The 56,467-nt window shown below is 71.5% G+C and carries 59 protein-coding genes, 1 pseudogene and 1 riboswitch (2 of these 61 cut by a window edge); of the genes and pseudogenes, 53 read left to right on the forward strand and 7 right to left on the reverse strand.

Annotated elements, in window-relative coordinates:
- The 40 genes and pseudogenes from AWW66_RS02205 to truA form a co-directional block, all read left to right on the forward strand.
- Nucleotides 1-2,645 carry the 3' portion of a DNA-directed RNA polymerase subunit beta' gene (locus AWW66_RS02205; RefSeq protein ID WP_067359606.1) on the forward strand. The gene continues 1,243 nt to the left of window position 1, outside the view, so 2,645 of the gene's 3,888 nt are visible here — the last part of the coding sequence; the start codon falls outside the window, past its left edge; it ends in the stop codon at nt 2,643-2,645.
- A gap of 124 nt (nt 2,646-2,769) precedes the next feature.
- Nucleotides 2,770-3,138 (forward strand): hypothetical protein, encoded by a 369-nt coding sequence (locus tag AWW66_RS02210; protein WP_067359607.1) that lies wholly within the window; start codon nt 2,770-2,772, stop codon nt 3,136-3,138.
- A 436-nt stretch (nt 3,139-3,574) separates the two neighbouring features.
- Nucleotides 3,575-3,946: a hypothetical protein gene (locus AWW66_RS02215; protein WP_067359662.1), complete on the forward strand. Its 372-nt coding sequence runs from the start codon at nt 3,575-3,577 to the stop codon at nt 3,944-3,946.
- A 547-nt stretch (nt 3,947-4,493) separates the two neighbouring features.
- Nucleotides 4,494-4,868, forward strand: coding sequence for a 30S ribosomal protein S12 (gene rpsL, locus AWW66_RS02220; RefSeq protein WP_007465318.1), 375 nt, complete (start codon nt 4,494-4,496; stop codon nt 4,866-4,868).
- A 1-nt stretch (nt 4,869) separates the two neighbouring features.
- On the forward strand, nt 4,870-5,340 hold the full coding sequence (gene rpsG, locus AWW66_RS02225) for a 30S ribosomal protein S7 (RefSeq protein WP_067359608.1): 471 nt from the start codon (nt 4,870-4,872) through the stop codon (nt 5,338-5,340).
- A 73-nt stretch (nt 5,341-5,413) separates the two neighbouring features.
- Complete coding sequence (gene fusA, locus AWW66_RS02230; protein WP_067359609.1) at nt 5,414-7,510, forward strand: elongation factor G; 2,097 nt, start codon at nt 5,414-5,416, stop codon at nt 7,508-7,510.
- Nucleotides 7,511-7,733: 223 nt separating this feature from the next.
- The gene (gene tuf / locus AWW66_RS02235) at nt 7,734-8,927 is read left to right on the forward strand and encodes an elongation factor Tu (protein WP_067359610.1); all 1,194 of its coding nucleotides are present in this window, start codon (nt 7,734-7,736) and stop codon (nt 8,925-8,927) included.
- Between the two features lie 350 nt (nt 8,928-9,277).
- On the forward strand, nt 9,278-9,586 hold the full coding sequence (rpsJ, locus tag AWW66_RS02240; RefSeq protein WP_007073037.1) for a 30S ribosomal protein S10: 309 nt from the start codon (nt 9,278-9,280) through the stop codon (nt 9,584-9,586).
- 11 nt (nt 9,587-9,597) lie between these two features.
- The gene (rplC, locus tag AWW66_RS02245) at nt 9,598-10,263 is read left to right on the forward strand and encodes a 50S ribosomal protein L3 (RefSeq protein WP_067359611.1); all 666 of its coding nucleotides are present in this window, start codon (nt 9,598-9,600) and stop codon (nt 10,261-10,263) included.
- Nucleotides 10,260-10,910, forward strand: a complete 651-nt coding sequence (gene rplD / locus AWW66_RS02250) for a 50S ribosomal protein L4 (protein WP_067359612.1) — start codon at nt 10,260-10,262, stop codon at nt 10,908-10,910. The genes rplC and rplD overlap by 4 nt, the downstream gene beginning before the upstream one ends.
- Nucleotides 10,907-11,209, forward strand: a complete 303-nt coding sequence (rplW, locus tag AWW66_RS02255) for a 50S ribosomal protein L23 (RefSeq protein WP_067359613.1) — start codon at nt 10,907-10,909, stop codon at nt 11,207-11,209. Before rplD ends, rplW begins: the two co-directional genes overlap by 4 nt.
- Before the next feature lie 12 nt (nt 11,210-11,221).
- Entirely contained in the window at nt 11,222-12,061 is an 840-nt protein-coding gene (gene rplB / locus AWW66_RS02260) for a 50S ribosomal protein L2 (protein WP_067359614.1), read from the forward strand.
- A 12-nt stretch (nt 12,062-12,073) separates the two neighbouring features.
- A complete protein-coding gene (rpsS, locus tag AWW66_RS02265) occupies nt 12,074-12,355 on the forward strand; it encodes a 30S ribosomal protein S19 (RefSeq protein WP_067359615.1) in 282 nt (93 codons plus the stop codon).
- 40 nt (nt 12,356-12,395) lie between these two features.
- Entirely contained in the window at nt 12,396-12,854 is a 459-nt protein-coding gene (gene rplV / locus AWW66_RS02270) for a 50S ribosomal protein L22 (RefSeq protein ID WP_067359616.1), read from the forward strand.
- Nucleotides 12,854-13,735: a 30S ribosomal protein S3 gene (rpsC, locus tag AWW66_RS02275; RefSeq protein WP_067359617.1), complete on the forward strand. Its 882-nt coding sequence runs from the start codon at nt 12,854-12,856 to the stop codon at nt 13,733-13,735. Before rplV ends, rpsC begins: the two co-directional genes overlap by 1 nt.
- A gap of 3 nt (nt 13,736-13,738) precedes the next feature.
- Nucleotides 13,739-14,164: a 50S ribosomal protein L16 gene (rplP, locus tag AWW66_RS02280; protein WP_067359618.1), complete on the forward strand. Its 426-nt coding sequence runs from the start codon at nt 13,739-13,741 to the stop codon at nt 14,162-14,164.
- A complete protein-coding gene (gene rpmC, locus AWW66_RS02285; protein WP_067359619.1) occupies nt 14,164-14,400 on the forward strand; it encodes a 50S ribosomal protein L29 in 237 nt (78 codons plus the stop codon). The genes rplP and rpmC overlap by 1 nt, the downstream gene beginning before the upstream one ends.
- On the forward strand, nt 14,397-14,681 hold the full coding sequence (rpsQ, locus tag AWW66_RS02290) for a 30S ribosomal protein S17 (protein ID WP_067359620.1): 285 nt from the start codon (nt 14,397-14,399) through the stop codon (nt 14,679-14,681). The genes rpmC and rpsQ overlap by 4 nt, the downstream gene beginning before the upstream one ends.
- Before the next feature lie 97 nt (nt 14,682-14,778).
- On the forward strand, nt 14,779-15,147 hold the full coding sequence (rplN, locus tag AWW66_RS02295) for a 50S ribosomal protein L14 (protein ID WP_007073026.1): 369 nt from the start codon (nt 14,779-14,781) through the stop codon (nt 15,145-15,147).
- On the forward strand, nt 15,144-15,464 hold the full coding sequence (rplX, locus tag AWW66_RS02300; RefSeq protein WP_211271816.1) for a 50S ribosomal protein L24: 321 nt from the start codon (nt 15,144-15,146) through the stop codon (nt 15,462-15,464). Before rplN ends, rplX begins: the two co-directional genes overlap by 4 nt.
- Nucleotides 15,464-16,033 carry a 50S ribosomal protein L5 gene (rplE, locus tag AWW66_RS02305; protein WP_067359621.1) on the forward strand — a complete coding sequence of 190 codons (570 nt, stop codon included), beginning with the start codon at nt 15,464-15,466 and terminating at the stop codon, nt 16,031-16,033. The genes rplX and rplE overlap by 1 nt, the downstream gene beginning before the upstream one ends.
- Before the next feature lies 1 nt (nt 16,034).
- A complete protein-coding gene (locus tag AWW66_RS02310) occupies nt 16,035-16,220 on the forward strand; it encodes a type Z 30S ribosomal protein S14 (protein ID WP_007073023.1) in 186 nt (61 codons plus the stop codon).
- 115 nt (nt 16,221-16,335) lie between these two features.
- Entirely contained in the window at nt 16,336-16,743 is a 408-nt protein-coding gene (rpsH, locus tag AWW66_RS02315) for a 30S ribosomal protein S8 (protein ID WP_018784557.1), read from the forward strand.
- Nucleotides 16,744-16,759: 16 nt separating this feature from the next.
- Nucleotides 16,760-17,302, forward strand: a complete 543-nt coding sequence (gene rplF / locus AWW66_RS02320; RefSeq protein WP_067359622.1) for a 50S ribosomal protein L6 — start codon at nt 16,760-16,762, stop codon at nt 17,300-17,302.
- Nucleotides 17,303-17,369: 67 nt separating this feature from the next.
- A complete protein-coding gene (gene rplR / locus AWW66_RS02325; RefSeq protein ID WP_067359623.1) occupies nt 17,370-17,759 on the forward strand; it encodes a 50S ribosomal protein L18 in 390 nt (129 codons plus the stop codon).
- Nucleotides 17,760-17,793: 34 nt separating this feature from the next.
- Nucleotides 17,794-18,408: a 30S ribosomal protein S5 gene (rpsE, locus tag AWW66_RS02330; protein WP_067359624.1), complete on the forward strand. Its 615-nt coding sequence runs from the start codon at nt 17,794-17,796 to the stop codon at nt 18,406-18,408.
- Entirely contained in the window at nt 18,408-18,590 is a 183-nt protein-coding gene (gene rpmD, locus AWW66_RS02335) for a 50S ribosomal protein L30 (RefSeq protein WP_067359625.1), read from the forward strand. The genes rpsE and rpmD overlap by 1 nt, the downstream gene beginning before the upstream one ends.
- Nucleotides 18,590-19,033, forward strand: coding sequence for a 50S ribosomal protein L15 (gene rplO / locus AWW66_RS02340; protein WP_067359626.1), 444 nt, complete (start codon nt 18,590-18,592; stop codon nt 19,031-19,033). The genes rpmD and rplO overlap by 1 nt, the downstream gene beginning before the upstream one ends.
- A 237-nt stretch (nt 19,034-19,270) precedes the next feature.
- Nucleotides 19,271-20,599 (forward strand): preprotein translocase subunit SecY, encoded by a 1,329-nt coding sequence (gene secY / locus AWW66_RS02345; RefSeq protein ID WP_067359627.1) that lies wholly within the window; start codon nt 19,271-19,273, stop codon nt 20,597-20,599.
- The gene (locus AWW66_RS02350; RefSeq protein ID WP_067359628.1) at nt 20,600-21,253 is read left to right on the forward strand and encodes an adenylate kinase; all 654 of its coding nucleotides are present in this window, start codon (nt 20,600-20,602) and stop codon (nt 21,251-21,253) included. It begins immediately after the preceding gene.
- A 92-nt stretch (nt 21,254-21,345) separates the two neighbouring features.
- Nucleotides 21,346-22,197 (forward strand): type I methionyl aminopeptidase, encoded by an 852-nt coding sequence (gene map / locus AWW66_RS02355; RefSeq protein ID WP_067359629.1) that lies wholly within the window; start codon nt 21,346-21,348, stop codon nt 22,195-22,197.
- 77 nt (nt 22,198-22,274) lie between these two features.
- A pseudogene (locus AWW66_RS02360) lies at nt 22,275-22,835 on the forward strand (DUF1707 SHOCT-like domain-containing protein); the annotation flags it as partial.
- A gap of 458 nt (nt 22,836-23,293) precedes the next feature.
- Entirely contained in the window at nt 23,294-23,515 is a 222-nt protein-coding gene (gene infA, locus AWW66_RS02365) for a translation initiation factor IF-1 (protein ID WP_007073013.1), read from the forward strand.
- 98 nt (nt 23,516-23,613) lie between these two features.
- Nucleotides 23,614-23,727, forward strand: coding sequence for a 50S ribosomal protein L36 (gene rpmJ / locus AWW66_RS02370; RefSeq protein ID WP_043965539.1), 114 nt, complete (start codon nt 23,614-23,616; stop codon nt 23,725-23,727).
- A 263-nt stretch (nt 23,728-23,990) separates the two neighbouring features.
- Entirely contained in the window at nt 23,991-24,371 is a 381-nt protein-coding gene (gene rpsM / locus AWW66_RS02375) for a 30S ribosomal protein S13 (protein WP_007073012.1), read from the forward strand.
- An 18-nt stretch (nt 24,372-24,389) separates the two neighbouring features.
- Nucleotides 24,390-24,797, forward strand: a complete 408-nt coding sequence (rpsK, locus tag AWW66_RS02380; RefSeq protein ID WP_007073011.1) for a 30S ribosomal protein S11 — start codon at nt 24,390-24,392, stop codon at nt 24,795-24,797.
- A 14-nt stretch (nt 24,798-24,811) separates the two neighbouring features.
- A complete protein-coding gene (gene rpsD / locus AWW66_RS02385; protein WP_067359631.1) occupies nt 24,812-25,438 on the forward strand; it encodes a 30S ribosomal protein S4 in 627 nt (208 codons plus the stop codon).
- A gap of 98 nt (nt 25,439-25,536) precedes the next feature.
- The gene (locus tag AWW66_RS02390; RefSeq protein ID WP_013735931.1) at nt 25,537-26,559 is read left to right on the forward strand and encodes a DNA-directed RNA polymerase subunit alpha; all 1,023 of its coding nucleotides are present in this window, start codon (nt 25,537-25,539) and stop codon (nt 26,557-26,559) included.
- 34 nt (nt 26,560-26,593) lie between these two features.
- Nucleotides 26,594-27,151 (forward strand): 50S ribosomal protein L17, encoded by a 558-nt coding sequence (rplQ, locus tag AWW66_RS02395; RefSeq protein WP_067359632.1) that lies wholly within the window; start codon nt 26,594-26,596, stop codon nt 27,149-27,151.
- 75 nt (nt 27,152-27,226) lie between these two features.
- On the forward strand, nt 27,227-28,054 hold the full coding sequence (truA, locus tag AWW66_RS02400) for a tRNA pseudouridine(38-40) synthase TruA (protein WP_067359633.1): 828 nt from the start codon (nt 27,227-27,229) through the stop codon (nt 28,052-28,054).
- Nucleotides 28,055-28,083: 29 nt separating this feature from the next.
- On the opposite strand, the gene AWW66_RS02405 is transcribed toward truA, so the two are convergent.
- The gene (locus AWW66_RS02405; protein WP_067359634.1) at nt 28,084-29,235 is read right to left on the reverse strand and encodes a hypothetical protein; all 1,152 of its coding nucleotides are present in this window, start codon (nt 29,233-29,235) and stop codon (nt 28,084-28,086) included.
- Between the two features lie 271 nt (nt 29,236-29,506).
- Here AWW66_RS02405 and AWW66_RS02410 point away from each other — a divergent pair, with 271 nt between their 5' ends.
- From AWW66_RS02410 to AWW66_RS02420, 3 genes are all read left to right on the forward strand, one after another.
- The gene (locus tag AWW66_RS02410) at nt 29,507-30,112 is read left to right on the forward strand and encodes a class I SAM-dependent methyltransferase (protein WP_067359664.1); all 606 of its coding nucleotides are present in this window, start codon (nt 29,507-29,509) and stop codon (nt 30,110-30,112) included.
- Nucleotides 30,113-30,153: 41 nt separating this feature from the next.
- A complete protein-coding gene (locus AWW66_RS02415; RefSeq protein WP_067359635.1) occupies nt 30,154-31,830 on the forward strand; it encodes an ATP-binding cassette domain-containing protein in 1,677 nt (558 codons plus the stop codon).
- 79 nt (nt 31,831-31,909) lie between these two features.
- Entirely contained in the window at nt 31,910-32,854 is a 945-nt protein-coding gene (locus AWW66_RS02420) for an aldo/keto reductase (RefSeq protein ID WP_067359636.1), read from the forward strand.
- Nucleotides 32,855-32,993: 139 nt separating this feature from the next.
- On the opposite strand, the gene AWW66_RS02425 is transcribed toward AWW66_RS02420, so the two are convergent.
- A complete protein-coding gene (locus AWW66_RS02425) occupies nt 32,994-38,867 on the reverse strand; it encodes a ThuA domain-containing protein (protein ID WP_067359637.1) in 5,874 nt (1,957 codons plus the stop codon).
- Nucleotides 38,868-39,282: 415 nt separating this feature from the next.
- A riboswitch (TPP riboswitch) is annotated at nt 39,283-39,392 on the forward strand.
- On the opposite strand from AWW66_RS02425, the gene thiE reads away from it, so the two are divergent.
- From thiE to thiC, 7 genes are all read left to right on the forward strand, one after another.
- Nucleotides 39,387-40,013, forward strand: coding sequence for a thiamine phosphate synthase (thiE, locus tag AWW66_RS02430; protein WP_067359638.1), 627 nt, complete (start codon nt 39,387-39,389; stop codon nt 40,011-40,013). Its footprint overlaps the riboswitch before it by 6 nt.
- Nucleotides 40,007-41,188: a glycine oxidase ThiO gene (gene thiO / locus AWW66_RS02435; RefSeq protein ID WP_211271817.1), complete on the forward strand. Its 1,182-nt coding sequence runs from the start codon at nt 40,007-40,009 to the stop codon at nt 41,186-41,188. The genes thiE and thiO overlap by 7 nt, the downstream gene beginning before the upstream one ends.
- Nucleotides 41,179-41,379: a sulfur carrier protein ThiS gene (thiS, locus tag AWW66_RS02440; RefSeq protein WP_067359640.1), complete on the forward strand. Its 201-nt coding sequence runs from the start codon at nt 41,179-41,181 to the stop codon at nt 41,377-41,379. Before thiO ends, thiS begins: the two co-directional genes overlap by 10 nt.
- 38 nt (nt 41,380-41,417) lie before the next feature.
- Complete coding sequence (locus AWW66_RS02445) at nt 41,418-42,176, forward strand: thiazole synthase (protein ID WP_157527088.1); 759 nt, start codon at nt 41,418-41,420, stop codon at nt 42,174-42,176.
- 5 nt (nt 42,177-42,181) lie between these two features.
- Nucleotides 42,182-42,886 carry a thiamine phosphate synthase gene (locus AWW66_RS02450; RefSeq protein WP_083978164.1) on the forward strand — a complete coding sequence of 235 codons (705 nt, stop codon included), beginning with the start codon at nt 42,182-42,184 and terminating at the stop codon, nt 42,884-42,886.
- Nucleotides 42,883-43,701 carry a bifunctional hydroxymethylpyrimidine kinase/phosphomethylpyrimidine kinase gene (gene thiD / locus AWW66_RS02455; RefSeq protein WP_067359641.1) on the forward strand — a complete coding sequence of 273 codons (819 nt, stop codon included), beginning with the start codon at nt 42,883-42,885 and terminating at the stop codon, nt 43,699-43,701. The genes AWW66_RS02450 and thiD overlap by 4 nt, the downstream gene beginning before the upstream one ends.
- A gap of 17 nt (nt 43,702-43,718) precedes the next feature.
- Nucleotides 43,719-45,311, forward strand: a complete 1,593-nt coding sequence (gene thiC, locus AWW66_RS02460) for a phosphomethylpyrimidine synthase ThiC (protein WP_067359642.1) — start codon at nt 43,719-43,721, stop codon at nt 45,309-45,311.
- Between the two features lie 93 nt (nt 45,312-45,404).
- Here thiC and AWW66_RS02465 read toward each other — a convergent pair whose 3' ends face one another.
- The 4 genes from AWW66_RS02465 to AWW66_RS02475 all read right to left on the reverse strand — a co-directional run bounded on the left by AWW66_RS02465 (nt 45,405) and on the right by AWW66_RS02475 (nt 49,642).
- Complete coding sequence (locus AWW66_RS02465) at nt 45,405-47,627, reverse strand: chromosomal replication initiator protein DnaA (protein WP_067359643.1); 2,223 nt, start codon at nt 47,625-47,627, stop codon at nt 45,405-45,407.
- Nucleotides 47,628-47,703: 76 nt separating this feature from the next.
- Nucleotides 47,704-47,841, reverse strand: coding sequence for a hypothetical protein (locus AWW66_RS34195; RefSeq protein WP_169807046.1), 138 nt, complete (start codon nt 47,839-47,841; stop codon nt 47,704-47,706).
- A 24-nt stretch (nt 47,842-47,865) separates the two neighbouring features.
- Nucleotides 47,866-48,816 carry an LLM class F420-dependent oxidoreductase gene (locus tag AWW66_RS02470; RefSeq protein WP_067359644.1) on the reverse strand — a complete coding sequence of 317 codons (951 nt, stop codon included), beginning with the start codon at nt 48,814-48,816 and terminating at the stop codon, nt 47,866-47,868.
- A 4-nt stretch (nt 48,817-48,820) separates the two neighbouring features.
- Nucleotides 48,821-49,642: an ABC transporter ATP-binding protein gene (locus AWW66_RS02475; RefSeq protein ID WP_067359645.1), complete on the reverse strand. Its 822-nt coding sequence runs from the start codon at nt 49,640-49,642 to the stop codon at nt 48,821-48,823.
- Nucleotides 49,643-49,922: 280 nt separating this feature from the next.
- Here AWW66_RS02475 and AWW66_RS02480 point away from each other — a divergent pair, with 280 nt between their 5' ends.
- Nucleotides 49,923-50,954 (forward strand): ABC transporter substrate-binding protein, encoded by a 1,032-nt coding sequence (locus AWW66_RS02480; RefSeq protein WP_067359646.1) that lies wholly within the window; start codon nt 49,923-49,925, stop codon nt 50,952-50,954.
- 101 nt (nt 50,955-51,055) lie between these two features.
- Nucleotides 51,056-51,913: an ABC transporter permease gene (locus tag AWW66_RS02485; protein ID WP_067359647.1), complete on the forward strand. Its 858-nt coding sequence runs from the start codon at nt 51,056-51,058 to the stop codon at nt 51,911-51,913.
- Between the two features lie 184 nt (nt 51,914-52,097).
- Here AWW66_RS02485 and AWW66_RS02490 read toward each other — a convergent pair whose 3' ends face one another.
- A complete protein-coding gene (locus AWW66_RS02490; protein WP_067359648.1) occupies nt 52,098-53,282 on the reverse strand; it encodes an ABC transporter substrate-binding protein in 1,185 nt (394 codons plus the stop codon).
- Nucleotides 53,283-53,734: 452 nt separating this feature from the next.
- Here AWW66_RS02490 and AWW66_RS02495 point away from each other — a divergent pair, with 452 nt between their 5' ends.
- Nucleotides 53,735-56,467 carry the 5' portion of a sensor histidine kinase gene (locus AWW66_RS02495; protein WP_067359649.1) on the forward strand. Its footprint extends 363 nt past the window's final position, so 2,733 of the gene's 3,096 nt are visible here — the first part of the coding sequence; the start codon lies at nt 53,735-53,737; the stop codon falls past the right edge of the window.

The following is a 56,467-nucleotide window of genomic DNA, read 5'->3' on the forward strand; positions in this document are numbered from 1 at the left end:
AGAACCTGCTCGGCAAGCGCGTCGACTACTCCGGCCGTTCGGTCATCGTGGTCGGCCCGAAGCTGAAGCTGCACCAGTGCGGCCTGCCCAAGCAGATGGCGCTGGAGCTGTTCAAGCCGTTCGTGATGAAGCGGCTGGTGGACCTCAACCACGCCCAGAACATCAAGTCCGCCAAGCGGATGGTCGAGCGGCAGCGGCCGGTCGTGTGGGACGTGCTGGAAGAGGTCATCGGCGAGCACCCGGTCCTGCTGAACCGGGCGCCCACCCTGCACCGGCTGGGCATCCAGGCCTTCGAGCCGCAGCTCGTCGAGGGCAAGGCGATCCAGATCCACCCGCTGGTCTGCACCGCGTTCAACGCCGACTTCGACGGTGACCAGATGGCGGTGCACGTGCCGCTGTCCGCCGAGGCCCAGGCCGAGGCGCGGATCCTGATGCTGTCGTCGAACAACATCCTCAAGCCGGCCGACGGCAAGCCGGTCACCATGCCCACCCAGGACATGGTCATCGGCCTGTACCACCTCACCCACCGCACCGAGGGCGAGCGGGGCGAGGGCCGGGCGTTCAGCTCGGACGCCGAGGCTCGGATGGCGTTCGACAACGGTGAACTGCACCTCCAGGCACCGGTGCGGATCCGCCTGCGCGGGCTGGTCGGGGTCGACAACGGCGCCGGCGCCGAGCCGTGGGTCGCGCCGGAGGAGTGGGTCGAGGGTGAGCCGCTCACCGTCGAGACCACCCTGGGCCGGGTGCTGTTCAACGAGACGCTGCCGCAGGGCTACCGCTTCGTGAACTACGAGATCCGCAAGGGTCAGCTCTCCGCGATCGTCAACGACCTCGCCGAGCGCTTCCCGAAGGTGGCCCTGGCGGCCACCCTGGACGGCCTCAAGGAGGCCGGCTTCCACTGGGCCACCTGGTCCGGCGTCACCATCGGTATGGAGGACGTCATCGCTCCGCCGCGCAAGCGGGAGATCCTGGAGCGGTACGAGAAGGAGGCCGACCGGATCGACAAGCAGTACCAGCGTGGTCTGATGACCGCCGAGGAGCGTCGCGGCGAGCTCATCGAGATCTGGACCAAGGCGACCAACGAGGTCGCCAAGGAGATGGACACCGCGCTGCCGCAGGAGAACCCGCTGTGGAAGATGATCAACTCGGGTGCCCGCGGTAACCTGCTCCAGCTCCGGCAGATCGCCGCGATCCGTGGTCTGGTGGCCAACCCCAAGGGTGAGATCATCCCGCGTCCGATCAAGGCGTCGTACCGGGAGGGCCTGTCCGTCCTGGAGTACTTCATCTCCACCCACGGCGCCCGTAAGGGTCTCGCGGACACCGCGCTGCGGACCGCCGACTCGGGTTACCTGACCCGGCGTCTGGTGGACGTGTCGCAGGACGTCATCATCCGCGAGGAGGACTGCGGCACCGACCGGGCGATCCCGATGCAGGTGGGTCAGCGCCTGGACGGCAAGCTGGTGGTGCACGAGCACGCCGAGACCAGCGTGCACGCCCGTACCCTGGCCGACGACATCAAGGGGCCGGACGGCACCGTCGTCGCCGAGCGGGGCATGGACATCAACTCGATCCTGGTGGACGCGATCGTGGGCGCCGGGGCGGAGACGATCCGGGTCCGCAGCGTGCTCACCTGCGAGTCGAAGCTCGGGGTCTGCGGTGCCTGCTACGGCCGGTCGCTGCCGACCGGCAAGACCGTGGACGTCGGCGAGGCGGTCGGCATCATCGCCGCCCAGTCGATCGGTGAGCCGGGTACCCAGCTCACGATGCGTACCTTCCACACCGGTGGTGTCGCGGGTGAGGACATCACCCAGGGTCTGCCGCGTGTGCAGGAGATCTTCGAGGCCCGGATCCCGAAGGGCAAGGCGCCCATCGCCGACACCCCGGGTCGGGTCCGGATCGAGGACGCCGAGCGGTCCCGGAAGATCATCGTGGTGCCGGACGACGGCAGCGACGAGATCGTCTACGACAAGATCTCCAAGCGGGTCCGGCTGCGGACCCACGACGGGGACCACGTCGAGGTCGGCGAGAAGCTCACCGAGGGCACCATCGACCCGCACGAGCTGCTGCGCATCCTCGGCCCGCGCGCGGTCCAGGTCCACCTGACCCAGGAGGTCCAGGAGGTCTACCGCTCGCAGGGTGTGCTCATCCACGACAAGCACATCGAGATCATCATCCGCCAGATGCTCAAGCGGGTGACGGTCATCGACTCCGGCTCGACCGAGTTCCTGCCGGGTGTGCTGGTCGACCGGGCGCTGTTCGAGTCGGAGAACCGCCGGCTCGTCGGGGAGGGCGGGGAGCCCGCCGCCGGTCGTCCGGTGCTGATGGGTATCACCAAGGCCTCGCTGGCCACCGACTCCTGGCTGTCGGCGGCCTCCTTCCAGGAGACCACCCGGGTGCTGACGGACGCGGCGATCCACGCCCGCAGCGACTCGCTGATCGGCCTGAAGGAGAACGTGATCATCGGTAAGCTCATCCCGGCCGGTACGGGCATCAGCAAGTACCGCAACGTCCGGGTCGAGCCGACCGAGGAGGCGAAGGCCAAGGTCTACTCGATGACCGGGTACCCGGAGACCGACTACGGCTTCGGGCCGGCCAGCGGGCAGGCCGTGCCGCTGGACGACTTCGACTTCGGGTCGTACCGCTGATCGGCTGACGCGTGACGAGGCCCCCGGCATCCGCCGGGGGCCTCGCCGTTTCCCGGCCGGCTTCCCGTGGCCCGGCCGGGCCACCCGGACGTGGCGGGGGAGCGGGCGGGGCATGATGGGGAGCATGACGACCGCACCCGGGCAGGTGTCCGTCGGGCACCAGCCGCCGCGTCACCCGCTCGACCCCGAGCCCGTCCGCTCGACCAAGGCGCGGGCGGTCTTCGCGCTGGGGCTGATCGGGCTCCTCACCGGCCCGTTCGTCGGGGGTGTGGTCCCGGCGACGGTGGCGCTGGCCCTGGCCCGCCAGGCCCGGCGGGAGGCGTACGCCTCCGGGGGGTTCCTGACCGGCGCGGCCTGGCTGCGCCGGGGCGAGCGGTTGGCCTGGGCGGGGCTGGTGCTGGTCGCGGTGAGCGTGGTGGCGGCGGTGATCTTCGGGGTGGTGCACCTGGCCGAGGCGCCGACCGGGCACGACTTCGCGCCGAACATGGACTGACCACCCGGGTGACGGGCCGTCCGCCGGGGCGGGGCGGCGGCGCTCACGGCGGTAGCCTGACCGGTGACCGTCGCTCGGCGGCGGTCGTACTTTCCGACAGGAGGACCGCGTGACGGAACCGGCGTGGCCGTCCGGAGCCGAGCCGTGGCGGCAGCCCGCCGGCCCGACCGACGGGCCTTCGGCCGAGGTGAGCGAGTGGGCCCGCCCGGCACCCACCCCGGCGCAGCCACCTGCGGTCGGCTCCGGGCCGTCGTCCGCCGCTCCGGCGGCCGGGCCGGTCGGACAGCCCGGTCCGGTGCCGTACCCGTCGTCCCCGCCGCCCGTGGACCGGTGGCCCACGCCGCCGCAGGCGGGCTGGTCGGCGGGGCACGGCTGGGCGGGGTCGCCACCGCCCCCACCGGCGGACGCGGTCACCCGGCCGAAGCGGGTCGATCCGGTGCCGGGTACGCCGTTCGGTGTGGTGCACCTGGCCGTGCCGCCGGTCACCTCCGGGCTGGCGGTGGGATCGCTGGTGGCCGGGATCGCCGCGATCCTGGTGGCGTTGCTGGTCGGCTGTCTCGGCGCCGCCGCGAACTCGGTGGGGGGCGCCTGGGCGGCCGGGGCGTTCGCGCTGCTGGGTGTCCTGGTGGGGGCCGGTGCGGTGGTGGCCGGGCTGCTCGGCCTGCGCCAGATCCGCCGGCCGCCGGCCCCACCCGCGGTGCACTTCGCCGGGCGCGGGCTCGCGCTGGCCGGGATCAGTTGCGGTGCGGCCGGCGTGGTGCTCAACCTGCTCGGCCTGGCGGTGGGGCTGCTCGTGACGTACGCCTGACCGGCCGGTCCCGGCGGCCCCGGGCCGGCCGCCGGGGGCGCTGGCCAGGCCGGCGTTCCTCGCGGGGGCGCTGAGCCGGCAGCGGTGCGAGCGGCTACACTTGACGGTGTAGGTGCCCATCGCGGGTGGGCGGGGACGACGATCGACCGGCGACCGAGATCGACCGGCGGCCGTACCACCGATAGCCGGGTGGGCGGTGCCGGGGCCGGTTCCGTTTTGACCTGTGCGCCTGTGGTAGGTACTCTTTCCCCTCGTGCCCGGGCATGCCCGGGCAACTCGTGTGTGCGCTGGACCCGGTTCCGACCGGCGAATCGCGCGGCGACACGACAAGGGCACATACCCGGCCGGCGGGTGATCCGCGTGGCCGACCCATCCGGTGCGCGTGCGAGCGTCGGCACCGGGACCGTGAGCCGGGCGACACGCCCGACCGCGGGTGCCGGGGCCGCCGAGAGGTGGCCCTGGTCGGAAGGTAGGAGAGCTGTCCAGCAGGGCGGCTAACGAGCAGACGGCGCGGCCGCGACGCGGCCGAAGGGAGCGGAGAAACCCGGTGCCCACCATTCAGCAACTGGTCCGTAAGGGCCGCCAGGCCAAGACGACCAAGACCAAGACGCCCGCGCTGAAGGGCAGCCCGCAGCGGCGCGGCGTGTGCACCCGTGTGTACACCACGACCCCGAAGAAGCCGAACTCGGCGCTCCGCAAGGTCGCTCGTGTCAAGCTCAGCAGCCAGATCGAGGTGACCGCCTACATCCCGGGCGTGGGTCACAACCTGCAGGAGCACTCGATCGTGCTCGTTCGCGGCGGCCGGGTGAAGGACCTGCCCGGTGTGCGGTACAAGATCGTCCGCGGTTCGCTGGACACCCAGGGTGTCCGTAACCGCAAGCAGGCGCGCAGCCGCTACGGCGCGAAGAAGGAGAAGAGCTGACATGCCGCGTAAGGGACCCGCTCCGCGGAAGCCGCTGGTCGCTGACCCGGTGTACAACTCGCCGCTGGTCACCCAGCTGGTGAACAAGATCCTGCTGCGCGGCAAGCGCCAGCTCGCCGAGCGCATCGTGTACGCGGCCCTGGAGGGCTGCCGCGAGAAGTCCGGCACCGACCCGGTCGTCACGCTGAAGCGTGCGATGGACAACGTCAAGCCGACCCTCGAGGTGCGCAGCCGCCGGGTCGGTGGCGCCACCTACCAGGTGCCGGTCGAGGTCCGTCCGGCCCGGGCGACCACCCTCGGGCTGCGCTGGCTGGTCAGCTACAGCCGGGCCCGCCGGGAGAAGACGATGGTCGAGCGGCTGATGAACGAGCTGCTGGACGCCAGCAACGGTCTGGGTGCCGCCGTCAAGCGGCGCGAGGACACCCACAAGATGGCCGAGTCCAACAAGGCCTTCGCGCACTACCGCTGGTAACACCTGGGTTCCGGCGCCGTCAGGCGCCGGAACCGCAGCCAGTTTGTCGGGACGACGATAAGTAGGGAATGAAGTGGCCGCCGCAGACGCGCTCGCCAACGTACGCAACATCGGCATCATGGCGCACATCGATGCCGGTAAGACCACGACCACCGAGCGGATCCTCTTCTACACCGGCATCACGTACAAGATCGGTGAGGTCCACGAGGGCGCCGCCGTCATGGACTGGATGGAGCAGGAGCAGGAGCGGGGGATCACCATCACCTCCGCCGCCACCAAGTGTGAGTGGAAGGGCCACACGATCCAGATCATCGACACGCCCGGCCACGTCGACTTCACGGTCGAGGTCGAGCGGTCGCTGCGGGTGCTGGACGGGGCGGTCGCCGTCTACGACGGTGTCGCCGGTGTGGAGCCCCAGACGGAGAACGTCTGGCGGCAGGCCGACAAGTACGACGTCCCCCGGATGTGCTTCGTCAACAAGCTCGACCGGACCGGCGCCGACTTCTTCCGCTGCGTGCAGATGATGATCGACCGGCTCAACGCCACCCCGCTGGTGCTCCAGATCCCGATCGGGCTCGAGGGCGACCACATCGGCGTCGTCGACCTGGTCAACATGCGCGCCCTCACCTGGCGTGGCGAGACCCAGAAGGGTGAGGACTACGCGATCGAGGAGATCCCGGCCGACCTGGCCGACTCCGCGGCCGAGTGGCGCGAGAAGCTGATGGAGACCCTGGCCGACGTCGACGACGCGGTCATGGAGAAGTACCTGGAGGGCGAGGAGATCTCCACCGAGGAGATCAAGGCCGCCATCCGGCGGGCCACCATCGCCAGCAAGGCCAACCCGGTGCTCTGCGGCTCGGCGTTCAAGAACAAGGGCGTGCAGCCCATGCTCGACGCCGTCATCGACTACCTGCCGTCGCCGCTGGACATCCCGGCGATCGAGGGTACCGCCACCGACGGCGAGACCCCGATGCAGCGCAAGCCGTCGACCTCCGAGCCCTTCTCCGGCCTGGCCTTCAAGATCCAGACCGACAAGCACCTCGGCAAGCTCACCTACGTCCGGGTCTACTCCGGCGTGGTCGAGTCCGGGTCCCAGGTGGTCAACTCCACCAAGGACCGCAAGGAGCGGATCGGCAAGATCTACCAGATGCACGCCAACAAGCGGGAGGAGCGCAGCTCCGCCAAGGCTGGCGACATCATCGCGGTGCAGGGTCTGAAGCAGACCACCACCGGTGACACCCTCTGCGACCCGGCGAACCCGGTCATCCTGGAGTCGATGACCTTCCCCGAGCCGGTCATCGAGGTGGCCATCGAGCCGAAGACCAAGGCCGACCAGGAGAAGCTCAGCACCGCCATCCAGCGGCTGGCCGAGGAGGACCCGACCTTCCGCGTCAAGCTGGACGACCAGACCGGTCAGACGGTCATCTCCGGCATGGGCGAGCTGCACCTGGACATCCTGGTCGACCGGATGCGCCGCGAGTTCAACGTCGAGGCGAACATCGGTAAGCCGCAGGTGGCGTACCGCGAGACCATCCGCCGCAAGGTGGAGAAGGTCGAGTACACCCACAAGAAGCAGACCGGTGGTTCCGGCCAGTACGCCCGGGTCATCATCAGCCTGGAGCCGCTGCCGCTGGGCAACGACGCCCCGACCTACGAGTTCGCGAACGCCGTCACCGGTGGCCGCATCCCCCGGGAGTTCATCCCCTCGGTGGACGCGGGCGCCCAGGACGCCATGCAGTACGGCATCCTGGCCGGCTTCCCGCTGGTCGGCGTCAAGCTGACGCTGGTCGACGGTCAGTACCACGAGGTCGACTCGTCCGAGATGGCGTTCAAGATCGCCGGCTCGATGGCGATGAAGGAGGCGGCCCGCAAGGCCGACCCCGCGCTGCTCGAGCCGATGATGGCTGTTGAGGTCACCACTCCCGAGGAGAACATGGGTGACGTCATCGGCGACCTCAACTCCCGCCGTGGCATCATCCAGGCGATGGAGGAGCGCAGCGGCGCCCGCGTCGTCCGGGCCCTGGTGCCGTTGTCGGAGATGTTCGGCTACGTCGGCGACCTGCGGTCGAAGACCCAGGGCCGGGCTAGCTACAGCATGCAGTTCGACTCCTACGCCGAGGTCCCGCAGGGCGTCGCGAAGGAGATCATCGCCAAGGCCACGGGTGAGTGACGCTCACCGGGGCATGAACTGATGAGCCGTCGGTGGTCGTGGGCCCAGACCTGCGTCCGCGACCACCGCGGTCGAATTGCGTGAGACCGGGCCTGTAGGCTTCATCGCCGCAGAACCCACCAAGGCTCTCCGGCCGTCATGGTCGGAAAGGCTGTCGACAGAGTCCTGAGCGCCAAACGGCGTGCCGGGCGTACGAACCAAGAAAGTCCACAGGAGGACACCAGTGGCGAAGGCGAAGTTCGAGCGGACTAAGCCGCACGTCAACATCGGCACCATTGGTCACATCGACCACGGTAAGACGACGCTGACGGCGGCCATCACCAAGGTCCTGCACGACCAGTACCCGGACCTCAACCCGTACACGCCGTTCGACGAGATCGACAAGGCGCCGGAGGAGAAGGCCCGCGGTATCACGATCTCGATCGCGCACGTCGAGTACCAGACCGAGGCGCGGCACTACGCGCACGTCGACTGCCCCGGGCACGCCGACTACATCAAGAACATGATCACCGGTGCCGCGCAGATGGACGGCGCGATCCTGGTGGTGGCGGCGACCGACGGCCCGATGCCGCAGACCCGCGAGCACGTGCTGCTGGCCCGTCAGGTCGGTGTGCCGTACATCGTCGTGGCGCTCAACAAGAGCGACATGGTCGACGACGAGGAGCTCCTGGAGCTCGTCGAGCTCGAGGTCCGTGAGCTGCTCTCGGCCCAGGAGTACCCGGGTGACGACCTGCCGGTCGTCAAGGTCTCCGCGCTGAAGGCGCTCGAGGGCGACCCGGTCTGGACCGAGAAGCTGCTCGAGCTGATGAGCGCGGTCGACACCGCGATCCCGCAGCCGGAGCGCGAGACCGAGAAGCCGTTCCTCATGCCCGTCGAGGACGTCTTCACCATCACCGGTCGGGGCACCGTGGTCACCGGTCGCGTCGAGCGTGGCGTGCTGCTCCCGAACGAGGACGTCGAGGTCGTCGGCATCCGCGAGAAGGGCTTCAAGACCAAGGTCACCGCGATCGAGATGTTCCGGAAGACCCTGGACGACGCCCGCGCGGGTGAGAACGTCGGTCTGCTGCTCCGGGGCACCAAGCGCGAGGACGTCGAGCGCGGCATGGTGGTCATCAAGCCGGGCACCACGACCCCGCACACCGAGTTCGAGGCGACCGTCTACATCCTCTCCAAGGAGGAGGGTGGCCGGCACACCCCGTTCTTCCAGAACTACCGGCCGCAGTTCTACTTCCGGACCACGGACGTCACCGGTGTCGTCACCCTCCCCGAGGGCACCGAGATGGTCATGCCGGGTGACAACACCTCGATGTCGGTGAAGCTGATCCAGCCCATCGCCATGGAGGACAACCTCAAGTTCGCGATCCGCGAGGGTGGCCGCACCGTCGGCGCCGGGTTCGTCACCAAGATCATCAAGTGAGCTAGGTAACCCCGATTAGCGTTGCCGCCAGCAGTGCGGCATACTAGTCAGGTTGCGTAACGACGGTTCACCGTCCGAGTTCGTCATTTTGTGGCGAATCGCCGGGCGGAGGGACAGTCGGGCGTAGGGTGGTGGCGACCATGTCGCCACCACCCTCGCACGGCGTTCAGGTCGCGGTAGTGCGATCGGCGCCTTGACCCACGCGCGGTCATGATCGCTCCGGAGTCCCGGGGCGGAGCCTGGCCACTGGGCGCGACACGCCCGACCGCGGGGGTCGGCGAAGAGGGTCCGTGCCAGCCGGTACGGGCACCCGCAACACAGCGGCATCGAGAGAAGGAACAGAAGCCACCATGGCGGGACAGAAGATCCGCATCCGGCTCAAGGCCTATGACCACGAGGTCGTCGACTCCTCGGCTCGGAAGATCGTCGAGACGGTGACGCGTACCGGGGCGCAGGTCGCGGGCCCGGTGCCGCTGCCCACGGAGATCAACCGTTTCTGCGTCATCCGCTCGCCGCACAAGTACAAGGACTCGCGCGAGCACTTCGAGATGCGTACGCACAAGCGGCTGATCGACATCATCGACCCGACCCCGAAGACGGTCGACTCGCTCATGCGCCTCGACCTGCCGGCTGGCGTCGACATCGAGATCAAGCTGTAGGGACCGGACAAATGGACAGGCAAGTAAAGGGGATCCTGGGCGCGAAGCTCGGCATGACCCAGGTCTGGGACAACAACCGTGTTGTGCCGGTGACCGTGGTTCAGGCCGGCCCCTGCGTCATCAGCCAGGTTCGTAACGCCGACAAGGACGGCTACTCCGCGGTCCAGCTGGCGTACGGCGCGATCGACCCGCGCAAGGTCAAGAAGCCGGTCGCCGGGCACTACGCCAAGGCGGACGTGGCGCCGCGCCGGCACATCGTCGAGCTGCGCACCTCCGACGCCGCCGAGTACACGCTCGGCCAGGAGGTCACGGTCGAGGAGTTCCCGGCCGGGCTCTCGATCGACGTGACCGGCCGGACCAAGGGCAAGGGCTTCGCCGGCCCGATGAAGCGGCACGGCTTCCACGGCCTGCGCGCCAGCCACGGTGTCGAGCGCAAGCACCGTTCGCCGGGCTCCATCGGCGCCTGCGCCACCCCGGGTCGGGTCTTCAAGGGCACCCGGATGGCCGGCCGGATGGGTGGCGTGCGGTACACCGTGCAGAACCTGACCGTCCAGGCGGTCGACACCGAGAACAACCTCCTGCTCGTCCGTGGTGCCATTCCCGGCCCGAAGGGCGCGCTGGTCCTGGTCCGCACGGCGGCCAAGACCAAGGCGAAGAAGGGCGGTGCGGCCAAGTGACCACCGTTGACGTCCTCACCGTCGAAGGCGGCAAGAGCAGCTCCGTCGAGCTGCCGGCCGACATCTTCGACGTCCAGGCGAACGTCGCGCTGATGCACCAGGTCGTGGTGGCCCAGCTCGCGGCGGCCCGTCAGGGCACGCACAAGACCAAGACCCGGGGCGAGGTCGCCGGCGGCGGCAAGAAGCCCTACAAGCAGAAGGGCACCGGTCGCGCCCGGCAGGGCTCGATCCGCGCGCCGCAGTTCGCCGGCGGTGGCGTGGTGCACGGTCCCGTGCCGCGCGACTACAGCCAGCGGACCCCGAAGAAGATGAAGGCCGCCGCCCTGCGGGGCGCCCTGTCGGACCGGGCCCGCGCCGGGCAGGTGCACGTCGTCGAGGCGTTCCTCTCCGGCGACAAGCCGTCGACCAAGGCGGCGCTGGCCACCCTGGCCAAGCTGACCACGGCCAAGCGCGTCCTGGTGGTGCTGACCAGCGCCGACGAGCTGAACTGGCTGTCCCTGCGCAACGTGCCGCAGGCGCACCTGATCGAGGCCGGCCAGCTCAACACGTACGACGTGCTGGTGGCCGACGACGTGGTCTTCACGAAGGACGCCCTGGACGAGTTCCTCGGTGTTCCCGCCGAGACCACCGAGGAGGGTGGCAAGTGAGCACCATCGCCGATCCGCGCGACATCATCGTGGCGCCGGTCGTCTCGGAGAAGAGCTACAGCGAGCTGAACCGGAACTGGTACACCTTCCTGGTGCACCCGGACGCCAACAAGACCCAGATCAAGATCGCGATCCAGCAGATCTTCGACGTGCGCGTCCTGACGGTCAACACGCTCAACCGCGAGGGCAAGCGCAAGCGGACCCGGACGGGTTGGGGGCAGCGCAAGTCCACCAAGCGGGCGCTGGTGAAGCTGGCTGACGGTGACCGTATCGAGGCCTTCGGCGGCCCGGTCAGCTGAGGGGTGTAGACAATGGCTATCCGTAAGTACAAGCCGACGACGCCGGGCCGTCGTGGCTCCAGCGTCTCGGACTTCGCCGAGATCACCCGGTCCACGCCGGAGAAGTCGCTGCTGGTTCCGCTGCCGAAGAAGGGTGGACGCAACGTCCACGGGCGGATCACCGCGCGGCACCAGGGTGGTGGCCACAAGCGCCAGTACCGTCTGATCGACTTCAAGCGGGTCGACAAGGACGGCGTGCCGGCGAAGGTCGCCCACATCGAGTACGACCCGAACCGCACCGCGCGGATCGCGCTGCTGCACTACGCCGACGGCGAGAAGCGCTACATCCTCGCGCCGAAGGACCTGAAGCAGGGCGACACCGTCGAGTCGGGTCCGGGCGCGGACATCAAGCCGGGCAACAACCTGGCGCTGCGCAACATCCCGGTCGGTAGCACCGTGCACGCGGTGGAGCTGCGGCCCGGCGGTGGCGCGAAGCTGGCCCGCTCGGCCGGCGCCGGCATCCAGCTCCTCGGCCGGGAGGGCGCGTACGCGACCCTGCGGATGCCGTCGGGCGAGATCCGGCGGGTCGACGTGCGCTGCCGCGCCAGCATCGGCGAGATCGGCAACGCCGACCAGTCGAACATCAACTGGGGCAAGGCCGGCCGGATGCGGTGGAAGGGCAAGCGCCCGACCGTCCGTGGTGTCGCCATGAACCCGGTCGACCACCCGCACGGTGGTGGTGAGGGCAAGACCTCCGGTGGTCGCCACCCGGTGAACCCGCAGGGTAAGCCCGAGGGCCGTACCCGTCGCAAGGGCCAGCCGAGCGACCGGCTGATCGTCCGCCGCCGCTACGCCACGCGTAAGCGCGGCTGAGGGAGATAGAAGATGCCTCGCAGCCTGAAGAAGGGCCCGTTCATCGACGACCACCTGCTCAAGAAGGTGGAGACGCAGAACGAGAAGGGCTCGAAGAACGTCATCAAGACCTGGTCGCGGCGCTCGACGATCATCCCGGACATGCTCGGGCACACGATCGCGGTGCACGACGGTCGCAAGCACGTCCCGGTGTTCGTGACCGAGGCGATGGTCGGGCACAAGCTCGGCGAGTTCGCGCTGACCCGCACGTTCAAGGGTCACGAGAAGGACGACCGGAAGAGCCGCCGGCGCTGACGCCGCGGGCATACGGATAGAGGATCAAGGGGTTACAGCGATGCCAGGAAAGGGCGACGCTCCGGTGCTTCCGGGCGCGCGGGCGGTTGCGCGGTACGTGCGCATCTCGCCGACGAAGGCGCGCCGGGTGGTCAACCTCGTCCGCGGCCTGCCCGCGAAGGAGGCGCTCACGGTGCTGCAGTTCGCGCCGCAGGCCGCGAGTGAGCAGGTGTACAAGGTGCTCGCGAGCGCGATCGCCAACGCGGAGAACAACGAGCGGCTGGACCCCGACGCGTTGCTCGTCAGCGAGGCGTTCGTGGACGAGGGCCCGACCATGAAGCGGTTCCAGCCGCGGGCCCAGGGCCGGGCGTACCGGATTCGCAAGCGCACCTGCCACATCACCGTGGCGGTAGAGGCGGTCGCGCCGGCCGCGCCGAAGAAGGCGGCGGCGAAGAAGGCCGCCCCGGCGAAGCCGGCCGAGGCCGCCGAGACGCAGAGCAAGACGGAGGGCGCCGAGTAATGGGTCAGAAGGTTCACCCGCACGGGTTCCGGCTCGGCATCTCGACCGACTGGAAGTCCCGCTGGTTCGCGGACAAGCTCTACAAGGACTACATCGGCGAGGACGTGAAGATCCGCCGCATGATGTCCAGTGGGCTGGAGCGGGCCGGCATCTCCAAGGTCGACATCGAGCGCACCCGGGACCGGGTCCGGGTCGACATCCACACCGCCCGGCCGGGCATCGTCATCGGCCGCAAGGGTGCGGAGGCCGACAAGATCCGTGGCAACCTCGAGAAGCTCACCGGCAAGCAGGTGCAGCTCAACATCATCGAGGTGAAGAGCCCGGAGTCGGACGCGCAGCTGGTCGCCCAGGGCGTGGCCGAGCAGCTCTCCAGCCGGGTCAGCTTCCGTCGGGCGATGCGCAAGGCGATGCAGTCCGCGATGAAGAACCCGGTCTGCAAGGGCATCCGGGTGCAGGTCTCGGGTCGTCTCGGCGGCGCCGAGATGAGCCGGACCGAGTTCTACCGCGAGGGACGGGTTCCGCTGCACACGCTGCGGGCCAACATCGAGTACGGCTTCTTCGAGGCCCGTACCACCTTCGGCCGCATCGGCGTGAAGGTCTGGATCTACAAGGGCGACGCGGTGCCGGGCCGGGAGGCTCCGGCCGAGGCGCCGTCGCGCCCCCGCCGTGAGCGTGGCGACCGCCCCGAGCGGCCGCGCCGTGGCCGTTCCGGTTCCTCCGGCACCACCGCCGGTGGCACCGAGGCCGGTCGGGCTGCCGCGACCACCGTCGCGCAGCAGGCCGAGACGCCGAGTGGCGAGCCGGTGGACGCAGGCGCTGTCGCGTCGGCCGCTTCCGGTGCCAACGCCGTTCAGCCGGCAGAAAAGCAGCAGGAGGGCTGACAGATGCTGATGCCGCGCAAGCCCCCGAAGGGCTTCCGCAAGCCGCACCACCCGGACCGCAGTGGCGCGTCCAAGGGTGGTAACCGGGTGGTGTTCGGCGAGTTCGGGATCCAGGCTCTCGAGCCGGCGTACGTGACCAACCGCCAGATCGAGTCGGCGCGTATCGCGATGACCCGCCACATCAAGCGTGGCGGCAAGGTCTGGATCTCGGTCTTCCCGGACCAGGCCCTGACCAAGAAGCCGGCCGAAACCCGGATGGGTTCCGGTAAGGGCTCGCCCGAGTGGTGGGTCGCCAACGTCAAGCCGGGTCGGATCCTCTTCGAGATGTCCTTCCCGAACGAGCAGATCGCGCGAGAGGCGATGCGTCGCGCGATCCACAAGCTCCCGATGAAGTGCCGCATTGTGACGCGCGAAGTGGGTGAGTCCTGATGGCAGCGGGCGTTAAGGCCGCCGAGCTGCGTGAGCTCTCCGAGGAGGAGCTGGTCACGAAGCTGCGTGAGGCCAAGGCGGAGCTGTTCAACCTCCGCGTGCAGGCCGCGACCGGGCAGCTTGACAACAACCGGCGGCTGCAGGTCATCCGTCGGGAGATCGCCCGGATCTACACGATCATGCGTGAGCGCGAGCTGGGACTCTCTGCTGCGCCGGATGAGGTGACTGCGTCATGAGCGAGACCGAGAACACCACCACCGAGGCCGTGCGGGCCCGCCGCAAGGTCCGGGAGGGCCTCGTGGTCAGCGACAAGATGGAAAAGACCGTCGTCGTCGAGGTCGAGGACCGGGTCAAGCACGCGCTGTACGGCAAGATCATGCGCCGTACCAGCAAGCTGAAGGTGCACGACGAGCAGAACAGCGCCGGCATCGGTGACCGGGTCCTGATCATGGAGACCCGGCCGCTGTCCGCCACCAAGCGGTGGCGGCTCGTGGAGATCCTGGAAAAGGCCAAGTAGCGAAGGCTCGAGCTCGCCCGGCGTCGGTCGGGCGCAGGTTCCGCCAGGCTCCGGCCGCGCGAGCGGCTGCGAGAACCGGCAGACATAGGAGATAGACGTGATTCAGCAGGAGTCGCGACTGCGCGTCGCCGACAACACGGGTGCTCGGGAGATCCTGTGCATCCGGGTTCTCGGCGGCTCCGGTCGGCGCTACGCGAGCATCGGCGACGTCATCGTGGCCACGGTGAAGGACGCGATCCCGGGTGCCGGTGTGAAGAAGGGCGACGTCGTCAAGGCCGTCGTCGTCCGCACCGCCAAGGAGAAGCGGCGGCCGGACGGCTCGTACATCCGCTTCGACGAGAACGCCGCCGTCATCATCAAGGACGGTGGGGACCCGCGCGGTACCCGTATCTTCGGCCCGGTCGGTCGGGAGCTGCGGGACAAGCGGTTCATGAAGATCATTTCCCTCGCGCCGGAGGTGTTGTGACCGTGAAGGTCAAGAAGGGCGACACGGTCATCGTCATCGCCGGCAAGGACAAGGGCGCCAAGGGCAAGGTCATCGCGGCCTACCCGCGGCAGGACAAGGTCCTGGTCGAGGGCGTGAACCGGGTCAAGAAGCACACCCGCATCAGCACCACCCAGCGCGGCGCCAAGACCGGTGGCATCGTCACCCAGGAGGCCCCCATCCACATCTCCAACGTGATGGTTCTGGACTCCGACGGGAAGCCGACCCGGGTCGGTTACCGGATCGACGACAACGGCCAGAAGGTCCGCATCGCGCGTAGCACCGGTAAGGACCTCTGATGACCACGGCTACCGAAACCAAGACCCTGCCGCGCCTCAAGGAGCGGTACCGCAACGAGATCGTGGCGCAGCTGCAGGAGCAGCACAACTACGGCAACCCCATGCAGGTGCCGCGGTTGGTCAAGATCGTCGTCAACATGGGTGTCGGCGAGGCCGCCCGGGACGCCAAGCTGATCGACGGCGCGGTGCGTGACCTGGCCACCATCACCGGCCAGAAGCCGCAGGTGCGGCGGGCGACCAAGTCCATCGCGCAGTTCAAGCTGCGTGAGGGCATGCCGATCGGCGCGAAGGTGACCCTGCGCGGCGACCGGATGTGGGAGTTCCTGGACCGGCTGCTCTCCATCGCGCTGCCGCGTATCCGCGACTTCCGCGGTCTGGACGGGCGCAAGCTCGACGGCCACGGCAACTACACGTTCGGTCTGACCGAGCAGTCGGTGTTCCACGAGATCGACCAGGACAAGATCGATCGGCAGCGGGGCATGGACATCACGGTGGTCACCACCGCCACGACCGACGACGAGGGCCGGGCGCTGCTCAAGTTCCTGGGCTTCCCGTTCAAGGAGAACTGAGATGGCCAAGAAGGCGCTGATCCTCAAGGCGGCCGCGAAGCCGAAGTTCTCGGTTCGCGCGTACACCCGCTGCCAGCGGTGCGGGCGTCCGAAGGCGGTCTACCGCAAGTTCGGTCTCTGCCGGGTCTGCATCCGGGAGATGGCCCACCGCGGTGAGCTGCCGGGCGTGTCCAAGGCTTCCTGGTAAGGGCTACGGTGCCCCGGCGCCGGCCGGGGCCCTCGCACCGATCGAGTATTGCTCTTCGCCGTAGGCCCGGGGCCGGAAGCCCCGGGAACCCCGGCGAGAAAGGCTGACGAAATCCATGACGATGACCGACCCGATCGCAGACATGCTCACGCGTCTGCGTAACGCCAACCAGGCGTACCACGACCGGGTGACGATGCCGTACTCCAAGATCAAGGCCAACATCGCCGAGGTCCTGAAGTCCGAGGGCTACATCGCCACCTGGTCGGTCGAGGAGCCCGAGGAGGGCGCCGTCGGCAAGCGACTGGTCGTCGAGCTGAAGTACGGCCAGAACCGGGAGCGGAGCCTGGCCGGCATCAAGCGCGTGTCCAAGCCCGGTCTGCGGGTGTACGCCAAGTCGGACGGGCTCCCCCGGGTGCTCGGCGGGCTGGGCGTGGCGATCATTTCGACGTCCCAGGGGCTGCTCACCGACCGGCAGGCCCGCAAGCGGAGCGTTGGCGGGGAAGTCCTCGCCTTCGTCTGGTAACGGGAGACAGGTAGAAATGTCGCGTATTGGACGTAAGTCGATCCCGGTGCCAGCCGGCGTCGACATCACGATCAACGGGCAGACCGTCACGGTCAAGGGCCCGAAGGGCGAGCTGAGCCACACGCTCGCCGAGCCGATCACGGCGGAGCGGGGCGAGGACGGCCACGTGCACGTCAACCGGCCCAACGACGAGCGCAAGGCCAAGGAGCTGCACGGCCTGAGCCGTACCCTGGTCAACAACATGATCGTCGGCGTCACCGAGGGCTACAAGAAGAGCCTGGAGATCGCCGGCACCGGGTACCGGGTCACCGCCAAGGGCAAGGACCTGGAGTTCGCGCTCGGGTTCTCGCACCCGGTGCTGGTGCAGGCCCCCGACGGCATCACCTTCACGGTGGAGAAGCCGACCCTGTTCCACGTGGCCGGCATCGACAAGCAGCTCGTCGGCGAGGTCGCCGCGAACATCCGGAAGATCCGCAAGCCGGAGCCCTACAAGGGCAAGGGTGTGAAGTACCAGGGCGAGGTCATCCGCCGTAAGGCCGGTAAGGCGGGCAAGAAGTGATCGCGGCCGTCAACACCGGGGCGAGGTCATCCGCCGGCCGCGAGGCCGTGAGAAAGGCAGGTAAGAAGTGAGCGCCACGCTGCTCAAGCGCCGCCGCGGCGTTGCCGCCAAGCGCGCCGTCGGGCGTGCGCGTCGGCACTTCCGGGTCCGCAAGAACATCAGCGGCACCGCCGAGCGTCCCCGCCTGGTCGTCACCCGCTCGCTGCGCCACATCGTGGCCCAGGTCGTGGACGACACCCAGGGCCACACCCTGGCGTCGGCCTCGACCCTGGACGCCTCGCTGCGCGGCGTCGAGGGCGACAAGAGCGCCCTGGCCGGCAAGGTCGGTGCGCTGCTCGCCGAGCGGGCCAAGGCCGCCGGCATCTCGAAGGTCGTCTTCGACCGCGGTGGCAACCGGTACGCGGGGCGGGTAGCCGCGCTGGCCGACGCCGCCCGCGAAGCCGGGCTCGAGTTCTAAGAAACCCCGTCACGAGAGAGAAGGAAGGCTGCTGATGCCAGGTCAACAGCGCCGTGGCGGCGGGTCCGGTGGCAACGAGGGTGGTCGCCGCGACAACCGCCGTGAGGGCGGCCGCGGAAACGCGCCCGTCGAGAAGACCCCGCACCTCGAGCGGGTCGTCGCGATCAACCGCGTCGCCAAGGTCGTGAAGGGTGGTCGTCGCTTCAGCTTCACCGCCCTGGTGATCGTGGGCGACGGCGACGGCACCGTCGGTGTGGGCTACGGAAAGGCCAAGGAGGTGCCCGCGGCGATCGCCAAGGGTGTCGAGGAGGCCAAGAAGCACTTCTTCAAGGTGCCGCGGATCGGCGCCTCGATCCCGCACCCGGTGCAGGGTGAGGACGCCGCGGGCGTGGTGCTGCTCAAGCCGGCCTCCGCCGGTACCGGTGTCATCGCCGGTGGCCCGGTGCGTGCCGTGCTGGAGTGCGCGGGCATCCACGACGTGCTCTCCAAGAGCCTCGGCTCCTCCAACCCGATCAACATCGTGCACGCCACGGTGGCGGCGCTGAAGGGGCTGGAGTCCCCGGAGGCCGTCGCGGCCCGTCGTGGTCTGCCGGTCGAGGACGTCGCGCCGGCCGCCATGCTGGCGTCGCGGGCGGGGGTGGCGTCCTGATGGCACGCCTGAAGGTCACCCAGGTCCGGTCCGAGATCGGGACCAAGCACAACCAGCGTGAGTCGCTGCGGTCGCTCGGTCTCAAGCGGATCAACGACGTGGTGGTCAAGGAGGACCGGCCGGAGATCCGTGGCATGATCTTCACGGTCAACCACCTCGTGAAGGTCGAGGAGGTCGAGTAATGACGATCAAGGTCCACCACCTGCGCCCGGCGCCGGGGTCCAAGACCGCGAAGACCCGGGTGGGTCGCGGTGAGGGCTCCAAGGGCAAGACCGCCGGTCGCGGTACCAAGGGCTCCAAGGCCCGCAAGAACATCTCGGCGGCGTTCGAGGGTGGGCAGATGCCCATCCACATGCGCCTGCCGAAGATGAAGGGCTTCAAGAACAAGTTCAAGGTGGTCTTCCAGGTGGTCAACCTGGACCGGCTCGCCGAGCTGTTCCCGAACGGCGGCCAGGTCGGCCCGGCCGAGCTGGTCGAGGCCGGCGCGGTCCGCAAGGGCCAGCCGGTCAAGGTGCTCGGCACCGGTGACCTCGGTGGGGTGGCGCTCCAGGTGTCGGCGCAGGCGTTCAGCGCGTCGGCCAAGGAGAAGATCACCGCCGCCGGTGGCACGGTCACCGAGCTGTAGGACCCGTACACGGCATGGCGCCCGTCCAGTTGGACACAACTGGCGGGCGCCATGGTGCACCAGGGCCGTGTGCGCCAGGTAACATCGGAATTGATTTATGTAGCCAGGCACACCTGCCCACAAGGGCGTAGGACTGTTAGAGTCCTGTGCCAGCTATGGATATCGGGCACGTGAGCCCGGCACCCACCCCGCCCCGCCAGGGTTCACCGGCGGCCCGCCTCGCGCAGGAGGAAGAAGTTGCTGTCCGCCTTTCTCAGTGCGTTCCGTACGCCTGACCTGCGCAAGAAGCTGCTGTTCACAGTCGGCATCATCGCGATCTACCGGCTCGGCGCCACGCTGCCCAGCCCAGGTGTCTCGTACGGCAACGTCCAGCGCTGCCTCGACGCCATGGAGGGTGGTTCGACAGGTGTCCTGAACCTGATCAACCTCTTCTCCGGTGGCGCGCTGCTGCAGCTCTCGGTCTTCGCGCTGGGCATCATGCCCTACATCACCGCGTCGATCATCCTGCAACTGCTGACCGTGGTGATCCCCCGGCTGGAGCAGCTCCGCAAGGAGGGCCAGGCCGGCCAGGCGAAGATCACCCAGTACACCCGCTACCTGACCCTGGGCCTCGGTGTGCTCCAGGCGTCGGCGTTCGTGGCGCTGGCCCGCTCCGGGCAGCTCTTCAACAACCAGTGCGACCAGTGGCCGGTCATTCCCGAAGGCCTCGGCATCCCGGACTGGCTGACCCTGACCGTCCTGGTCATGACGATGACCGCCGGCACCGGCGTGGTCATGTGGCTGGGTGAGCTGATCACCGACCGCGGCGTCGGCAACGGCATGTCCGTCCTGATCTTCACCTCGATCGCCGCCCGCCTCCCCAGCGAGGGCTGGCAGATCAAGCAGACCCAGGGTTGGGGCAAATTCTTCCTGGTCATCGCCCTGGTCCTGGTGGTCATCACCGCGGTCACCTTCATCGAGCAGGCGCAGCGCCGGATCCCGGTCCAGTACGCCAAGCGGATGATCGGCCGGCGGATGTACGGCGGCACCTCCACCTACATCCCGCTGAAGGTCAACCAGGCGGGTGTCATCCCGGTCATCTTCGGCTCCTCGCTGCTCTACCTGCCGCAGCTGGCGCTCCAGTTCTTCGACCAGACCAACCCGGGCCAGACCCAGGCGTGGATCCAGAACAACCTGGTCGACCCGACCAGCCCGATCTACATCTCGGTCTACTTCCTGCTGATCATCTTCTTCACGTACTTCTACGTCTCGATCACGTTCAACCCGACCGAGGTCGCGGACAACATGAAGAAGTACGGCGGCTTCGTGCCGGGCATCCGCCCCGGTAAGCCGACCGCCGACTACCTGGACTTCATCCTCAGCCGGATCACCCTGCCTGGCGCGCTCTACCTGGCGATCATCTCGATCCTGCCGAACTTCTTCTTCATCTGGCTGGACAGCGAGCAGTACGTCAACTTCCCGTTCGGCGGTACCGCTGTGCTGATCATGGTCGGTGTCGGTCTGGAGACGGTGAAGCAGATCGAGAGCCAACTGATGCAGCGGAACTACGAAGGGTTCCTGCGGTAGATGCGACTCGTTCTGGTTGGCCCGCCGGGGGCGGGCAAGGGCACACAGGCGGAGTTCATCGCCGCGCACCTCTCCGTGCCGAAGATCTCGACGGGGGACATCTTCCGGGCCAACGTCTCCCAGGGCACCCCCCTGGGCGTGGAGGCCAAGCGGTACATGGACGCCGGCAAGCTGGTTCCGGACGAGGTGACCATCAACATGGTCCGGGACCGGCTCGCCGAGCCGGACGCCGCCGAGGGGTTCCTGCTCGACGGGTTCCCCCGGACCACGCCGCAGGCCGCCGCGCTGGACAAACTCCTCGCCGACCTGGGCACCGCGCTGGACCTGGTGCTGGAGTTGGTGGTCGACGACGACGAGGTGATCCGGCGGCTCTCCGGCCGGCGCACCTGCCGGGGCTGCGGGAAGATCTGGCACGTCGAGTTCGACGCGACCCTGCGCGAGGGCGTCTGCGACCGGTGCGGCGCCGAGCTGTTCCAGCGTGACGACGACAAGCCGGAGACCATCGGGGCCCGGCTGCGGGAGTACGCCGAGAAGACCGCCCCGCTGGTGGACTACTACGGCGCGCAGAGCAAGCTGGTCGGCATCGACGCCACCGGGCCGGTCGAGGACGTCACCGTCCGGGCGATCGACGCGCTGCGCTCGTACGGCGGCTGAGCGCCCGCCTGTCCCCGCACGGCTCTAGAGTGCGAGATGCGGGTACGGGCGACGTACGCCGCTGTCTCGGTAACGAAAGGTAGAACCCCGCCATGCGCCGTCACCAGCTGGACATCCAGCTGAAGACCCCCGAGCAGGTCGAGAAGATGCGGGCCGCCGGGCTGGTGGTCGCCGAGGCCCTGCGCCGGATGCGGGAGGCGGTGGCCCCCGGCGTGAGCACCGCCGACCTGGACGCGATCGCCGAGTCGACGATCCGCGAGGCCGGGGCGACCCCGTCGTTCAAGGGGTACCACGGCTTCCCGGCCTCGATCTGCTCCTCGGTCAACGAGCAGATCGTGCACGCCATCCCCGCCCCCGACCAGGTGCTCCGGGAGGGGGACCTGATCTCAATCGACTGCGGCGCGGTGCTGGACGGGTGGCACGGGGACGCGGCGATCACGGTCGGGGTCGGCGAGGTCGACCCGGCGCTGCTGCGGATGGCCTCGGTCGCCGAGGACGCGATGTGGGCCGGAATCGCCGCGGCGGCCCGGGGCGCGGCCAGCGGTCGGGGCCGGCTCACCGACATCTCGTACGCGGTGGAGACCGCGGTCCGCAAGGGCGGCCGGTACGGCATCGTCGACGGGTACGGCGGCCACGGCATCGGCACCGAGATGCACCAGGACCCGCACGTGCTCAACCACGGCCGGCCGGGCAAGGGCCCCCGACTGGTGGCCGGGATGGCGCTGGCCATCGAGCCGATGATCACCATGGGCTCGCCCCGGACGGAGGAACTGGCCGACGGCTGGACGGTGGTGACCCGGGACGGGTCGGTGGCGGCCCACGTCGAGCACTCGATGGCGCTGTTGCCGGACGGGGTGTGGGTGCTGACCGCCGTCGACGGTGGCCGGGCCCGGCTCGGCGACCTGGTGACCGCCCGGCAGCCCGTGGACACCCCCGCCACCTGATCCGGGCCGGCTCCGGGGCCCGTACCGGCTGGTCCGCCGGGGGTGGTGCCTGGCAGGGGGATGGCATGCTTGTCGCCATGGACGGACGCGACGGGATGCGGGCTGCGGACGCGGACCGTGAGGTGGTGGCCGGCCGGCTGCGGGTGGCGCTCGACGAGGGACGACTGGACCTGCACGAGTACGACGAGCGCCTCCAGCGGGCGTACACCGCGAAGACGTACGGCGACCTGGACGCCGTGGTGGCCGACCTGCCCGCCCCGGCGACGGGCGGCACCGGGGTGGCCGTGCCCCCGCCGGCGCAACCGGCGGTTCCCGGTACGGCTGTGGCGACCCGGTCGCCGACCGCCCGGTGGCTGGCGGAGAACTGGGAGCCGTACCTCACGACGGTCGGCATCGTGGTGGCGATCTGGGGCGTGATCGCCGTGTTGGGCGCCGGCTGGCACTACTTCTGGCCGGGCTGGGTGGCCGGGCCGTGGGGCGCCGTGCTGCTGGTGCACACGGTGGTCGGGCTGGCCACCGGGGAGCCGGCGCGCTGGGCGGCCGAGCAGGAGCGCAAGCGGCTGCGCAAGCTTGAGAAGCGGGAGCGCAAGCGCGAGGTGAAGGCGGCCCGCAAGGACCGCGATCTCGCCGCCGGACCGGCCCCGACCATCGGCACCGAACCGGTCGTCCCGGGCGGTGACGCCGCATCGGGGACGTCGGGGCGCACACCCGACGCAGGGGCGCCGGAGCTCACCGCCGGGCCGACCGCGTCGGAGGTTCGGGACGAGCTACCGGAGCTGCGGGACGACCGGGCGGACGCGCGGGGACGGCGGGCGGCGGACGGCGGTTTCCGCGCCTGAGCGCCGCCTGGGCACCGCCGCTTCCTCCGATCCGGTGACGAGCGGGGTGGCCGGTTTGGCGACCGCCGGTGGGCGGGCGTACACTTTCTGATCGGCGCACAGCGTCCACTCCGGCATGCCCACCCTGCGCTTCGGTGGGGCCGGAGCCGCGGCTGGTCCGGGCCAGGTGATCATGATCCTTCGTAGGGTCGTGGTCCGGGGTCCGGGTAAGGCGTTGTGGGCCGTCCGGAGCAACCGACGTCAGGACAGCGGAGGACATGCCGAAAAAAGACGGAGCCATCGAGATCGAGGGTCGGGTCATCGAGCCCCTGCCGAACGCCATGTTCCGGGTGGAGCTCGCGAACGGCCACAAGGTGTTGGCTCACATCAGCGGCAAGATGCGGCAGCACTACATCCGTATCCTGCCGGAGGACAGGGTCGTCGTCGAACTGTCGCCGTACGACCTGACCCGCGGGCGCATCGTCTACCGCTACAAGTAACCGAACCTGACGGCGGGCCGGGGACGTCCCGTGTCCGTCTTCGACGTCCGGATCGCGTGTGAACGCGGCTTCCGGGCCAGATGGGAAGTAAGGCAACCGTGAAGGTCAAGCCGAGCGTCAAGAGGATCTGCAACAAGTGCCGGGTGATCCGCCGGCACGGCCGGGTCATGGTCATCTGCAGCGACCCGCGCCACAAGCAGCGCCAGGGCTGATCAGCCCGACCGGTCGGTGACCCGGCCGGTCGAGTTGTCGTCCGGGCCGCAGATCCAGCCAACACCTCACCAGCTCGCCCCAGCCCCGAGCGGTACGCACGGCGTACCTTCTCGTGGTTGACCCCCGGTCGGAGGCCGGGGCCCGCTCGGGCAGCGGCCGACCCCGGTCGCCGGCGCACCTGCGTCGGAAGGACGGGACGGCCGGTAGCGGGATGGGACGGGTCCACACCTCCGCCAGAACACCACGAGGAGCACGCCCGCACATGGCACGTCTAGTCGGCGTCGACCTCCCCCGCGAGAAGCGGATGGAGATCGCGCTCACCTACATCTTCGGCGTGGGTCGGACCCGCGCCCTGGAGACGCTCGCCGCCACCGGCATCTCGCCGGACAAGCGCGCCCGGGACCTCACGGACGAGGAGCTGGTCCAGCTCCGCGACCACATCGAGGCCAACTACAAGGTTGAAGGCGACCTGCGCCGCGAGGTCGCCGCCGACATCCGCCGCAAGGTCGAGATCGGCTGCTACGCCGGTATCCGGCACCGCCGGGGTCTGCCCGTGCGTGGCCAGCGGACGCGGACCAACGCGCGTACCCGCAAGGGCCCGAAGCGGACCGTCGCCGGCAAGAAGAAGCCCGGCAAGAAGTAATTAGGAGCGCACAGACTTATGCCACCGAAGGCTCGTGCCGGAGCCGCAGTCAAGAAGGTCCGGCGCAAGGAACGCAAGAACGTCGCCCACGGGCAGGCGCACATCAAGAGCACCTTCAACAACACCATCGTCTCCATCACGGACCCGACCGGTGCCGTCATCTCCTGGGCCTCCGCGGGCCAGGTCGGCTTCAAGGGTTCGCGCAAGTCGACCCCGTTCGCCGCGCAGCTGGCCGCCGAGGCCGCCGCGCGCCGGGCGATGGAGCACGGCATGCGCAAGGTCGACGTGTTCGTCAAGGGCCCCGGCTCCGGCCGGGAGACCGCGATCCGTTCGCTGCAGGCCGTCGGGCTGGAGGTCGGGCAGATCTCCGACGTCACCCCGCAGCCGCACAACGGGTGCCGTCCGCCGAAGCGTCGCCGGGTCTGAGAGGTTAGAGAGAGATGGCTCGTTACACCGGTGCTGACTGCCGCCGTTGCCGGCGGGAGAAGATGAAGCTGTTCCTCAAGGGCAGCAAGTGCGATGGCCCGAAGTGCCCCTTCGAGTCCCGGCCGTTCCCGCCCGGGCAGCACGGGCGGGGTCGCACCAAGGAGACGGAGTACCTGCTCCAGCTCCGTGAGAAGCAGAAGGCCCGCCGGATCTACGGCGTGCTGGAGAAGCAGTTCCACGGTTACTACGTGGAGGCCGTGGCCAAGCAGGCCAAGACCGGTGAGGTGCTGCTCCAGATCCTCGAGTCGCGGCTGGACAACGTCGTGTACCGGGCCGGCTTCGCCAAGTCCCGGGACATGGCCCGGCAGCTCGTGAAGCACGGTCACCTCACGGTGAACGGCAAGAAGGTCGACATCCCGTCGTACCGCGTCAAGGAGCACGACATCATCGAGGTGCGGGCCAAGAGCAAGGAGCTCACCCCGTTCATCGTGGCGCAGGCCGAGGCCGGCTCGCGGACCGTTCCGGCCTGGCTGGAGGTCATCCCGAGCAACATGAAGATCCTCGTGCACTCGCTCCCGGCCCGGCAGGTCATCGACACCCAGGTCCAGGAGCAGCTGATCGTCGAGCTCTACTCCAAGTAGTCGCGAGCTCGTTGCGGTGGCCCGCCCTTCCCGGGCGGGCCACCGGAGGCATTCAGGTGGGCGTCATATGGCGGGCGCCCCGGAAGAGAAGAGAAGGCATGCTCATCAGCCAGCGACCGACCCTCTCCGAGGAGTCGATCAACGAGACCCGGTCCCGGTTCACCATCGAGCCGCTGGAGCCGGGCTTCGGCTACACCCTCGGCAACTCGCTGCGGCGTACGCTGCTGTCGTCCATCCCGGGCGCGGCGGTGACCTCGATCAAGATCGACGGGGTGCTGCACGAGTTCACCACGATCCCCGGGGTCAAGGAGGACGTGGTCGAGCTCGTCATGAACATCAAGGAGCTGTGCGTCAGCTCCGAGCACGACGAGCCGGTCAGCATGTACCTGCGCAAGCAGGGCCCGGGCGACGTGACCGCGGGGGACATCCAGCCCCCGGCCGGCGTCTCGGTGCACAACCCGGACCTCAAGCTCGCCACCCTCAACGGCAAGGGCCGGCTCGACATGGAGCTGACCGTCGAGCGGGGTCGCGGCTACGTCACGGCGGCCCAGAACAAGCAGGCGGGTGCCGAGATCGGCCGGATCCCGGTCGACTCGATCTACTCGCCGGTGCTCAAGGTGACGTACCGCGTCGAGGCGACCCGGGTCGAGCAGCGGACCGACTTCGACCGGCTGATCATCGACGTCGAGACCAAGCCGTCGATGGGCCCGCGTACCGCGCTGGCCTCCGCCGGTTCGACGCTGGTGGAGCTCTTCGGCCTGGCCCGGGAGCTGGACGAGACCGCCGAGGGTATCGACATCGGCCCCTCCCCGCAGGACGCGCAGCTCGCGGCGGACCTCGCTCTGCCGATCGAGGAGCTGGACCTCACCGTCCGGTCCTACAACTGCCTCAAGCGCGAGGGCATCAACAGTGTCGGTGAGCTGATCGGGCGCACCGAGGCCGACCTTCTCGACATCCGCAACTTCGGCCAGAAGTCGATCGACGAGGTCAAGATGAAGCTGGCCGGGATGGGCCTGGGGCTGAAGGACTCGGCGCCCAACTTCGACCCGGCGCACGTCGTGGACGCCTTCGGTGAGGCCGACTACGACACCGACGACTACCGCGAGACCGAGCAGCTCTAGTCCCGGCTGCCGCCACACCTGAGGAGCACCAAGCATGCCCACGCCCACCAAGGGCCCCCGCCTCGGCGGCAGCCCCGCGCACGAGCGGCTGATGCTGGCCAACCTGGCCACCGCGCTGTTCCAGCACGGCAAGATCAAGACCACCGAGACGAAGGCCCGCCGCCTGCGTCCGATCGCCGAGCGGCTGATCACCAAGGCAAAGCGCGGTGACCTGGCCTCCCGGCGTCGGGTGCTGGGCGTCGTCAAGGACAAGGACGTGGTCTTCGCCCTGTTCGACCAGATCGCGCCCCGGTACGCCAACCGCAACGGTGGCTACACCCGGATCGTGAAGACCGGGCCGCGCAAGGGCGACAACGCCCCCATGGCGGTCATCGAGCTGGTCGAGGAGCTGCAGGCCGCCGAGCCGAAGGCGAACAAGAAGACCGCCGCCCGCAAGGCCGCCCAGCAGGACAAGGTCGAGGCCCTGGCCCCGGCAGAGGAGACCCCGGCCACCGCCGCGGGCGACCAGGACGCCGAGGCTCCGGTCTCGGCCTCCGGCGACACCGCCGCTGCCCGCGAGGACAGCGACGAGGCCACCGAGAACAAGGCCTGAGCACACCCAGGCAGCGTCGTCGGGCCCGGCACCCTCTCGGGGGTGTCGGGCCCGACCCGTGAGGCGGAGGTACGAGTGGACGAGCGGACCCGGCTGCGGCTGGACGTCTCGTACGACGGCACGGACTTCTCCGGGTGGGCCGCCCAGCCGACCCGGCGCACCGTCGCCGGGGTGCTCACCGACACCCTGGACCTGGTCCTCGGTGCGGGGACCGCGACCGGGCTGACGGTGGCCGGCCGGACCGACGCCGGGGTGCACGCCACCGGCCAGGTCTGCCACCTCGACCTGCCCACCGACGTGTGGCGGGAGCACGACGGGCGGCTGCTGCGCCGGCTGGCCCGGCTGCTCCCCACCGACGTGCGGGTACGGGCGATGACCGAGGTGCCGGCGGACTTCGACGCCCGCTTCTCGGCCACCTTCCGCCGGTACGAGTACCGGGTCACCGACGCGGTGTACGGGGTGCAGCCGCTGCGCCGGCACGAGATCCTGGCCTGGCCGAAGCCGCTCGACCCGGACCTGCTCAACGCCGCGGCGGCGGGGCTGGTGGGGGAGCACGACTTCGCGGCGTACTGCCGGCGCAAGGAGAACGCGACCACGCTGCGGGAGGTGTCCCGGCTGGACTGGCGGCGTGACCCGGACGGCATCCTGGTCGCCACCGTGCAGGCCGACGCGTTCTGCCAGGCGATGGTCCGCAGCCTGGTCGGCGCGATGCTGGTCGCCGGGGACGGGCGCCGCCCGGTGGACTGGCCGGGGACCCTGCTCACCCGGCGGGAGCGGGCCAGTGAGGTGACCGTGGCCCCGGCGCACGGGCTGACCCTGGTCGCGGTCGGCTATCCGGACGACCCGGCCGAGTACGCCCGCCGCGCCGACCTCACCCGCCGCCTGCGGGTGCCCACCGCGTAGGGCGGTACCGCCCCGGGTGGCGGGTGTGCTCAGTCGTCCTGTCGGGTCCGGGAGCCGTCGTCGCGCCGGCCGGCGTCGGGGGCGGCCTGGTCCACGTCGCCGGCCTCGTCGCCCGTCCGGTCGCCGTTGACGCCCGAGGTCGGCTGGCCGGCCGTGCCGCCGTTCGCGCGCCGTTCCAGCACCTCCTGGTCGAGGTGCAGTTCGATGAGGTCGAAGAGAACGTCGCGGACGGCCTGGTCGTCGGCGGAGATGGGGGCCCCGTCGGCGCGGACCACCAGGCTGTACGCCAGGTAGTGGCCGCGTACCTGCCAGCCGACCCGGGCGGGGGCGCTGGTCAGGGCGGCGGTGTCGTCGCCGGCGGGCAGGCCCCGGAACCGGCCCTGCCGGTCGTCGAGGACGTCCCGGATGCGGTCGCGCGCCCGCTCGGCGTTGGTCAGGTCGGGCAGGTTGAGCAGGCCGGCGGTGACCAGGTACGTCCCGTCGGGGGAGCGCAGGGTGGCCCGGACGACCTGGCTGCACCCGAGCCGGGCCAGCAGATCCGCGACCTCGCCGGTGGCGGCGGTCGCGCAGCTTCCGCTGGACTGCGTCTTCAGCACCCGGTACGTCGACTGGGCGGGGCCGATGGTCAGCTCCTTCTTCGGGAAGACCTCCCGGCTGGTCAGGGGCGCCTGGTCGGTGTCGCGGGAGTCGATGTCCTGCCGCTCGACGGCGACCGGCGGGGAGGTGACCGGCGCGCCCGCCGGGGCGACCGGGGTCTGCGGGGTCCGGTCCACGAACAGGGCGGCGGCGGCCAGCCCGGTCAGCGCGAACAGCGCCAGCACGGCCGCGCCGCCGACCAGGACCTGCCAGTTGCGGCCGCCAGCGGTCCGGTACCCGTGGGCCGGGCCCAGGGCCCGGCCGGGCGGGTACCCCTCGTCGTGCTCGGGGGTACGCACCGGCGCCGGCTCGGCGACGTGCTGGACCCGGGGCGGTGCCGGCTCCGCCACGGCGCGCGCCTCGACCGGGACGGGCCGGGCGCTGGCGGAGCGCACCGGCCGGACCGGCTGGGGCAGCGACGGGGTGGGGAACCGCGACGGCGACGGCCCGGTGCGGGCCGGCCGGTCGGACAACACCGACAGGTCGGTCCCGGGGCGCGGGGATTCGAGCTGGCTGTCCTCACCGGACTCGTACCGATAGACCATGGTGCCTAGATTAGGAGCTAATGTCCCTTTAGGGGATAATTTGGGAAAATCAAGCGTCCACGCGGTCGAATTCCGGCTCCGGGTGCCCCCGCCCGTTCCGGACGCGAAGCCCCCTCCAGGGCCCACGGTCACACCGTGCCTAACCGGCGGACGCCGGGCCAGGATGCGCGGGTGCCGGCGAGGTGCGACCGACCGGGGTGCCCGGGCCGGACCCGCGGGTGCTGCCGAGCCGTCGGCGGCGGGGCTGCGGGCCGGTGCGAGAATGCCGGACGTGACCGGGGACCACTACTTCACCGCCGAGCCCACGGCCGCCGCTGCGCCACGGGAGGTCGAGTTCTCCGTCGCCGGGCGGGACTGGACCCTCGCCTCGGCCGCCGGGGTCTTCTCCGCCGACCGGCTCGACCCCGGTACGACGGTCCTGCTGCGCAAGGCCGACCTGCCGACCGCCGCCACCACCGGCGCGCTGCTCGACCTGGGCTGCGGCTTCGGCCCGATCGCCTGCGTGCTGGCCACCTCGGCACCGGCGGCCACCGTCTGGGCGGTCGACGTCAACGAGCGCGCCCGGGGCCTCACCGCCGCGAACGCGGCCCGGGTCGGCGTGGCCGACCGGGTCCGGGTGGCCGCGCCGGACGACGTGCCGCCGGAGGTCACCTTCGCCCAGCTCTGGTCCAACCCGCCGATCCGGATCGGCAAGGCCGAGTTGCACGCGCTGCTGCTGCGCTGGCTGCCCCGGCTCGCCCCGGACGGGGTCGGCTGGCTGGTGGTCGCCCGGCACCTCGGCGGCGACTCGCTCCAGCGCTGGCTGGTCGAGCAGGGCTGGCGGGTCGAGCGGCACGCCAGCCAGAAGGGGTACCGGGTGCTGCGGGTCACCCGGTAATTGGTTGTCGCCGGGCGGGCGCTCTCGGGCAGGATGCCGGCGTGGGATATGTGGACGTGGCAGCGGTCGGGCACGTCCTGCCCGACGGCCGCGAGTTGCTGCGCGACGTGTCGTTCCGGGTGGGCGAGGGTGCCAAGATCGCCCTGGTCGGGCCGAATGGCGCGGGGAAGACGACGCTGCTGCGCATGGTCGCCGGCGACCTGCCGGTGCGCAGCGGCAGCGTGGCTCGCTCCGGTGGGCTCGGCGTCATGCGCCAGTTCATCGGCATGATCGGCGACGAGTCGACCCTCGCCGACCTGGCCCTGGGTCTCGTCCCGCCCGCCCTGCGCGAGGCCGGCCGCCGGCTCGCCGACACCGAGGCGGCGATGCGCGCGGCCGAGGCGCGCGGCACGGACAGCACCGCCGCCGGCAAGGCCCAACTGGCGTACGCGAACGCGCTCGCCGCCTGGGGCGAGATCGGCGGGTACGACGCGGAGGTACTCTTCGACACCGTCGCCACGGTGGTGCTCGACCAGCCGTGGGACGCGGTACGGGACCGGCCGGTGCGGACCCTCTCCGGCGGTCAGCAGAAACGCTTCGCGCTGGAGTTGCTGCTGCGCGGCACCGACGAGGTGCTGCTGCTGGACGAGCCGGACAACTTCCTCGACGTGCCCGGCAAGCGCTGGCTGGAGGGGCGGCTGCGGGAGTCGGCCAAGTCGGTGCTCTACGTCTCGCACGACCGGGAACTGCTGGCCCGTACCGCCGACCGGGTGGTGACCGTGGAGGGCGGCAGCGCCTGGGTGCACCCGGGCGGCTTCACGAGCTGGCACGAGGCCCGGGTGGCCCGGCACGCCCGCCTCGACGAGCAGCGCCGCCGCTGGGACGAGGAGCACCAGAAACTGCGCGAGCTGATGCTGATGTACAAGCAGAAGGCCGCGTACAACGACGGGCTGGCGTCCCGGTACCAGGCGGCGCAGACCCGGCTGCGCAAGTTCGAGGAGGCCGGGCCGCCGCCCGTACCCCCGAAGGAGCAGGACATCCGGATGCGGCTGGCCGGCGGGCGGACCGGCAAGCGCGCGGTGATCTGCGAACAGCTCGAACTCGACGGCCTGACCTACCCGTTCGACCTGGAACTCTGGTACGGCGACCGGGTCGCGGTGCTCGGCGCCAACGGCACCGGCAAGTCGCACTTCCTGCGGCTGCTGGCCCGGGGCGGCAGCGACCCGGACCCGGCCACCGGCCCGGTCGACGGGGCCGCCGCGCTCGCCCCGGTGGCCCACGACGGGGTGGCCCGGCTCGGCGCGCGGGTCCGCCCCGGGCACTTCTCGCAGACCCACGACCGGCCCGAGCTGACGGACCGGACGCTGGTCGAGATCCTCTGGCGGGGCGACGAGCACCGGGCCGGGATGGACCGGCACGCCGCGATGGGCGCGCTGAGCCGGTACGAGCTGGCCGGCCAGGGCGACCAGCGGTTCGGCACCCTCTCCGGCGGGCAGCAGGCGCGCTTCCTGGTGCTGCTGCTGGAGCTGTCCGGGGCGACCCTGCTGCTGCTCGACGAGCCGACCGACAACCTCGACCTGGCCAGCGCCGAGGCGCTGGAGGCGGGACTGGCGGCCTTCGCCGGCACCGTCGTCGCGGTGACCCACGACCGCTGGTTCACCCGCTCCTTCGACCGCTTCGTGCTGTTCCGCGGCGACGGCGAGGTGGTGGAGACCCCCGAGCCGGTCTGGGGGGTGTAAGGAAGGGCCCCTTCTCAACGCGTAACGGTGGAGAGGGGCCCCTTCCTCACCGCTCGCCTAGGCTGGGGCGGTGACTGAGATGACCTACCGCCGGCTGGGCGACTCCGGGCTCGTGGTCTCCACGGTCGGCGTCGGCTGCAACAACTTCGGCCGCAAGCTCGACCTGGACGGTACCCGCACGGTGGTCGACGCCGCGCTCGACGCCGGGATCACTCTCTTCGACACCGCCGACATCTACGGCGAGCCGCAGGGCAGCTCCGAGGAGCTGCTCGGGCAGGTGCTCAAGGGACGCCGCGACGACGTGGTGCTGGCGACCAAGTTCGGCATGGACATGCGCGGGGCGAACGGCCCGGACTTCGGCGCCCGGGGCGCCCGGCGGTACGTCGCGCGGGCGGTGGAGGCGTCGCTGCGCCGGCTCGGCACCGACCACATCGACCTGTACCAGATGCACGAGCCGGACCCGGGCACCCCGATCGAGGAGACCCTGGCGGCGCTGGACGACCTGGTCCGCGCCGGCAAGGTGCGGTACCTGGGGAACTCGAACTTCACCGGCTGGCAGATCGCCGACGCCGACTGGACCGCCCGGACCGGCGGCACGAGCCGGTTCGTCAGCGCGCAGAACCAGTACAGCCTGCTGGAACGGGACGTCGAGGCGGAGGTGGTGCCGGCCTGCGAGCGGTTCGGGCTCGGCCTGCTGCCGTTCTTCCCGCTCGCCGACGGGCTGCTCACCGGCAAGTACCGCCGGGGCGGGACGCCCCCGGCCGGCAGCCGCCTCGCCGGCAGCGGCCGGTACGCGCAGCGCCTGGCCGGCGCCGACTGGGACACCATCGAGGCGATCGAGGCGTTCGCCGCCGAGCGGGACCTCTCCCTGCTCCAGGTGGCCATCGGCGGGCTGGCCGCCCAACCGGCGGTCACCTCGGTGATCGCCGGCGCGACCACCCCCGAGCAGGTCCGCGCCAACGCGGCGGCCGGCACCTGGCAGCCCACCGCCGACGACCTCACCGCCCTGCGCGCCGTCCTCTGACCGCCCCCGCCCGGCCTCGGCCGAGACCACCGGCCGACGGGCCGGGGGCGTGTCCCGAGGTACGCGCGGGACGGCTGCGGGGGAAAGAGCGGGTGCCCGCCCGCCGCCAGGAACGGCGACGGACGGGCACCCGGTTCGGTCAGAGCTGGCCGCTCGGGGCGATCCGGGTCGGATCGTCGTCGAGCCGGCCGGTGCCGTCGACCTTCTTGCCGTCGTTCGCCTTCACGCCGGCCTTGCTGGCCTCGCCGCCGAGCCGGACGATCATGGCGTCGGCGTCCCGGACCAGGACCTCCCGGATCTCGGTCTCGGTGACCAACTCGGCGTCGGCCGCGAGCGCCCGGAACGCGGTGAGCTGCTGCACCGCCCGCTTGTCGTTGCCGGCCGCCTCCGAGGTCCGGACCGCCGTCAGCTTGTTGGTCAGCTTCCGGTGGGCCACGTTGGAGAGCCGCCCGGTCGACGTGAACCGGTCGATCAGGTTCTGCATGTCCCGGAACGAGGTGGTGACGAAGAACCGGACCGTCGAGGTGGTCTTGTTGCCCGCCTTGTCGGTCGCGGTCACGGTCAGCTCGTGCAGGCCGAGCGGCAGCTCGTACATGGCCTGCAGGGTGCCGCTGGCGTACGGCTGGCCGTTGAGCGTGCCCACCACTGACTGGATGCCGGAGGTCGGGTCGACCGCCTGCCAGGTGATCCGCACGTCCTGGCTGTCGCCGTAGAGCTGGCCGTCGGCGATCCCGGACACCAGCAGCGTCGGCTTGGTGCCGTCGATGCGGACCACCGCCGACTTCAGCGTCTCGACGTTGCCGGCGCTGTCGGTGGCCCGGTAGAGCAGCTCGTGCTGCCCGTCACCGCTGATCTCGATCGGGCCGGTGTACGGCGTCCAGTCGCCGCCGCCCAGCGACCACTCCAGCAGCTTCACCCCGGAACCGGCGTCGGTCGAGGTGAGCACCACCGGGACCGTACCGTCGTGCCAGCCCTCGTCGTTCGCCGGAGCGAACGCCGCCGTGCTGACCGGCGCGGTGGTGTCGATCCGGACGGTGACCGACTTCGTCTCCTCGACGTTGCCGGCCTCGTCCGTGGAGCGGAACCGCAGCTCGTGCTCCCCGTCACCGGTGATCTCCACCGGGGCGGTGTACGCGGTCCACGCGGTGGCCCCGCCGAGCTGGTACTCGGTGCGGGCCACCCCGCTGCCACCGGCCTCGTCGGTCGCGGTCAGGGTGACCGTGGTCGCCGCGGTGTGCCAGCCGTCGACCGGGGTGCCGGCGACCTCCGCCGTGGTCACCGGGGCGGTGCCGTCGACCTGCCCGGTGGTGAGCCGGAAGTAGTCGAACGACGCCGTCTTGCGGGCGGTCTGGTTGGCCCCGAGGGTGAACAGACCCACCTTCGGGGTGGCCCCCACGGCGGTGCTGGTCAGCTCGCCCAGGGACGTCCAGTCCTCCCCGTCGGCCGAGTACGACGCGGTGTACGTGTCACCGGTGCGGGCCAGCCGCAGGTGCCACACCGAACCGGTCAGGTTCTCGACGTTCGGCTGCGGGTTCTGCACCGCCCCGCCGACCTCACTGCGGAACTCGAGCCGCCGGGTGACCGGCTGGCCGGGCGAGTTGTCCACGATGTAGTCGAACTTGAGGTAGTTGTCGTCGTCCGCGTACACCAGCAGACCCGCCTGCTGGTACTGCTCGTTCAGCAGGCTGCCGTCGACCTTCGTCTCCACGGTCCAGTCGCCCGAGGGCGCGTTCTGCAGGACGAAGTTCGTCGGCCCGGTGTTGTCGGTCCCGTAGATGTCACCGTTCGGCACGTCGATGCGCAGCGCGCCGTCGGTCACCCGGTACGCGGTCGCGTCCTCCCGGACGATCGCGTTCCACCGGCACTTGTCCAGCGCGTTCCCGGTGAACTCGTCCGACGGGGCCACCGGCTCGGCCGGGGTGTCCGGCGTGAACTGGAACCAGTCGAACTCGGCGTTCACCACCGGCGCGGTGGTGCCCCCGTTGAGGGCGAAGAGGCCGATCTGCGGGTTGGTGATCCCGGCCAAAGCGGCCGAGCGGCCGACCGGGGTGAAGGTCTGCCCGTCGGCCGAGAAGGCCGCGGTCAGGTTCGTGCCGTCGCTGGTCAGCCGCAGGTGGATGGTGTCACCGGCGGGGGCGGCGGTGGCGTCGGCTCCCTCGTTGCGGGGGGACCCGGCGGTCTCCCGGATGAACTCGACCTTCTTGTTGCCGCCGAAGAGCAGGTCCACCTTGGCGTAGTTGTCGTCGTCGCCGTACAGGATCAGGCCCGCCTGCTGGTAGTCGGCGGTGACCGGCACGGTGACCTTGGTGGTGGCCTGCCAGGCCCCGGCGGGCACCGGCTGGAGGACCAGGTTGGTCGCGTCGTTGCGGTTGCCGTACAGGTCACCCACGCCGGTGGGCAGGCGCAGGACACCCCCGGCGACCGCGTACGACTGGTTCTCCCGGACCACGGTCTGCCACCGCTGGCGGTCCAGCTCGGTACCGCTGAAGTCGTCCGAGCGGACCCCGAAGCAGGAGGTCGTCGGCGCGTCCACCTTCACCTGGACGGTGGCGTACCCCTTGGCCCCGCGCTTGTCGGTCACCGTCAGGGTGGCGGTGAAGGTGCCCGGGGCGGTGTACGTGTGCTCGGCGTTCAGGGTGTCCGCCGTGCCGCCGTCACCGAAGTCCCAGGCGTACGTGAACGGGGTGTCGTCCTCGGGGTCGGTGGCGGTGCCGGCGAAGGCCACGGTCAGCGGCGCGGTGCCGCTGGTCGGGGTGGCCGTGGCGGTCACCGTCGGCGGCGTGTTGTCGGTGACGCCCTTGCCGAGGAAGTCCATCCAGTTGACGTTGAACAGGCTGCTCGTGGCCCCGGCCGGGGACCGGGCCACGAAGTACAGCGTGCCGCCCGCGTCGGCGTCCGCCGGTACCTGCGCGGTGACGTCGGTGTACGTCTGCCACCCGCCGGTGCCGGGCACGTCGACGGAGGTGATCAGCGCCCCGTCGGCGGCACCGGCGCGGACCTCCAGCCGGCCGCCGGAGCCCTGCGCGGCGACCCGGAACCGGATCGCGTCGATCCCGGTCAGGCTGGCCGGCTGGACCGACCACCAGTCGCCGTCCTCGATCCAGCCGATGTTCTGGCCGCCACCGGCGGTGTCCCCGGTGGTCTCCTTGCCCACACCGGGGTCGCCGCCGCCGACGCTGCCGGCGACCCGACCGGTGGCCGTGTAGTACTCGGCCTGCTTGCGCTTGGGCTGGAGGATCTCCAGCGCCCGGCCGGTGAGCGGCTCGGCCCCGCCGACGCCGCCCTTGTCGGTGTAGGTCGCCTCCAGCACGGTGAAGACGTTCGCCTCCTCACCGTGGCCGGCGGCGAGCTGGGTCTGCACCGTGCCGGTGCAGCCGGTGAGCTGGTCCAGCGGGTGGGCGTGCTCGTCGTGGCCGAGCAGGACCTGGAGGTTGACCTTGGTGCAGTCGATCTCGCCGTCCTCCGGGTCAGTCACCTTGATGGTGTACTTGACCTGGTCACCCCAGGTGAAGAAGCCGCCGTCCGGCGGGAACTCGATGGTGACGGTCGGCGCGGTGTTGCCGACGGTGACCGGGACGTTCGCCACGGCGGTACGGCCCTTGACGTTGGTCACGGTGAGCTGGGCGTTGTAGTTGCCCGCCTCGGCGTACGTGTGGGTGGGGTTGGCCTCGGTGGAGGAGTTCCCGTCGCCGAAGGTCCAGGCGTAGGTCAGCGCGCCGCCGTCGGGGTCCCGGGAGCCCTCGCTGGAGAAGGTGACCGTCAGCGGCGCCGCGCCGGAGGTCGGGTCGGCGCTGGCCTGGGCGATCGGGGCCCGGTCACCGGCGACGTAGTCGATCCGGTAGACCCCGGAGTTGTCGTTGTTGCCGCCGAAGCCGCTGCCCCACTCGATCAGGTACAGCGCACCGTCCGGGCCGAACTCGAAGTCCATCGGCCGGATGAAGGACATCCCGGTGAGCATCTGGTTGATGTCGACCAGGGACTTGCCGTCCTTGGTGACCTGCATGGTGTACATCTTCGACTGGTTCCACTCGCCGAAGATGGCCTTGCCGTCGTAGTACTTCGGCCACTTGCGGTCCGAGGTGCTGTCGGCGTCGTACCGGTAGACCGGGCCGCCCATGGGCGCGCCGCCGCCGCCGATCTCGGGGAAGCGGGGGTTGCCGCCGTAGCCGTAGTCGACGGTGGCCGGGATGGCCGGCGGCAGGGTGGTCAGGCCGGTGTTGTTGGGCGAGTTGTTGATCGGGGCGGCGCAGTCGAACTTCGCCCCGCTCGGCCCGGACGGGAACTGGTAGTCGTTGTACGCCTGGTTGGTGCCGGTGCAGTACGGCCAGCCGTAGTTGCCGGGCCGGTCGACGATGTTCCACTCCACCAGGCCCTCGGGGCCCCGGTTCGGGTTGGCCGAGCCGGCGTCCGGCCCGTAGTCGGCCACGTAGAGCGTGTCCGTGGCCGGGTCGATGCCCATCCGGAACGGGTTACGGAAGCCCATCCCGTAGATCTCGGGGCGGGTCTTCTCGGTGCCCGGCGGGAAGAGGTTCCCCTCCGGAATGGTGTACGTCCCGTCGTCCTCCGGGTGGATCCGGAGCACCTTGCCGCGCAGGTCGTTGGTGTTGCCGGAGGTCCGCTGGGCGTCGTAGTCCTGGCGTCCCGGCCGCTCGTCGATCGGGGTGAAGGCGCTGGACTCGAAGGGGTTGGTGTTGTCCCCGGTGGCCAGGTACAGGTTGCCGGCCGAGTCGAACGCCATCGTGCCGCCCGCGTGGCAGCAGGTGTTGCGCTGGGTGGTGACCTCCAGCACGACCTTCTCGCTGGCCAGGTCGATGCTGTCCCCGCTGACCGTGAACCGCGACAGGTAGTTGCGGGGGCCGCCGCCGTTGGGCGCGTAGTAGAGGTACACCCAGTTGTTGGTGGCGAAGTCCGGGTCCAGCCGGATGCCGATCAGGCCGTCCTCGTTGCCGGTGAAGACGTCCAGGTCGATCGCGGTGACGGTGTTGCCGGTGTCGGGCTTGACGATCTGCACCCGGCCGTCCCGCTCGATGTAGAAGACCCGCCCGTCGGGGGCGACGTCCAGCTCCATCGGGTTGCTGGTGTTGCTGTCCAGCGTGACCTTCTCGAAGCTCGACGTCTGGGAGGCGGCGCAGTCGGAGTCGACCACCCCGGCGGCGGTCTGGATGCCCCCGAGCAGGTGCTCCAGGAACTCCGGCTCGGCGAACGACTCGTTGGTGTGGCCGCCACCGGTGTACCAGGCCCGGCCGCCGTCGTACTCCTGGCACCAGGCGATCGGGTGGTCGTGGCCCATCGCCCCGGCGCCCGGGTTGTAGCTCGTCTCGTCCAGGCTGGCCAGGACGTGCACCTGCGAGCGCGGGTTCGAGCGGAAGTTGTACCACTCGTCGTAGCGCTCCCAGCGCTCCGGCAGGTGCTCGGTGGAGTCGTGCGCGTGGTCCTCGACCTTGACGGTGGCCGTCTGGTTGGCCGGGTGGTTGGCGAAGTAGGCGCCGACCAGCTTGCCGTACCACTCCCAGCTGTACTCGGTGTCGGAGGCGGCGTGCACGCCGGCGTACCCGCCACCGCCCTGGATGTAGCGCTCGAACGCGGCCTGCTGCCCGGCGTCGAGGACGTCCCCGGTGGTGGAGAGCCAGACGACGGCCTTGTACTTCGCCAGGTTCGCGTCGGTGAACGCGGCGCCGTCCTCGGTGGTGTCGACGGTGAACCCGTTCGCCGCACCGAGTTGCTGGATGGCCGTGATACCGGCCGGGATGGAGCCGTGCCGGAACCCGGCGGTCTTCGAGAAGACCAGGATCGAGTACGGCTCGGCGGCGGCGGTCCGCGCGGCCGGCGCCGGTGCGGGCTTCGGTGCCGGCTGGGCCAGCGCGGCCGGGGCCGCCTGGGCGAGCGCGGCCGTGGGTGCGGTGGTGGGGGCGGCCTGGGCGGGCGCGCCGATCATGGTGGTGGTGAGGGTGAGGGTGATCAGGGCCGCGGGAAGGGCGCCGCGCGGCGGTCTGATGCGGCGGGATAGGGACACGAGGTCTCCTCTGTCCGTACTGGACGACGGCGTACAGGGGCGGCTCGCCGAAGACCGCCCCGATATCGACTCGGACACACACTGACCAGGAGACGCCGATCCCCCGGCAGTATTCTGTCGAACCAATAAACAAATTAGGGCGAATATGTGAGTGTCCGGCAAGATGCGGAGCGGTAACGGTTCTGTAACGCCACCCCGCAATAGGTGCGAGCCCCCCAAACCGGAACCCCAGAGGCCCCCACCCGCCCCCTGCTCCGCCCCGTCCCCTCTTTCGGCGCGCATGCGGTCGCGGCCCGGCACATGCCGCCCATGCCGCGTCACGGGGGCCTGAACTGCAAGATCGCGGTGGATGGACGGGGTGGGGCGGGGGAGAGCGGGGGTTGGCGGATCGGGGGATTCGTCGTACGGTGGCACGCAACCAACCCACGGGAGCCCGGTGCACCGGGCTGAGAGGGGGGCTAGGAGCCCCCGACCGTCGAACCTGATCCGGGTAATGCCGGCGCAGGGAGGAGAGTTGCCGTGCCGTCCCTGGGACGACTGCATCTGGTCACCGACACCCGACCCGGGCGGGATCCGCTCGCCGTGGTCCGGGCCGCCCTCGGCGTCGCCGGCCCCGACCTGGTCGTCCAGGTACGCGTCGAGGACGCCGCCACCGACCGCGAGGCGTACGACCTGGCCGGGCGGATCGTCGCGCTCTGCGCCCCGTACCGGGCCACCTGCCTGGTCAACGACCGGCTGCACGTGGCGCTCGCGGTCCGCGCCGACGGCGGGCACGTCGGCGCGGACGACCTGCCCGTGGACGCCGCCCGCCGGGTGCTCGGCCCGGACGCGGTGCTCGGCGCCACCGCCCGGGAGCCGGTGGCCGCCCGTGCCGCCGTCGACGCCGGGGCCGGGTACCTGGGCGTCGGGCCGTGCCACCACACCTCGACCAAGGACGGCCTGCCCGACCCGATCGGCCCGGCCGGAATCCGCGCGGTGGTCGACGCGGTCGACGTACCGGTGATCGCCATCGGCGGGGTGACCGCGGCGACCGTGCCGGCGCTGCGCGCCGCCGGGGCGTACGGGGTGGCGGTGGTCGGCGCGCTCTCCACCGCCGCCGATCCGGCGCGGGCCACTGCGGAGCTGCTCCGGGAGCTGACGTGTTAGCAGGGGGCCCCTTTACTACCGAAAGCGTTAACAGGGGGCCCTTCCTTGCGCCGGAGGTGGCGGTGGTGGGGGGCGGGGTGATCGGGCTGGCGATCGCCTGGCGGTGCGCGCGACGGGGGCTGCGGGTCGTCGTGCACGATCCGGCTCCCGGGTCGGGCGCGTCGGGCGTCGCCGCCGGGATGCTCTCCCCGGTCGTCGAGGCGCACTTCGGCGAGGACGAGCTGCCCGGGCTGCTGGCCGACTCGGCCGCCCGCTGGCCGGGGTTCGCCGCCGAGCTGACCGAGGCCGCCGGCACGCCGATCGGGTACCGCACCGACGGCACCCTGGTCGTCGGGCTGACCGGCGACGACCTGGCCGAGGCGCGTCGACTTTGGACGTACCAGCAGGGGCTGGGGCTGCCGATCACGCCGCTGCGGCCGTCGCAGGTGCGCGACCGCGAACCGGCGCTCACCCTGCGGCTGCGCGGCGGCGCGTTCGCCGCCACCGACCACCAGGTCGACCCGCGCCGGCTGGTCACGGCGCTGCGCACGGCCGCCGAGCGGGCCGGCGCGCGGCTGGTCGACACCCCGGTCACCGACCTGTCCGAGGTGGTCGCCCCGGTCACCGTGGTGGCGGCCGGCTGCGGCGCCGCCGCCCTCACCGGGCTGCCGGTGCGGCCGGTGAAGGGGCAGATCCTCCGGCTCCGCGCGCCCGACGGCGGTCCGCCGGGCTTCCGCCACGTCATCCGGGGGTACGCCGACGGTGAGCCGGTCTACCTGGTACCCCGCGCCGACGGGGAGGTGGTGGTCGGCGCGACCGTCGAGGAGCGCTCGGACACCGCCGTCTCCGCCGGTGCCGTGCTGCGGTTGCTGCGCGCCGCCGTCGACCTGGTCCCCGACCTGGCCGAGTACGACCTGGTCGAGACGGTCGCCGGGCTGCGCCCGGGTACGCCGGACAACGCCCCGGTCCTCGGCCCGCTGCCCGGCCGCCCCGGCGTCGTCGTCGCCACCGGGCACCACCGGCACGGCATCGTGCTCGCCCCGGTCACCGCCGACCTGATCGCCGACCTGGTGGTGACCGGCACCCCCGATCCGCTCCTGGCCCCCTTCGGCGCCGACCGCTTCACCTGCGGCGCGGCCCGGCCGGGAAGCACGGGTCGCAGCAAGCAGTCGATCGAGGAGGACGGGTGGACGTGACGGTGAACGGTGTCGAACGGACGGTCGCCGCCGGGGCGAGCGTGGCCGACCTGGTCCGGGAGGTCACCCCGCAGCAGCGCGGGGTGGCCGTCGCGGTCAACGGCGAGGTGGTGCCCCGGACCGGCTGGCCGGCCACCGCGCTGCGGCCGGGGGACCGGGTCGAGGTGCTCAGCGCCGCGCAGGGCGGGTGACCGCGGTGACCACCACGAGCCCCGACGCCGGCTTCACCGTGGGCGGGGAGAGGTTCGGGTCCCGGCTGATCCTCGGCACCGGTGGGGCGGCCAACCTGCACGTGCTGGAGCAGGCCGTCCGGGCCTCCGGCACCGGGCTGGTCACCCTGGCGCTGCGCCGGGTGGACACCGCGCCGGGGACCTCCGGCGGCCTGCTGGACCTGCTGGACCGGTGCGGCGTCCGGCTGCTGCCGAACACCGCCGGCTGCTACACCGCCGCCGAGGCGGTCAAGGTGGCCCACCTGGCCCGGGACGCCTTCGGCACGGACTGGGTCAAGCTGGAGGTGATCGGCGACGAGCGGACGCTGCTGCCCGACGGGGTGGAACTGCTCCGCGCCGCCGAGGAGCTGGTCGCGGACGGGTTCACCGTGCTGCCGTACACCAGCGACGATCCGGTGCTGGCCCGCCGGCTGGCCGACGTGGGCTGCGCGGCGGTGATGCCGGCCGGTGCCCCGATCGGGTCCGGGCTGGGCATCGGCAACCCGCACCACATCCGGCTGATCCGGCAGAGCGTCGAGGTGCCGGTGATCCTCGACGCCGGCATCGGTACCGCCTCGGACGCGGCGCTGGCCATGGAGCTCGGCTGCGACGCGGTGCTGCTGGCCAGCGCGGTCACCCGGGCCGTGGACCCGGTGGCGATGGCCACCGCCATGCGGTACGCGGTCGAGGCCGGGCGGCTGGCGTACGGCGCGGGCCGGATCGCCCGCCGGTTCCACGCCCTCGCCTCCACTCCGGACGAGGGCAGGCCGGACCTGTGACCACCGTGGTACCGGCCGGGGTGGTGGTGCTCACCGACCGGCGGACGGCGCGGCTGCCGCTGGACCGGGTGGTGGCGCAGGCGGTGGCCGGTGGGGTGCGCTGGGTGGTGCTGCGGGAGCGGGACCTGCCCCACGCCGAGCGGGCCGCCCTCGCCGCCGACCTGCGCGCGATCCTCGCCGACGTCGGCGGCACGCTCGTCGTCGCCGGGCCGGACCCGCTCGGTGGGGACGCCGTGCACCTGCCCGCCGCCGGCCCGTACCCGCCGCCGGTGCAGCGGCTCGTCGGCCGCTCCTGTCACGACGCGGCCGAGCTGGGGCGGCTCACCACGGAGGACTACGTCACCCTCTCGCCGGTCTGGCCCACCCGCAGCAAACCCGGCCACGGCCCACCCCTGCACCCGACGGGCCTGGCCGAGCTGGTCCGGCGCAGCCCGGTACCGGCCCTGGCGCTCGGTGGGGTGACCACGCCCGAGCAGGTGACGGCCTGCGTCGGAACGGGCGCGGCGGGGGTGGCGGTGCTCGGCGCGGTGATGCGCGCCGGTGACCCGGGCGAGGTGGCCGCCGCGCTCACCGCCGCCGCGCTTTCCGCCGCCGGGACGGCCGGTCGGACCTGTCACGGGGAGGTCCGGCCGGCGCCCCCGGCGACGTACCAGCCGACACCGGGCGGACCGGAGCCGTACCAGGCGACACCGAGCGGAGGAGAACAGTGACCCCCACGACCGTGCTCACCATCGCCGGCTCGGACTCCGGCGGCGGCGCCGGCATCCAGGCCGACCTGAAGGTCTTCGGCGCCCTCGGGGCGTACGGGACCAGCGTGCTGACTGCGGTCACCGCGCAGAACACCCGGGGCGTCGGCGCGGTGCTGGCGCTGCCCCCGCGCACCGTCACCGAGCAGCTCGACGCGGTGCTGGCCGACTTCGCCGTCCGGGCGGTGAAGACCGGGGTGCTCGGTACCCCCGCCGTCGCCGACGCGATCGCCGAGGTGGCGAAGGCGGGGCGGTTGCCGCACCTGGTGGTCGACCCGGTGCTGGTGGCGACCAGCGGGCACCCGCTGGGCGTGGTGGCCGCGGTCGAGCGGCTGCTGCCGTACGCCGAGGTGGCCACGCCGAACTGCGCGGAGGCCGCCGCCCTCACCGGACGCCCGGTGACCACGGTCGAGGAGATGGTCGCGGCGGCCGAGACGCTCGCCGCCGCCGGTCCCGCGCACGTGGTGGTGACCGGCGGCGACGTCGACGCGGACGGCGAGTCGGTCGACGTGCTGGCCGGCGGCGGCCGGACCGTCCTGCTGCGCGGGCCCCGGGTGGCGACCCGCAACAACCACGGCACCGGTTGCTCGTTCTCGGCGGCGGTCGCGGTCCGGCTGGCCCTCGGCGACCCGGTGCCGGTGGCGGTCGACACCGCCAAGAAGTACGTCGCCCGCGCGCTGACCGGCGGGCGGGACTGGAAGCTGGGCGCGGGAGCCGGCCCGCTGGACCACTTCGGCTGGTCGCCGGAGCGGGCGGTCCCGTCGCCGCGTCCCGCGTGATCGACAGGGAGGCTGTCATGCAGGCACGTCGCAAGGTGTACGTCGAGGGTTCCCGGCCGGACGTCCGGGTGCCCTTCGCCGAGGTGGACCTGACCGGGGACAACCCGCCGGTCCGGCTGTACGACACCTCGGGGCCGGGCTCCGACCCGGAGGTGGGGCTGCCGGCGCTGCGCGGTCCGTGGATCGCCGAGCGGGGGGACGTCGCCCCGGTACGCGGGGCGGGCACCCCGCTGGCGGGTACCGACGGGAGGCGGCCCACCCAGCTCGCGTACGCGCGGGCCGGGGTCGTCACCCCGGAGATGGAGTTCGTGGCGATCCGGGAGCAGATGACGCCGGAGTTCGTCCGGGACGAGATCGCCGCCGGCCGGGCGGTGCTGCCGCTCAACGTCAACCACCCCGAGTGCGAGCCGGCGATCATCGGCAAGGCGTTCCTGGTGAAGGTCAACGCCAACATCGGCACCTCGGCGGTGACCTCCTCGGTCGCCGAGGAGGTGGAGAAGCTGACCTGGGCCACCCGCTGGGGCGCGGACACCGTGATGGACCTGTCCACCGGCAAGCGGATCCACGAGACCCGCGAGGCGATCGTGCGCAACTCGCCGGTGCCGATCGGCACGGTGCCGATCTACCAGGCGCTGGAGAAGGTCGGCGGCGACCCGGTGAAGCTGAGCTGGGAGGTGTTCCGCCAGACCGTGATCGAGCAGGCCGAGCAGGGCGTGGACTACATGACGGTGCACGCCGGGGTGCTGCTGCCGTACGTGCCGCTGGCCGTGGACCGGGTCACCGGGATCGTCTCCCGGGGCGGCTCGATCATGGCGGCCTGGTGCCTGGCGCACCACGAGGAGAACTTCCTCTACACCAACTTCCGGGAGCTCTGCGAGATCCTGGCCCGCTACGACGTGACCTTCTCCCTCGGTGACGGGCTGCGGCCGGGGTCCATCGCGGACGCCAACGACGAGGCCCAGTTCGCCGAGCTGCGGACCCTGGGCGAGCTGACCAGCATCGCCTGGGAGTACGACGTGCAGGTGATGATCGAGGGCCCGGGGCACGTGCCGATGCACAAGATCAAGGAGAACGTGGACCTCCAGCAGGAGTGGTGCCACGAGGCCCCGTTCTACACGCTCGGCCCGCTGACCACCGACATCGCGCCCGCGTACGACCACATCACCTCGGCGATCGGGGCGGCGATGATCGGCATGTTCGGCACCGCGATGCTCTGCTACGTCACGCCGAAGGAGCACCTCGGGCTGCCGGACCGGGACGACGTGAAGGCCGGCGTGATCGCGTACAAGATCGCGGCGCACGCGGCCGACCTGGCCAAGGGTCACCCCGGGGCGCAGGCCCGGGACGACGCGCTGTCCAAGGCGCGGTTCGAGTTCCGCTGGGAGGACCAGTTCAACCTGTCGCTGGACCCGGAGACGGCCCGCTCGTACCACGACGCGACGCTGCCCGCCGAGCCGGCGAAGACGGCCCACTTCTGCTCGATGTGCGGGCCGAAGTTCTGCTCCATGAAGATCACCCAGGAGCTGAAGGAGTACGCGGCGCGGGGGATGCGGGAGAAGTCGGCGGAGTTCGTCTCGGCCGGCGGCCGGGTCTACCTACCCCAGGCCTGACCGCGCATGGCGGGCCTGACCGCGTGCCCGGCGGGCCGCCCGTCCGGCGGGGCCGGTTCGGCGGTGCCGAGCTGACAGCGGGCAGTGGTCAGGTCAGTCGCGGTGGTGCCGGCCGGGGGAGCGCAGCGACCGGGGGCCGACCTCCTGCTCCGGGCCGGGCCGGCCCAGCCCGGTGACCCAGTCGACGTACTCCTCGTCGTGCTCCGGCACCGGCTCCGAGCGTTCGCGTCCCCGGTCGGTCGCGGCGGGGTCGTCCTGCTCGGGCCGGTTCCGGTTGCGCCGGAACAGGCCACGCCGGAGGGTGAACCGGCCGGCGCCCGCCTCGGCGGTGGGCGTCCGGTCGGGCTCCCCCGGGGCGTCGGCCCCGGTGGCCGCCTCCGTGGTCGCGGCCGGCTCCGGCTGGTCGTCCTCGTCCCAGGCGGGCTCCGGGTCGGTGCGGCGGGGCGGGGCGAAGGCGTTCCAACTCGGCACGTTGGCGAGGTCGGGCAGCGGGAGCCGGTCGTGCCGGGGCGGCGCGGGCTCGGGGATGGCGGCGCCGATCCCGGCGCCGTAGGGCCCGCCGTCCCCGACCGTCCCCCTCTCCGGTACGTCGAACCGGACCGCACCGGCCTCGGCGGCGGTGCCGCCCACCGTCGCCCCGCCCGAACCCGGAACCTCGGACCCCGCGCCGCTGTAGGTCGCGCCGCCCGAACCCGGAACCTCGGACGTCGCGCCGCTGTAGGTCGCGCCGCCGTGCGTCACGCTGTCGGGGCGCGGCTCGTCGGGCGTCGTGCCGCCCGGGACCGTGGCGCTGCCCGGGGTCGTGAGGCTGGGCGAGGCTGTGAGGCTGGGCGGTGCCGTGGCGCTGGGCGTCGTGCTGTCCGGCGACATGGCCGGCGGGGCCGTGGTTGCCGGGGCCGTCATCGCCGGGGCCGTGGTGGCGGGCGTCGTGCCGTCCTCGGTCGGCGGGGCGGTGGTGGCGGGGTAGGGGGCCGGGGCCGGGGCGACCGGGGCGGGCCGGGTGCCGGGGGTGGGCCGTGGCGTGGGAGTGTCCGTGCTGGTCACCGGCCACTCCCAGTGCGCGGGCGGGGGCACCGGGGGCCCGCTGGACCCGTCCGCCAGTGGTACCCCGCCCGTGGCGTCCTCGCCCGTCCCTGCCCGGTCCACCTGCGCGCCACCCACGAGACCCCCGCCGACCTCTCCTCCGGTGACCGGTACCGCGTCCACCGGCTCGCCTCCGACCGATTCCCCACCCACCGGCCCGGTGCCGGCCGTCCCGGCCGGGGACGGCGCACCGTCCGCCGACCGGTCGGTGGTCCCGACGCCGCCCTCGCCGGGCAGCCCGGTTCCGGAGGGCAGGGGGAGGAGAATATCGCTCGGTTCGACGGCCCGGACGGTCCGGGCGGGGGTGGCCGGGGGTGCGGTGGCCGTCCCCCGGCCGGTCACCGTCCGGGCGACCGACGGCCAGCCGGCACCGGTGGGCCAGCCGGGAACCGGCCACCGCCAGACGGTGGCGGCGGTGGCACCGAGCGCGCCGGTGGCGACCGCGATCAGGGCGCCGGCGTACGGGGCCGCCTGGTAGCGGTCCACTCCGGTGCCGGGACCGGCGGCCAGGTACGTGAACGCGAAAAGCGCCGGGCCGGCCACCCCGGACACGCCGGTGACCACGGGCGGGTGGCCGTGCCGGCGGGCCAGGGCACCGGTGACCGCACCGGCGATCAGGGCCACGAGGGGCAGGAGGAGCACGGCCAGGCGCTGGGCGACGTCGGGGTCGAGCCAGGCCGGCTCCAGCACCCCGAGCCGTACCGTGGGCAGCGGACCGGTGCCGAGGATCGACGGCGTGACCGAGAGCAGCGCGAGCAGCCAGCCGGTGCCGGCGAGCAGCGCGACGTTCCAGCCCAGCGGCGGGTACAGCGGTACGGCGAGCGCGGCACCGGCCCCGACCACCGCGCCGAGCAGGGCGCAGAGCGCGACGGCCCAGACCGGGTCGACCGCGCCGAGGTCCGCCGCACGGGCCGGGCGCATGCACAGCGGTGCCACGACGGTCGCGCCGAGGCCGGCGGCACCGGCGACCGCGAGCTGCACCGCCGGGCCGACCGGCAGCCGGTCGCGGTGCGCCAGCCGGTCGGCCACCACGGCCCCGGTGGTGGCGGCGACCGCCGCGAACCAGCCCGCCCAGACGAGTTGGGCCGGCCAGCGGTCGGCCGCCGCACCGGTGTAGTCGCCGGTGAAACGGAGGATGCCGAACGCGTAGCCGATGCCGAGTTGACCGGCGCCGGCCAGCGCACTCACCCCGAGTGCGGTGGGCAACAACCGGCCCCAGGTCCGAAACGCCATGTCCGGCACGTTACGGCCCGATGCATCCGATCGCCACCTTCGCCCAGCGTGCCGCGGCGACGCGCCCTCGGCGGGTCTACGTGAGGTCCTCCAGGCGGGCGAAATATGTCGTGTCCCCGACACCGGTGCGCCGGAGGTGCCAGACCCGGTCGTTCTCGTCGACGGTCTCCTGGCCCACCGGGCCGGGTTCGAGGTCCTGGCTGATGCCGGTCACCTGGTCCCGGTCACCTGGTCCCGGTCACCTGGTCCCGGTCACCTGGGGGAGCACCTCGCTGGCGATGAGTTCCAGGTGGTCGAGGTCGGCGAGGTCGATCAGGCGCAGGTGCACCCGGGTGGTGCCGATCGCGGCGAACTCGCCGAGCCGGTCGACCAGTTGCGCGGGGGAGCCGACCACCGGATCCTCCGGCGGCAGCGCGGTCTTGGCGTGCAGCGGAGCGGCCCGCCGCTGCGACTCGGCGTCGGTGCGCCCGATGGCGACCACGACGCCGGCGGAGAGCACCAGCGGGGCGCGGTCGGAGTCGGTGCGGCCGAACCGGTCGCAGGCTTCCAGCACCCGGTCGTACATGTCGGCGGTGTCGGCGACGGTCCGGAACGGCATGTTGAACTCGTCGGCGAACCGGGCGGCCAGTTCCGGGGTGCGCTTCGGCCCGCTGCCGCCGATGATGATCGGCGGTCCGGGCACCTGCACCGGCTTCGGCAGGGCGGGAGAGTCCCGCAGTTCGTAGTGGTCGCCGACGTAGGTGAAGGTCCCGCCCGGCGGGGTACGCCACAGCCCGGTGATCACCTCAAGTTGCTCGGAGAGCCGGTCGAAGCGCTCACCGACGGCCGGGAACGGGATGCCGTACGAGGCGTGCTCCCGCTCGTACCAGCCGGCGCCGATGCCCAGGTCGACCCGGCCGCCGCTCATCTGGTCGACCTGGGCCACCAGCACCGCGAGCGGGCCGGGCAGCCGGAAGGTGGCCGAGGTGACCAGCGTGCCGAGCCGGATCCGGCTGGTCTCCCGGGCCAGCGCGGCCAGGGTGAGCCAGGCGTCGGTCGGGCCGGGCAGGCCCGGATCGGTGCCCAGCGCCTGGTAGTGGTCGGCCCGGAGGAAGCCCTCGAACCCGCCCGCCTCGGCGAGCCGGGCGAAGCGCAACTGGTCGTCGTAGGTCGCGCCGCGGTGCGGCTCGGTGAAGACGGTCAGCCGCATGGCGTCATGCCCCCAGGCCTGTGGCTGTCAGGGCGCCGACGCCGGCGCCGACCGGCTCGGGGGCGTCCGGCGCGTGCCGCTCCATCAACAGTTCGTGCAGGTCCGCGCTGACCCTGGCGACGTCGGCCAGGTGCGCGTTGCGGCCCAGCGAGCGCGGCCGGGGGATGTCCACCTCGACCACCTTGCGGATCCGGCCGGGGCGGGGGCTGAGCACCACCACCCGGTCGGCCAGCAGCACCGCCTCGTCGATCGAGTGGGTGACGAAGACGATCGTCGCCTTGGTCTCCATGTGCACCCGCTGCAACTCCCCGGACAGTTCCTCGCGGGTGAGCGCGTCGAGCGCGGAGAACGGCTCGTCCATCAGCATCACCCGGGGCTCGCCGATCAGCGACCGGCACAGCGACACCCGCTGCTGCATGCCGCCGGAGAGCTCGTGCGGCAGGCGCTTCTCGAAGCCGGCCAGCCCGGCCATGTCGAGCAGCCGCCGGGCCCGGTCGCGGTACTTCGCCCGGCTCCAGCCGAAGACCTCCACCGGCAGCAGGACGTTGTCCAGGACCGTGCGCCAGGGCAGCAGCGCCGGCTTCTGGAACAGCATGGCGATGTCCCGGCGCGGCTTGGTGATCGGGGTGCCGCCTACAGTGATCTCGCCGCCGGTCGCCGGCAGGAGGCCGGCGACCATCCGGAGCAGAGTGGACTTGCCGCAACCGGAGCGGCCGAGCACGGCGACGAACTCGCCCTCGGCGACGTGCAGGTCGATGCCGCGCAGGGCTTCGACGTGGCCGGTGCGTCCGTGGAAGGTTCGGGAAACCCCAGAAAGTCGGATCATCCCCGGCTCGCCTCCTTGAGCTGCCATGAGCTGCGATGTTCTCGGGTTGGGCCAGGGTAGCGAAGGAGTGTTCACTACGAACAGTCCGGGGTGGATTTCTGTTTGTTTTCGTTCCGCAACGTGATGTGACTGGTGACCATCAGGTACAAGTCTCGTACGCTGTGCCCGCGAAGAATCCCCTCCTACGGTGGCGCCGATCTCCCCCTGGATCGGCGTCGGCGCAGTTCGACGACCCTCCCGGGTGGCTGAAGCCCCCGGTGGGAAAGGACATGGTGCACTGATGAGAAGGCTGACCCGTACGGTCGCCGCTGCCACGCTGGCCACCGCCCTCGCCCTGGTGACCGCGTGCAGCAGCGGTTCGGACGATGCCGAACAGTCAGCAGGAGGTAACGGTGGGTCACTGGAGAAGGTGACCTACCTCACCTCTTTCGGCAACTTCGGTCGTGACGCGTACGCGTGGGTGGCAAAGGACAAGGGCTTCTTCAAGGAGGCCGGCTTCGACGTCGAGATCCAGCCCGGTCAGGGCACCAACGGCGTGATCCAGGCCGTCGTCAGCGGCAAGGCCCACTTCGGACCGATCGACCTCACCGGTGGTCTGCTCCAGGTCGGCAACGGCCAGGCCAAGGACTTCACCGTGGTCGCCGCGATCCACCAGCGGACCATGGCCGGCATCGCCACGGTGGAGGGCAAGGGCATCGCCACGCCCAAGGACCTGGAGGGCAAGAAGCTCGCCGACGCCCCGGGCTCCGTGGTGCGCAACCTCTTCCCGACGTACGCGCGGATGGCCGGCATCGACGCCAGCAAGGTGCAGTGGGTCAACGGCAACCCGCAGGAGCTGATCGGCATCCTCGCCGCCGGCAGCGTCGACGGCATCGGCCAGTTCGTCGTCGGCCAGCCGACGATCGAGACGGTCGCCAAGAAGAAGGCCGTCATGCTGCCGTACAGCAACGTGATGCAGGACCTCTACGGCAACGCGCTGATCACCTCCAGCAAGCTCGCCAAGGAAGACCCGGAGATGGTCAAGCGGTTCAGCGCCGCGCTGCTCAAGGGTCTGGAGTACGCCCTGGCCCACCCGCAGGAGGCCGGGGACATCCTGAAGAAGAACGTCGAGGCCAGCGTGCCGGCGGCAGCCGCCGCCGAGCTGTCGCTCATGGCCGGGTACGTCCGGTCGAACAACACCGGTACCGCGCTCGGCACCCTGGACAACGGCCGGGTCGCCAAGAGCATCGCGATCCTGCAGGGCGCCGGCGCCCTCGACCAGAACATCACTCCGGACCAGATCATCGACTTCAGCCTGACGCCGAAGGCCTGATCGGACCGTCCGTCACACGGGGGTACGTCCCCGCCGGTGCTTCCGGCGAGGCGTACCCCCCTGTCGTCGGCCGCGACGGCCGGCACGTTGAGGAGGACAAGATGACTGACGTCCGGGTACCGGCGGTGCCGACACCGCCGGTCGGAGCGGACGACCCGGCGGCCGGCGGGCCGACCGGAACCGGCGCGGCGATCCGCGCCCAGGCCCCGGCGCTGCTGCTGCCCGGGGCCGGTTTGCTGGTCGCCTTCGTGGTCTGGTGGGCGACCGCCTGGCTGGAGCTGGTGCACCCGGCGGCGCTGCCCACCCCCGGCTCGGTGCTGACCGCGTTCGTCGAGAAGCCGGCGCAGATGCTCGAACACACCTGGGTCACCACCCAGGAGATCCTGCTCGGCTTCGCCCTCTCGGCGGCGGCCGGCATCCTGATCGGGCTGTCGCTGGCCGCCTCCCGCACCGTGGAGCGGATGTTCACCCCGCTGCTGGTCGCGATCAACGCGGTACCGAAGATCACCCTCGGGCCGCTGCTGGTGGTGGCGCTCGGCTGGGGTCAGACGCCGATCCTCACGATGGTGTTCCTGCTCTGCTTCTTCCCGATCGTGCTCTCCACCGCCACCGGGCTCACCACCACCCCCGCCGACCTGGCCGAGCTGGTCCGGTCCTGGAACGCCTCCTGGTGGCAGGCGTTCCGCAAGGTCCGGTTCCCGGCCGCGCTGCCGCAGATCTTCGTCGGGCTGAAGGTCGCCATGCCGCTGGCCGCGATCGGCGCGGTGATCGGGGAGTTCCAGGCCGGTGAGGACGGCCTGGGTTACGTCATCCAGCAGTACGCCGGCATCGGCGACACCGCCACGTCGTGGGCGGCCATCATCCTGGTCGCGCTGGTGAGCATCCTGCTCTACTCGGCGCTGATGCTCGCGGAGCGGATCGCGCTGCCCTGGGTGCGGGAGACCACCTCGAACCGCTGACCGCCGCGGACCGTTGCGGCCCGGACGGTTGGCGGCCCGGACCGTCGGTGGTCTGGACCGTCGGCGACTTGGACCATTGGCGGCCCGGACCGTCGGTGGCGCGGACCGCCCGGCCGGGCGGTCCGCCGACCGGAAGCTGGCCGGCCTCCCGAGCGGGGGGCCGGCCAGCCGGGTCGGTCGGGCGTCAGCCGGCCAGCCGCCAGCGACCGCCCCGGGCGACCAGGGTGGTGAGCGCCTGGGGCATCAGCCCGGAGTGGTTGTCCGGCGTCATCCGGATCGGGCCGGACAGCCCGTCCATCTGCGAGGTCTCCAGGACGTCCCGGATGCCGTCGCGGGCCGCCTGCCGGCCCGCCCCGTCGCCGCGCCGCAGCTCGGCGTCCGCGATGAGCTGCACGGCGTCCGCCGCGAACGAGGAGAGGCCGTGGTACCCGCCGAAGCGTGCGGTGTAGTCCTGGAACCACTGCCGCCGGGCCGCCTTGGCCGGCGTCGTGGCGATCACGTCGTCGATCGCCATGGTCTGGGTGAACACCAGGGTCGCCCGGCTGCTGGCCCGCGCCGACGTGCCGAGGAAGAGGTCACCGCCGGCCGCCGCGTCGAAGTAGAGGTTGCCCTCGAAACCGGCCTGCGCGGCGCTGTTCGAGACGAGGGTCGCCTGCTCCGGCGAGGTCCACACGATCAGCGCGTCCGGGTCGCGGCCGACCAGTTGCTGGACCGGCTGGGCGAGGTCGGTGACGGTGCTGCGGACGGCGGTGCTGCGGACCAGCGTGACGTTGGCCTTGACGAACTCGCTGCGCAGCGCGGCGAGCCCTTCCCGGCCGTAGTCGTCGTCGCTGTACAGCACCGCGACCCGGCGGATGCCCGCGCGGCCCAGCTCGGTGACGAGCACGCCGGCGCTGTCCGCCGCGGTCGGAGCGAGCTGGAACACGTACCGGCGCTCGGCCACCGGGTTGCTGATGTCGCCGGCCGGGGCGAGGGCGATGGTGGGTACCCGCCGCTCGTTGATGGTCCGGACCGCGCCGACCGCGCACTCGTTGCAGCCACCCATGATGATGGCGCTGACCGCGTCGTCGTTGCCGAAGTCACCGACGTTGCGCAGCGACTCGGCGGCGTCCGAGCGGTTGTCCTTCACTCGCAGCTGAACCTGCCGGGCGCCCAGCGCGCCGGAGGCGTTGAGCTGCTCGACCTTCAGTTCCAGTGCGCGTTGGTACGCCTTGCCGACCGGCGCGGCGGCACCGGAGAGTTCCAGGTCCGCGGCGATGACGATCGGACTCGTGTCCTGCTCCTCCGCGCCGAACTGGCAGCCGGTGAGCGTGGTGGCCACCAGGGCCGATGCGAGCGCCGCGATGGTCGCGGAGCGGATGGGGGTCAACTCAGTCCTCCAGGATGCGGCCCGGGGTTGGTGCCCGGTCACCGCCGGTTCTGCCGTCCTCATTGCAGGATCGGCAATCGTGTGCCGTACGGTGTGCGCGAAGCCTGCAAAACCTTGCCAATGCCGGGCCCTGCGGTCAAGCGCGGGGGTGCCGGTAGGCGTTTCGGGACGACCGTCCCACATGTTGGGGACACGGGGTGTTCACAAACGCTCACTTTGCAGATTCATCCGACCACTCTGGATTACGTGCCCTGGTCAGGGGCGGTAGAGAATTGGCGGTATCAGGTGATCGGTGCGTGTGTCGGGCCGGGCCCGACCGTTCTCTTTCGCACGGCGGCTTCCCAAAACGGATCTTCTCTGATGAAATCGCGGCCGTGCCGCGCGCTGCGCTGTCCGTTGCACGAGGCGCGGGTCGGCGGGTCAGGCGTGGAAGAAACGACGGAGGCGATGTCGTGAGCACCGGACCTACGACCCTGCCCGAGAGCGGCGAGACCAGGAAGCGTGGCCTTCGTGGACGACTGCCCCGGCTGCGGGACGCCCGGATCCGGTCCAAGCTGGCGTTGATCCTGGTCGTTCCGGTGGCGGCGGTGATCGCGCTGGCCACGATCCGACTGATCTCGACCGGTGAGGGCGCCGTCGAGGCCACCCGGATCCGGGCCCTCACCGCGCTCTCCCTCGACGTCTCGGCGCTCACCCAGGACCTGCACCGGGAGCGGATGACCGCGGCGGCGTACCTGGCCGCGCCGGGCCGCTCGGCCGACGACTACAACCTGCGGGTACGGCGTACCGACGAGCGGATCGCCGACTACCGCGAGGAGCGGGGCCGCCTCGGTGACGTGCCGAACGCCGTCCGTACCCGGCTCGACGTCATCGACACCCACCTGGAGACGCTGAACAACACCCGGCAGGAGGTGCTGGACCGGCGTCAGATGCCGGTCGCGGCGGCGGCGCTGCGGTACGGCGTCATCCTCAACGACCTCGTCTCCTACGGCGACGTGCTGGCCCAGCTCCCCGGTGAGGAGCGCCTGGCGGAGAGCCGGCGCGCGGTCGCCGCGTTCAGCCGCGCGAAGGGCGCCGTCGCCGAGGAGGAGGCGGTCGCCTACACCGCGCTCGTCGGCGGACGGCTCGACGAGGAGCAGTTCTCCTCCTTCGTCGCCACGCTGACCAGCCAGCAGGAGGCACTGCTCGCCTTCTCCCTCGCCGCCGACCCGGCCCAGCGCGCGTTGGTGGAGAACTCGGTCTCCGGTGACGCGGTGGGTCTGGCCGACCGGGTGTCCTCCGACATCACCCGTTCGGTCGGTCAGCGCAGCCCGCTGGTGAGCGCCGCGGACGCGGCCAACTCGATCGGCGCGGTCAACGACCTGATGCGGTGGGCCGAGGTGCGGCTCCAGGAGAGCCTGCTCGCCGACGTGGAGGCGGCCCGGTCGGCCGTCATCCGGCAGGCCATCGTCGAGTCGGTGCTGGTCCTGCTCACGCTCATCATCGCCATCACCCTGGCCGTGGTGCTGGCCCGGTCGCTCAACCAGTCGCTGCGCCGGCTGCGGGAGGGCGCCCTGTCGGTGGCCAACCACGACCTGCCGGAGGCGGTGGCCCGGCTCCAGAACATCAACAACGTCGGCGACGGCGGTGTGGACGAGATCGTCCGGCAGGTACGGGACCCGATCAAGCTCAACAACCGCGACGAGGTGGGGCAGGTCGCCCTGGCCTTCAACGTGGTCCACCAGGAGGCGGTCCGGGTCGCCGCCGAGCAGGCCGCGCTGCGGACCAGCGTCTCGGCGATGTTCCTCAACCTGGCCCGGCGCAGTCAGACGCTGGTCGACCGGATGATCGGCGAGCTGGACGCGATCGAGCGCAGCGAGGAGGACCCGAAGCGGCTCGCCCGCCTCTTCGAGCTGGACCACCTGGCCACCCGAATGCGCCGTAACGACGAGAACCTGCTGGTCCTGGCCGGTGCGGACTCGGCGGTGCCCCGTCGCGACGACGCCCTGCTGGTCGACGTGCTGCGGGCCGCGCAGTCCGAGGTGGAGCAGTACAACCGGATCGAGTTCGGCACCGTCGACACCGACGTCTCCGTCGCCGCGCACGCCGTCAACGACGTGGTGCGGCTGGTCGCGGAGCTGCTGGACAACGCCACCCGGTTCTCCGCGCCGAACACCACCGTGGTGGCCGACGGCCGCCGGATCCGCGACTACGTGCTGATCCAGATCGAGGACCGGGGCCTCGGCCTCACCGACGAGCAGCTCGACTCGCTCAACCGGCGGCTGGCCGCCCCGTCGACCGTGGACGTCGCGGCGTTCCGGCTGATGGGCCTGGCCGTGGTGAGCCGGCTCGCCTCCCGGTACGCCATCCGGGTGGAGCTGCGCCGCAACGTGGAGGGCGGCACGGTGGCCCAGGTGACGCTGCCGGCCGCGACCGTGGTCCTGCCGACCCAGCGGGGTCGGGAGCAGATCGAGAGCCGGCCGCGTCAGCCGGTGGCCGAGCCGAGCCCGCTCACCCCGGCCGGTCTCGGCGACCCGCTCGCCGGTGGTGGCCGGACGGCCACCCTCACCGAGCAGTGGCGGACCAACACCACCACCACGCCCAGCTCGCCCGCCTGGTCGAGCCCGGTGGAGGCCCGCAACACCGCCCCGACGGTCCGGGCCGGCGGGGGTTCGCTGACCCCGACGAGCGCGCCCGACCCGACGCCGGTGGCCCCGGCCGAGCCGGCACCCACCTCCGGGCTGTCGGTGGGCTCGCCCACCGTCGCCTACCCCACCGTCGACCCGCTGCCCCGGCGGGCGCCGATCGACGAGCCGACCCGGCCGTCGACCCCGGCCCTGCCGCTGGGGCCGACCGCCGGCCTGCCGGCGGCCCCGGCTCCGGCCACCCCGCCGGCCCCGGCCGCACCCCCCGCCCCGACGTCGACCGCGGTGCCCTCCGCGCCCGTGATGGGGCGTCGGGACCAGCCCGCCGAGGCGCCGATATTCCGGGAGATGGAAGCGGTCTGGTTCCGGTCGCACGGCAACGACGAGACGGCCATCTTCACCCGGCCCCGCTTCGACCAGGAGCCGGGCGCCGGTACGCAGCAGTCGGCCGCCACCGCCTCGCCGGCCCGGCCGCCCCTGCCCACCCGGACCCCGGGCGCGGCTGCCACGCCACCGCCGGTGCAGGCACCACCCCCGTCGTACCCGCCGACCCCGGCCGCC

Source organism: Micromonospora rosaria (assembly GCF_001567585.1).
Taxonomy (GTDB): domain Bacteria; phylum Actinomycetota; class Actinomycetes; order Mycobacteriales; family Micromonosporaceae; genus Micromonospora; species Micromonospora rosaria.

Coding starts and splice junctions, on each gene's coding strand:
- AWW66_RS02350 (WP_067359628.1), top strand. CDS start 20,600: ATGCGACTCGTTCTGGTTGGCCCGCCGGGGGCGGGCAAGGGCACACAG.
- rpsC (WP_067359617.1), top strand. CDS start 12,854: ATGGGTCAGAAGGTTCACCCGCACGGGTTCCGGCTCGGCATCTCGACC.
- rpsM (WP_007073012.1), top strand. CDS start 23,991: ATGGCACGTCTAGTCGGCGTCGACCTCCCCCGCGAGAAGCGGATGGAG.
- rplC (WP_067359611.1), top strand. CDS start 9,598: ATGGACAGGCAAGTAAAGGGGATCCTGGGCGCGAAGCTCGGCATGACC.
- rpsG (WP_067359608.1), top strand. CDS start 4,870: ATGCCGCGTAAGGGACCCGCTCCGCGGAAGCCGCTGGTCGCTGACCCG.
- rplV (WP_067359616.1), top strand. CDS start 12,396: ATGCCAGGAAAGGGCGACGCTCCGGTGCTTCCGGGCGCGCGGGCGGTT.
- rpsS (WP_067359615.1), top strand. CDS start 12,074: ATGCCTCGCAGCCTGAAGAAGGGCCCGTTCATCGACGACCACCTGCTC.
- AWW66_RS02405 (WP_067359634.1), bottom strand. CDS start 29,235: ATGGTCTATCGGTACGAGTCCGGTGAGGACAGCCAGCTCGAATCCCCG.
- thiC (WP_067359642.1), top strand. CDS start 43,719: ATGCAGGCACGTCGCAAGGTGTACGTCGAGGGTTCCCGGCCGGACGTC.
- AWW66_RS02485 (WP_067359647.1), top strand. CDS start 51,056: ATGACTGACGTCCGGGTACCGGCGGTGCCGACACCGCCGGTCGGAGCG.
- AWW66_RS02310 (WP_007073023.1), top strand. CDS start 16,035: ATGGCCAAGAAGGCGCTGATCCTCAAGGCGGCCGCGAAGCCGAAGTTC.
- rpmD (WP_067359625.1), top strand. CDS start 18,408: ATGGCACGCCTGAAGGTCACCCAGGTCCGGTCCGAGATCGGGACCAAG.
- rplF (WP_067359622.1), top strand. CDS start 16,760: ATGTCGCGTATTGGACGTAAGTCGATCCCGGTGCCAGCCGGCGTCGAC.
- rplE (WP_067359621.1), top strand. CDS start 15,464: ATGACCACGGCTACCGAAACCAAGACCCTGCCGCGCCTCAAGGAGCGG.
- AWW66_RS02420 (WP_067359636.1), top strand. CDS start 31,910: ATGACCTACCGCCGGCTGGGCGACTCCGGGCTCGTGGTCTCCACGGTC.
- rplO (WP_067359626.1), top strand. CDS start 18,590: ATGACGATCAAGGTCCACCACCTGCGCCCGGCGCCGGGGTCCAAGACC.
- AWW66_RS02470 (WP_067359644.1), bottom strand. CDS start 48,816: ATGCGGCTGACCGTCTTCACCGAGCCGCACCGCGGCGCGACCTACGAC.
- AWW66_RS02475 (WP_067359645.1), bottom strand. CDS start 49,642: ATGATCCGACTTTCTGGGGTTTCCCGAACCTTCCACGGACGCACCGGC.
- rplP (WP_067359618.1), top strand. CDS start 13,739: ATGCTGATGCCGCGCAAGCCCCCGAAGGGCTTCCGCAAGCCGCACCAC.
- infA (WP_007073013.1), top strand. CDS start 23,294: ATGCCGAAAAAAGACGGAGCCATCGAGATCGAGGGTCGGGTCATCGAG.
- AWW66_RS02210 (WP_067359607.1), top strand. CDS start 2,770: ATGACGACCGCACCCGGGCAGGTGTCCGTCGGGCACCAGCCGCCGCGT.
- rpsE (WP_067359624.1), top strand. CDS start 17,794: ATGCCAGGTCAACAGCGCCGTGGCGGCGGGTCCGGTGGCAACGAGGGT.
- rpsH (WP_018784557.1), top strand. CDS start 16,336: ATGACGATGACCGACCCGATCGCAGACATGCTCACGCGTCTGCGTAAC.
- rpsK (WP_007073011.1), top strand. CDS start 24,390: ATGCCACCGAAGGCTCGTGCCGGAGCCGCAGTCAAGAAGGTCCGGCGC.
- rplQ (WP_067359632.1), top strand. CDS start 26,594: ATGCCCACGCCCACCAAGGGCCCCCGCCTCGGCGGCAGCCCCGCGCAC.
- rpsJ (WP_007073037.1), top strand. CDS start 9,278: ATGGCGGGACAGAAGATCCGCATCCGGCTCAAGGCCTATGACCACGAG.
- AWW66_RS02465 (WP_067359643.1), bottom strand. CDS start 47,627: ATGGCGTTTCGGACCTGGGGCCGGTTGTTGCCCACCGCACTCGGGGTG.
- AWW66_RS02390 (WP_013735931.1), top strand. CDS start 25,537: ATGCTCATCAGCCAGCGACCGACCCTCTCCGAGGAGTCGATCAACGAG.
- rpsD (WP_067359631.1), top strand. CDS start 24,812: ATGGCTCGTTACACCGGTGCTGACTGCCGCCGTTGCCGGCGGGAGAAG.
- rpmC (WP_067359619.1), top strand. CDS start 14,164: ATGGCAGCGGGCGTTAAGGCCGCCGAGCTGCGTGAGCTCTCCGAGGAG.
- rplB (WP_067359614.1), top strand. CDS start 11,222: ATGGCTATCCGTAAGTACAAGCCGACGACGCCGGGCCGTCGTGGCTCC.
- AWW66_RS02480 (WP_067359646.1), top strand. CDS start 49,923: ATGAGAAGGCTGACCCGTACGGTCGCCGCTGCCACGCTGGCCACCGCC.
- rpsQ (WP_067359620.1), top strand. CDS start 14,397: ATGAGCGAGACCGAGAACACCACCACCGAGGCCGTGCGGGCCCGCCGC.
- map (WP_067359629.1), top strand. CDS start 21,346: ATGCGCCGTCACCAGCTGGACATCCAGCTGAAGACCCCCGAGCAGGTC.